Source organism: Bacillus sp. CH_70, assembly GCF_038007045.1.
In the GTDB taxonomy this organism is placed as follows: Bacteria; Bacillota; Bacilli; order Bacillales; family Bacillaceae_G; genus Bacillus_A; species Bacillus_A cereus.
In genome coordinates this window covers 648,530-706,200 of the sequence record NZ_JBBOWL010000001.1, presented here as the reverse complement: position 1 = coordinate 706,200, position 57,671 = coordinate 648,530, and the positions used below count along the sequence as shown (strand labels likewise).

Sequence of the window (57,671 nt, the reverse complement as noted above, 5' to 3'; positions counted from 1 at the left end):
TGGATTAAAAAAGATGAGGAATTTCTCCTCATCTTTTTTTATGCTGTTTTACCTTTTTCAATTGCTTGTTCGTACAGCTCTTTATGTTCTTTATAATCACTTGGTACGAAACTCTTATAGAAGAATGAGAACCAGCTGTCTCCCTTTTTATACCCTTCTTCTCGAATTTCCGCTGCTTTTTTATTCGATTTAAATCCTTCAGTAAACCATTTCTTTAACAATTCATTTCTTTCATACTTAGCAGGAACTTTTAAATCATAGTTTTCAAATGCATACTTATAGCCAGCCTTTTCTACTGCCTTTTTTGTAGACTTATAGCCTTTTTCATACGCTGTTTCATATGCCTTCACGTATACTTCTTTCTCTCTATTTCCAGGATTCTTTTCAGCTAGTTCTTTCCCTGTCTTTTCCCCTAACTCAGCTTGCTCTTTTTCAATTTTTTCTACTCTTTCTTTATTCCCTACTTTGAACCCGTCTGCAAAGTTTATCTTAAACTCTGGAGCAACTTGACTATCGTCCATCGTCTCTTGCGCTAAACCTTGTTCTTTTCCTTTTTCAAAATGCGTTTTCTTCTGCTCTTCTAAAGACCATGTGGCTGCATAAGTCGCTTTAAACGCTTGTTTATATGCATCAGATTTTCCAGCTACATGCACTTCTGCATCATTTTTTCCTGCTTTAAAATCAGTTTCTCCATTCTTTTGACCTTCAAGTTGACCTTTTTCAATATCAGCTTGGCGCTGCGCTTCCTCTTGTTTACGTGCCTCTTCAGCTTTTCTTTGTTCCTCGGCTACACGTTGTCTCTCTTCTTCAGCTTTACGCTGTGCTTCTGCATTACGTTGTTTTTCAGCCTCAGCCTCAGCGTTACGCTGTGCTTCTGCAGCACGTTGTTTTTCAGCCTCAGTATTGCGCTGTGCTTCTGCTTGTCTCTCAGCTTCTACAGCACTATTATTATTCTGGCTATGAGCTGGGCTCGTTGCACCACTACTAGAAGCTGGTTTATTGTGATAATGATATTCCCCGTACTGTAATCCCCATTTCTCACAATTTGTACGACACGTATGTCCGCCATTAGCATCTGTACGCCCTGGATGCGCATAAGCTGAAATTGGAGCTACCAATAACGCTATACTCGTTGTTAAAAGAAGTTTCTTCACCTGTTGTCTCACTCTTGTTCCTCCCAAAATATAGAATTCTAACTTTATTATACATAAATAGAAGAATACTTAAATACAAACCAAAATATTCTATTATTTCTCAACATTAGTAAAAAAGAAGGTGAACTCTTTAAAGAGTTCACCTTCTTTTTTTACTTCTTCGCCTTCGTTCCTACTAAATCACCAGCAACAACATAACGCTTAGAATTATCCTTTACAGATACACATGTAATAAGTGTTATCTCATCTTTCCCATGATCCTCTACAACTTCCCACTTATCAGGAGTTACTTCAGATACACCAGTAACCGCATACTCATATTCATTTTCATTGTCATACAAATAAATTTTATCGCCTTTTTTCAAAGAAGCTATATCACTAAATAAAACACCTTTTTTAGACATGTTATGTCCTGCTAGTGCGTAATTCCCTTTTCCCATAACTTGATTCTCTTTTACTGTCGCTGCACCTGATAATAAGTTTTTTTCAGTAGAAGCTTTCAAAACAGGCAGTTCTACTGAAACACTTGGAATCGAAATACGACCAATTACTTGTTTCTTATCTAATGATGCATTCGCTACTTCCGCCAAGTCTGGTTGATTAATTTTGGAAGCATCTACAAATTCCGTCTCATGCTTTTCATAATCCATCTTTTGAACAGCCTGCACATTTTCAGTCTGTTTCTTTTCAGCCTGATATCCATCATAAAATGGCTTTCCAATTAACACGCCACCTACAACAAATAGAAGGATTGCTACTATACTATAAATTCTTTGCTTATTCATATACAATTCCTTTCCCTTACAAAATCTTACTCTATATAAAATGATAAAATAATATCGTCATATGTACAAGTATTAGCTTAAAAAGAAACCTTCTTGCCGGTGCAAGAAGGTTTCTTTTTAAGCTAATTTATTTCTGTATAGTGATACGTGAAATACTGTCATTTGAATAAAGAAAATCGAAAATATAATATATAATGGGTATCCAGGAAGATATTCATTAATAATAGGCGAAAAAGTTAAAAATCCAACTGCACAAGGTAACACAAACCATAACGATACAAATGTTGTTCGGCAAGCTTTATCCGTAATCGCTTTTTCACGTTCATCTTCTAGTGGAAATAATAATGGATACATCCAAAAAGATAAATTCTTATATTTTTTCTTTTGAATTCTATAAAAAATTGTAACTATAATTGCTCCAATAAATAATAAAATGAATGGTACTCCATTAAACCATACTTCAAATGGGAATTTCTCGTTTTTAATTATATCTGCTAACTCTGTAATGACACTATAAAATTCAACAAATGTCCAGCATGCTAAAGCAGTATAAAGCACGTTTATGATATAAGAAAAAACAATTCTATTCATCCTCTTCCCCCTCCTTATTTAAAACAAACACATCTTCCATCTTTAACTGAAACACATCACAAATCGTAAGTGCTAATAACAACGAAGGAACGTAATCCCCTTTTTCAATTGCTGCAATTGTTTGCCTCGTTACTCCAACCTTTTCTGCTAATACGCTTTGTGTAAAGTTAAAACGAGCTCTTAATTCTTTTACTTTGTTTAAAATGGTCAAATTTACCACCTCTCACCATTATTGTATGCTATCCTTAACAAAATGTAAACTCAACTTAACATTATTCTTACAAAAAAATCCAACTTTACGTATTGTAAAGTTGGATTACGTTTTAGTTTAAAATTGTAAGCTTAACATTTTTTCTGCCCCACTTACTAGACGAAGCTTTATCTGGCATTAAAACATCAATTTTGTGACCTTTAATCGCGCCACCAGTATCTGCTGCAATTGCTTCTCCGTATCCTTCAACATATACACGAGAACCTAATGGGATAACAGATGGGTCCACCGCAATCAATTTCATTCCTGGGTTTGCAGTTAGATTATAGCCTCCCCATGCAGAATATACTTGTTGACCTGGTGCATAGCCATTTTCACCTGGATCTGCTGTATAAGCTGTTGCATGTACATAAAGTTCTTTCCCGCCAGCAGTTGGCTTAGAAGATGGTTCAGGTTTTGCAGGTTTTGCAGGTTCTACCTTCGAATTATTATTAGCAACTGGTTCAGCCGGTTTATTAGCTTTTTCTTGCTTTTGCTTTTCAGCAATTTCTGCTTGTGCTTTCGCTAAGGCTTCTTGCTCTGCTTTTGCAGCCGCTTCTGCTTTTGCACGCTCTTCTGCCGCAATTCTTGCTGCTTCTTGTTCACGAGCAATTGTTTCTTGTACTGCCTTCATATTTGATTCAATTTTAGCTTTTTCTTCCGCTGCTAAATTAAGTTGACTTGCAACCTCATTATATTTAGCTTGAACTGTTTGTAAGTTATCTTGACGTTTTTTCAAGTTATCTTGCAGTTCAGCTTGCGCTTTTGCTAATTTTTGTTTATCTACTACTAAAGATGCTTCTTTTTCGTCAATTGTTTTCTTATCTTCTTCAATTTGACGAAGATCTTGTTCTTGTAGACGTAAAATTTCTTTATCAGCTTCTAGAATAGTAGAAACTGCGTTCATACGTTGTAAGAAGTCTGCAAAGTTTTTTGACTCTACTACAACTTCTACTACTAAACTTGTATTTGAGCTGTTTTGAACAGAAACCATACGTTTTCTCATAATATCTTTACGAGCAAGGACTTTATCCTCTAAAACGACAATTTCTTCCTTTTTTTGTTCAATCTGCTTATGTGTTTCATCGATTTTACGTTGAATAGCAGCTTGATCCTCTTTATTTTTTGCAATTGTATTATTTAAATTATGTAGTTCGTTTTCGATACCTTTAATTTCTTTACTAACAGCTTGCTTCTCTTGCTCTTTCTTTTGCATTTCTGCATCGTTTTGTTGCAATTGCTGTTGCATGTTGTTAAGTTTCTCGTCGTTTGACTCTGCTTTAACAGCGACTGTACTAGAAAGACCGATAATTCCTGCTAATACTAGACAGCTGATTCGCTTAAAATAGTTCATAATCCGACTCCCTTCTTATACAGTTATACATGATTTATTTTACAGTTTGTTTACAAAACGATTAAATACAGTTTATTTTTCGTGACAAAAAAAAGAGAATTATGAATAAAATGTAATAGATTCTTAAATATTTAACAATTCCTATATTTAAAAAATACAAAAGATGCTAAAATCCAAATATAGAGAAAATATAACTTTCGAAGGCGGTTGAAATAAATACATGTTTACTCAAAAGAAATCACTCCAACATACAATTGCTCAATTAGAAGAGCGTATACAAGAATTAGAAGCAGAATTAAAACAAAAAGATATTGAAAAACAAGAGACTATTTCTACTATCCACGATCGTGTACAAAGCGTTGTCCAAGAGCATCAACTTGTAAATAACCAACACAATACACTTCAAAATTTAGTTCAACAATTAAGTTCATGTTTCGAAAATGTTTCAACACGTACGACACATTCCAATGAGTTAAATAATGAAATGTTGCAAAAGGAACAAAGCTTAATTCAGTCTATTGCAGAAATTATTGACTGCTCTAATGAAGGAAAAGAATCCGTTCACCGCTTACTTATTGTAATTAATAAATTAGGTGAACAATCCCAACGCACGTCTAATAGTATGAATCATCTAAGCGAACGCTCAAAGGAAATCGAGCAAATTGTAGAAGTCATTCAAAACATTGCAGCACAAACAAATTTACTTGCTTTAAATGCGAGTATTGAAGCCGCACGTGCTGGAGAACACGGTAAAGGATTCGCTGTCGTTGCCAATGAAGTAAGAAAACTAGCAGAAAGTACAGCAGAAAGTACAAAAAACATAGGCAACTTAACGAAAAAAATTCAAGAAGAAATTGAAAAAGCATACGATAACACAAAAGATAATTTACATTTAGTCGATGAAGGTGTAGAAATGAGCGCCGATACAAACGCTAGAATTGAAAATATTTTAGTTATGATTCAAACGTTACAAAATGGTGCTACAAATGTTATTAAGGCTATTGAAAACCAAAAATCTTGTAATGATGACATATTACGAGAATTCGCTAACACACAACAAATGTTCCAAAAATTAAATACTACTATTATGAATCATATTCATGATGCTGAAAAAGTCGATGTTCAATTGTCTAAAAGTCTTCAAGGAACAGTAAATTCTTAATTAAAAATAAAAATCCCTTATACTGCTATGAGGGATTTTTATTTTATTTCGAATATTTATTTCTTTTCAATATTCATCCATATCTTTGTTATAATGGAAAAGTTGTTTCTTTCAACTAATAAACAAGGAGGTTATTATGGAACAATTTTACTACGTTTTAAAATATTTAATTCTCGGTCTGTTCCAAGGACTAACAGAACCAATTCCGATTTCTTCAAGTGGTCATCTCGTTTTAGCACAACATTTGCTAGGACTAAAAATAGAAGGGTTTAGCTTCGAACTACTTGTTAATTCAGCTTCATTATTAGCTGTATTACTTATTTATAGAAATGATTTAATTCGTCTAACGAAGAATGGTCTCTCTTATATATTTACAAGAGCAGAAGACGCAAAATCAGATTTCTTCTTTATTATTTATCTTGTTATTGCAACCATTCCAGCAGGTGTTATTGGTGTTTTATTTAAAGATTACATCGATCAGTACTTAAAAGGTGTGAAGATGGTTGGGATTTCCCTTCTTATTACTGCTGTCGGCCTTTGGATTATTAGAAATTTACGCGGTCGTAAAAATGATGGCGACCTTTCTATGAAAGATGCAATCATCGTCGGATTAGCACAAGCTTGCGCACTGATTCCCGGAATAAGCCGATCTGGTGCCACAATCGTAGCAGCAATGTTACTTGGTATGAAGCAAGAAACAGCTCTTCGCTTTTCATTCTTACTATACATTCCTGTTAGCTTAGGTGGCTTATTGTTAAGCATTACAGACATTGCAAATGATCCAAATCTAGACACATTATTCGTGCCATATGTTGTTGCATTCATCGCAACATTTATCATGACGTATATTTCACTAAAATGGTTTATGAACATTATGGCAAAAGGAAATTTAAAATATTTCTCTTTCTATTGTATTATCGTAGGTGTACTTACTCTTATTTTCTTATAAAATGAAACTTACAAATTGAAAGCGAGTCATTCTATTACACTAGATGACTCGCTTTTTTATACCTGTATTAAGTTAAAATCTATCATTTAATTTAAATTTTCTGAATAGTATGATATCATTTAAGTTCACTATTATAGTAAATCTATCTTTCCTACTATTATCGTAAAAGAGGTGTTTATATGTTTATTGTTACTAAACTCATTCATATTAAGTACGGATATGAAAGTGAGCTTCTTTATGGGCTTAAACAATATTATCCTTCTCCCGGAACGAACGGTTGTATTAACATAGAGTTTTCACATGTTCATCGTACAAATGATAAGGCAGAATATATGATTCGTATGTTATGGAAAACACAACAAGATTACCATACATGGCTTTCTCAAAGAGAAAGAAATGTAACTTTGAAGCGCAAAATACAAAGCTATATCCTTTCTTCCAAATCAAATGCTAGCTATGTACATTAACCCTTCTCTTTTTATTCCTTACGAGGGGAAAAATGATAAAGTGGAACTTTAATCAGCTCTCATCAATCGGGCTGTTCACAAATAACGAGATAAGGCCCCTCTTACTTTTCATACTGTAAGAGGGCTTCTCTTATGCATACACTTTCTTCTCTTGACAATACAAACGAATAACATGTTTATTTTGTTGAAATACATCATGCGTCAGACGAATAATAATAAAGTTTCTTTTTGTTTGATCATCATGAACAAAAATCTGTTCTCCCTCCTGAAAACGCCATGCACTTTCAAAAGTCGTAATATGATCCCCACTTACAGAAAAAAGTTCATATCGCATCTCTTGTACCCTCTCTCAACTTATATAATCATAATATCCTCATATTAAATTTATTATAACTTAATTCCTATAAAATTAGTAATTATTTCTATTTCGAAAGATTTTAACTTTGTATTTAAATATTTTTAGCGCTATAATGATACACGAATTTTCATTGAAAGGAGTTTTACTTTGACTGCATATTTATTTCCAGTAAAAACAGCATTTATTTTATTTCCCTTTTTAGCAATGTTTCTTTTAATCCCTTTTTTAATATTTAATTATCGAAAATACGGTTATTTAAATAAATGGCGCTCATTTATTTTATACTCATTATTACTTTACTTATTAAATGCCTATTTTCTTGTTATTTTGCCGTTACCACAAACGTTTGATACTTGTAGCCTACAACCAGCTAATACACAACACATGCAACTCTCACCATTTTATTTCATACAAGAGATTAGTAGTCATACATCGGCAGTTTTAACGAAACCAGCTACTTATTTCTACTTATTAAAAGAGTCTGCGTTTTTACAAGTTGCATTTAATGTTCTATTAACTGTTCCATTCGGTATTTACTTACGTTATTATTTCCGACGTAGTTTCTTACAAACAATTTGCATTTCCTTTTTCCTTTCACTATTTTTCGAGCTAACACAAGTGACTGGATTATACGGTATATACAATTGTGCATACCGATTATTTGATATCGATGATTTGTTTTTAAATACATTAGGTGGCGTAATTGGTTTTATCATTGCACCAATATTTACGTACTTCCTTCCGAAGACAAACGAGTTAGATAGTCATATTGATTTGGAAACGAAACCAGTCGGATTCATTCGTCGCCTTATCGCGATGCAAATTGATTGGATTTTCTTATCTATCGTCGTACCTGTCGTTAAAAACAAAGGAAATTCTTTCTTCGTTTCTAATATGCAATCTTACACGAATATGTATGAACTCATTTTCATTACGTGTTCAATCCTTATGTATTTTATTCTTATTCCATACTTTACAAATGGAAAAACAATTGGGAAAGCATTGCTCCGCATTCATCTGAAAGGAAAATCAGATCGTATTACATTAAAAGAACTATTTATTCGCTACGGTATATTTTATTTTGCGTTAGGCGGAATCAATTATATTCTTTCTAGTAGCTCTATGTTAAATCATACAGAACCTTTAGTATTACTCGTTACATTGTTATTCCTATTTATCATTAACGGCCTATTCATTATTCATGTTTTACTGCATGTATTTAGCCGTGATAAACTACTATTTTATGAACATATTAGTCATACAAGAAATGCAATTACACTAAAAAAAGCTGACAAATAATTATTTGTCAGCTTTTTTATATACATAATGTGAAACTTTAATCAGTGGGGGTCTTACTGCCCGACAAATAGCGGGATAAATAACTTTTCTGCATAAGGATTAAAAAACATTCCAAGTTCATCTAGAGACTTCCTCGCCTGTAAAAACGAATGAAACTCTGGATATATATCTTGTAATTGCTCATACGATAATGTATGCATTTTCGCCCAATGCGGACGCCCTTCATACTTCAGAAAAATTTTTTCCACTTCGCCAAAGTAAGCAGCATATTTCATACCTTTATACATATGAACAGCGATATACGCTGAATCTCTTCCATAGGCTGGACTAAGCCATATATCATCACCTTTCACATAGCGGCATTCGATCGGGAAGTGCACCTTATGCTTTTTCTTTTCAATAAGATTTGAGATTTCTTCTACAACCGTCCTCATATACTTTGAAGGAATGCTATACTCCATTTCATAAAATGGTACCGTACGTGATGTAGCAAATACTTCATAGCTCGGGCCAATTATTTTTGTGTTTGGTACAGCCTTAGCTGATAATCGACTCACTCCTTTACTTATAGAAGGAAACCATTTACACCCTTTAGATAGCAAAGAGAACATCCTATTTTCAAGTAACTCCACCTTTAGTTTATGCCATTTCAAATCACTGCCTGTATGCGTTGTTTCGTTCGTAAGTTTTACTTGTACTTCATCAGAATAAGGAAAAACAAAAAATTCAAAGTGACGATGCTTCTTATACTCTTCTAGTTTATTCATTACAGTAGATAATGACTGTTTTTCACTTTCATAAACGAGTGAATACGCTGGAATAACCTTCAATTTTATCTTTACAATGATACCTAACATTCCAAGTGACAACTGAAACGCTCTCCAATATTCTACGTTCTCAGCTTCCGAACAAACTATACTCTCACCATTAGATAAAACGGCCGTAATCTCTATAACTTGTGTTGATAAACTCCCAAAGGTAATGCCCGTTCCATGAGTCCCCGTACTAATCGCTCCTGCAATAGATTGTGAATCAATATCCCCTAAATTTTCTTGCGCATAACCTTTTTCCTCAAGTAACTTCCCTAAATCATATAACTTTGTTCCTGCCCACACTTCAGCGACCATCTTCTCTTCATCAATATTCACAATGCCCTTCAATTCATCTAAAGAAACTAAAACTTCTTCGGTTTGCACAAGGGGTGTAAACGAGTGTCCTGAACCAACAACACGAATTTTCCGCCCCTTTTTTCGTGCAAGCCCCACTACTTCTACTACATCTTGTATACTTTCTGGATACATCGTATAATGCGGCGTTCCTTCTACATTCCCTGTCCAATTCCTCCACTTTTGTCCCTTTATAGAAAGCATTGGCCATCCCCCCGATATGTTGAATACTCCCCAACAATCTCTCCTTTTTTAACACGATACAAAAAAAGAAAGCGCTCACATAATTCACCAGCCTTACTATGACGAAACAAAATGGACTCTCCTATATCCACTCGTTCCTCGCCGCTATAAAAAATTGGCGTTTGTACCTCGCCAGCACCTTCTAAAGCTAATAGTTTTGCACCCTTCGGTCTCCAAACTTCAGGCTCTTTATCTTTTCCAACTGCTCCTGAAGCAATATATCCACCACCTAGGCAAGTGTAAATAAACGGGACTGGTTTACGCACAACTGGTAAAGCAAATCCGACCGCTGGATGAAATTTCACCTCTTTATAATAATCAAACAGCTTCGGAGAATAAAAAGCAGAACCTATTGTAATCTCTGAAACTGAATTATCTTTCTCAGTTGTTTTTATGCTTCCTGTTCCGCCTCCATTTACAAACCTTAGCTCAATACCAAGTTTTTGTATTGCTTTTACAATATATTCTCTTCTTTCTTTCACTTCTAGCACTGATTTCTGCTTTAAATACGAAATCACTTTACTTTTCAGCCATTGATTCGGTATATGGTCTCCCACCCCAGCAATTTGAGCTTCATAACCCATCACACCATCTAACATTAAATATGATGACCTTCTCACCTTTTCTACTACTTTCAACGCATCCTGCACATTTTTTACTGGGGATCTTTGTACACCAAAATGAAATTGAAAGAAACGACTACTCATATCAATATCCAAACAAACACGAAAACATCCTTTAGATTTCTCAGCAATTTTTTCTAAATACACAATATGCTCTTCACAATCCACCATACAAGTTATAATGAAACCTTTCTTTGTTAGCAAACTAATTTCACACAAAGCTCTTTCATCATAAGCAGGATATCCGAGCAATAAATCATTAAATCCTTGTTCTATTAAAAATAAAACCTCTCTAGGTGAAAAGCACATAATACCTTGAAATCGATCATTTGCAGCTAAAATCTTTTGCATAATCGGAACAGAACGTAACGATTTACTCGCTATACGAATCTTCTTATTTCCACTTAACTCTATAATCGATTGAATATTTCTATCTAAAGCCACTTCATCCAAAAATGCACACGGTAATGGAACTTCTTTAAAAATTCCTCGATCCACATTTTTCTCTCCTCTTTTCAATATGTCTTATACATATTGGAAAGAAAGTATGATTTTCCTGTTTGCAAATAAAAAAAGTTTCTTCTTTACGAAGAAACTTTTTGAAACTACTTCATAGAAATAGTCGCCTCTACTGGATAATGATCAGAGTAATCATTATACGTATATTTTTGGAACCACGATGTAACAGTCCATTGTGGAGATTTCGGCTGTAACACCTTATTCTCTATATACGATGGGTTCGCATGGTCTTTGCTTGCAATAATATAATCTAAATATTCGGCAGGACTATCAGGGAAATTATATTTTGCAATACTGTTTGTCGTTGCATCCCAAGTCGCTGTATGTCCAGTATAAGATGGTACAGAAGCGTTCAATGTTTTAAACATAGATGCATACTCTGAATCATTATTGTTCTCTGCATTTATCTTATTTACGTTCATATCACCACCAATTAACACATACTCATTATTTGGTATATTTTTATTTTTAATAAAATCTTGAATTTCTTTTAATTGGTTCGTACGTACAGATGCTGGTGAAGTTTTTCCGCACATACTATCTTCAGCCTGCAAATGCGTCCCAATCACGTGAACGAAACGATCATTTTTCTTAATTTTCGTGTATACAAATCCTTTATTCGATAAATTATCTGGCCCGCATCCTTTTGCAAATACATATTGAATCTTTTCAGCGATTGGCCATTTGCTCACAATCGCAACGCCACCATCTTCAGGAGTTGAAGATGAATAGTTTCCTAACGTTTTATCCCATTCGCTTCCACTACTACGACCTAATACTGCTGTTTGATTTGGATATTCTTTCTTCAAATTGCCTAATAAACGATCTGAAGCGCTATTATCAAACACTTCATTTAATATAACAACATCTTGATTCTTTATATAATCTGCCGCCCCGATTAAATCAGCACGCTCAGTTTGTCCCCAGTTCGGATATAAGTTTGTTGATAGCATATATACATTATGCGTCATCACTTTTAATGTATCATTTTGATTTGTAGATGCTTCTGCTTGAGCTGAAGTTCCGCTATATAAAGCTCCTAAACCAACCCCTAAGCTAAGTACACCTTTTAGCAATTTACCTTTCACGTTTCATACCTCCATGTATTGTATAGTAATAAAAAGGCCAAATACTCTATTCTGAGATTTGACCTTTTTCAAATACTTAACGATTTCCGTACGTATCAAACCAAAGCTGAATGTATCCAGCAGTAACACGTTGTGCATCCATTAAACGCTTACCTGTCATTGGTGTAACTTCAGCGCGCCATTTATCTGCATATTCTTGTGATACAGCTGCTCTTACGAACCAATCTTTCGTATTATCATTTACAATGCCAGCGTAATCTTGTTTCGCAACTACTGCCGCTCCATGAATCCAATCTTCTGGATTCGTACCTTTCCAGTTCCAATATCCATTTCCATCCGTTACTTTATAATTATCTTTTATCGTATCTACAAAGTTTTCATATTTAGAATGGAATCCTTGTGGATACGAAAGGTTCGTAAAGTTTGCCGCATGCATCGGTTGGTTTACATCCCCTAAATAATGAAGAGATAAGCCTAAATAGAAGAATGCTTGTTTCATATCTTTATTTTTGTAAGACTCACCAGCTAATTTAAAATATTTAGCTCCAGTTTCCTTTGCCTGCTTTGCATACGGAATATAAGTTTTCCCATTGTCAGGGTCATAGAAATGTGAAGCAAATGTGCTATTATCATAATAAGGATTTTCATAGTCAGCAGCATAAATACCGTTCTCTAACTCAGTACGCCATTCATTTAATAGTGCAACTCGATCTTGTTTTACAAGTGTTGTATTACGAGACATAATATCAATTGCACGGTTTACAATCCATAAATGAGAATTCACGCCTTCTTTATGTTTATCTTCAGCAGACCAGCGTGGAATAACTCCAAATCTCTGTCCTCCATCATTTTCATGAGCAAATGCAACACTTTGTAATGGAGCAACTAATGTAATAGCTGCCGCTAAAGCAAGTACTTTCTTTTTCATATAAAATCCTCCATTTTATAATTGAATTATTGTAAACATTTTGTTAGGATCCTATGATGTCGTCCGGTTAACCTATGACTAGAATATCCCACCTTTCACGAAATTTCTATCACTAAATTAAAATATGCAAATGTTCATATCATTATAACTTTATACACAGTGAATATAATGAATGAATACACTTTCATTTTAATAAACTATTATTAAGGCTTGTCTAAACTAATGTAAAAAAAGAGTAAAGCATACACATGCTTTACTCTTTTTTTCTATTCGATAATATACTTGGCAATTGTACATTAACTGCCAACTTATGTATAAATCCAAACACTAATCCGATCCCTATAAATATGTATAATATCGTAAATATCTTTCCGAAGTCAGTTTGGGGACTAAATTGCCCATCACCGACAGTAGTCAGCGTCACAACGCTAAAATATAAAGCATCCAGAGGACGTAACCCCTCCACTGTACTATAAAAGATTGTACCAGATATTAATGTCAAAATTGTTAATACGAATAACACTTGAAATTCTTTATCTTTCCATGCTCGCAAACAAGCTTTTAGCATCCGCTTCAATGTCAACATAAATGAAAGCATTAGACTTCCCCTTCCAAACAAAATACCTTTAGTTACAGGAAAGTCTATCACCTTTCTGTACAGAAAAAAAGTAGCCCTCTTCTATTTCTAGAAAAGGGCTACTTTTTTCGATTCTATCTTATTTAGGTGAAACAAGAATTTTCACTTGGGTTTTATCTTTTACAAGTGCTTCAAATCCTTCTTCAACAACTTGATCGACTGTAATTTTTTTCGTAATTAATTTCTCTGCTTGAATTTGACCAGAGCTAATTAATTTAATAACAGCTGGGAAGATGTGACGGTATCCTAAAATACCAATAACTTCTTTTTCTTTTAATACTAAGTTATTTGGAGTAATTGTTGCGTCTTTTTCCCATACACTAACAATTACAGTTTGTCCTTCGAAGCTTGTACTTTCAATCGCTTGGCGTAGTACAACTTCAACACCTGTTACTTCAAAGCTAACATTTACACCTAAACCATTTGTTAAGTTACGAATTTCAGCTAACACATCTTGAGTTGCTGGATTTAATACATAATCCGCACCTGCTAATTTCGCTAACTCTTGACGTTCTTTAGAAAGTTCAACTGCAATAACAGGAGTTGCTCCTGCTGCTTTAGCTGCTTGGATAACAAGAAGTCCAATTGGACCGCAACCAAATACCGCTACAGCTTCCCCTTCTTTTAATTTACTTTGACGTACTGCATGAACTGCTACTGCTGCTGGTTCTACAAGCGCACCTTGTTCATACGTCATTTCATCTGGAATGTGATGAACCATATCTTCTGGTACTACTGTATATTCAGAGAAACCGCCGCCTTCTCCGCCAAGACCGTGGAAAACAAGTTGTTCACAAACATTGTAATGTCCATGTTTACAAGCTTCACATTTACCACAAGAATAAATTGGCTCTACAACAACGCGGTCTCCCACTTTATGAGATGTAACTCCTTCACCAATCTCTATTACCTCACCACTAAACTCATGACCTAAAATAACAGGTGCTTTCACATGTGTTAATGGATGTTCTTCTGTTGGAATAAAAATAGGCCCTGCTAAATATTCATGCAAGTCTGTCCCACAAATACCACACCATTTAACTTTGATTTTCACTGTTCCTGGTTTTACTGTTGGTTCTGGTACTTCTTCTACTCGTACATCACGTTGATTATGCCAAAGTAGTGCTTTCATTTTATACATCCCTCTCTATGTATATACTTAACCTGGTGAAGTTTACAATTCTATTATAATACTTCTATCCATATATTTCAAAAAAACAATCACATTCCCACTAATTTTTTACAAATAACGTTCAATATTTTGTCACTTTGTACTTTTTTCCACATCTGTTAATTCAATTTCATTGCAGGTGAAATTAGCATTGTGCCATAATAGCATAGGAGAGGTGAATATCGCTTGAAATATTTTATTTACTTTATCGTTATCGTGGCATTTTTAGATACATTTTCACAATTACCTATTATGAGTACTTTCGCTCAAAGCCTTGGAGGAACTCCTCTTATTATCGGGCTAGTTGTCGGTATGTACTCATTCGCTAATATGATCGGTAATATTATTGCTGGAGCCGCTGTCGATAAATTTGGTGCAAAAAAAATCCTTTATATAAGCATGGGAATTACGAGTTTCATAGTCTTGTTATACACCGTTGTTCAAAGTGGTGAACAACTATTAGTTGTGCGCTTTATGCATGGATTTAGTGATGGCTTTTTAATTCCTGCTGCCTTTACATTTTTATCAAAACAAACAAATGCAAAAAGACAAGGAAAAGCAATGGCTCTATCTGGTGCTGCTGTTGGAACAGCCGCAATCGTAGGACCTGCTTTCAGCGGTATTATGAAAGCAACAGCTGGCGTAGAGTGGGTCTTCATTACTATTTCTATTTTAATGGCTCTTGGTACGATCGTATCTCTATTCTTCTTACCAAATAACGTATCAAGAAAAGATACATCAAGAACGCAAATGATGAACAAAGAAGATATGGTTGAACTTTTAAAATCAGAACCGTTATTACAAGCATATATTGGTGCTTTCACATTAATGTTTTCACAAGGGATTGTCACTTATATGTTACCAGTAAAAGTTGAGGCATTAGCGCTTAAAGCATCTACAACAGGCATGATGTTAAGTGTATTCGGTATTACTGCTATCCTCTTCTTCTTGCTTCCAACAAATCGTATTTACGATCGATTTAATCGTTCGAAACTAATGCTAATCGGAATTGCAGTTATGGCATTCGCATTATCTTTACTCGGATTATTTGCTACAAAAGGTATGCTCTTTATCGTAATGATGATTTATGGAATTGGATTCGCAATCCTCTTTCCGTCTATTAACGCTTTACTCGTTGAAAATACTACAGACGATAATCGCGGAAAGGCATTCGGATTATTTTATGCCTTCTTCTCATTAGGAGTTGTTGCTGGCTCCTTTACAGTCGGCGCAATCGGAGCATCACCTAGCATCAGCTTCATTATCGGGACAGCATTTTTATTAACATTTGCTGGGATGATTTATGTAAGAAGCAAAGTAAAAAAGACAATGATGGGATAATCCATCGTTGTCTTTTTTAAAATGCATATTGATATAATCCGTAATATAATGGAAGCGTTGGAATAATGCCAATTAATTTAAATATAAAAGGTAATGGCTCATCTCGCTCTTCATATAAACGAAAAACAAAAACTGCAGTTAAAGTCCAAATGACGCTAAACAAGAAGATACATTTCCAAACAATTGAGGTTAATATTTGTATATCAAATACAAAACCAAAGAGCCCTATCCACGTAATAATAGATACTACAAAGTCAAACTTTTGAATTGGTGTTTGAAACATACCCCTTACTAACGAAATAATAGCTAACATTGCTACAATAACTAAATATATTTTCCAAAGCATAATGATAATCTCCTATTCAATTTAACTTTTAACTTTCAGCAAACCATATTTAATAAACAATATAGCATTATATTTTTCATAGAAATAATACAATGGATAACAAAATAAAAAGAAAATAAGTACAGTTGGTACATTGTCTACAATAGAAAAATATTTTACTAGTAATTCCTTAATACTCTCTCCAATAATAATAAACAATGGAATTATACAAATCATCGCTAATATTAAACATGGCGTTACCCTTATTTCTTTCAACTTCACCTTACAATGTGGACACCTTAATGAAAAAGGATGCGGGAGATCAATAATATGCTGTACAGTAATATCCCCTTCACACTGTGGACATTCAATAACTTCTTTCATTTATCGCTTACTCCTTTCTATCTATAAAAAGAGCCCTATTGAATAGAACTCTTTTTTGCCCAATATATTACTTTTGTGTATAACCAAATAACAATGTAAATAAATTGAGCCGTAAAGGCAATAATACATCGCTTCTTTTAAAAAGAAAGTTTATAAATACCGACGATACTTCGACAATTTCCTCGGAAATATTTCCTTTCCCCACATAATTTGATACACTACACATGAATAAACACTTGTATTACATAAACTAAAATAATAACTTACTGTACAAATTAAAAAGCACACTCTTCATATGAAGAATGTGCTTTTATGTTATTAACGTTTAATCCAAACAGCGCCTGCCGATTTATCTTCTGCCTGTCCAACAACTTGGAATTTAAGTCCAAGGTTTGGAACTTTTCTTCCTGCATCTGCAATTTGCTTGTTACTATATACTTTTGAATCATCAAAAGTTGTAACACCTTGTAATCCAGAATAGTTAAACTGACCACGTGTTAATGAATTTACACTCCATGCTGGTGTTTTATCAAATGAAAATGCAGCATCTGCAATTTGCATGCCCGTATTACCGTATGCTGGTTTTCCGTTTAAATTACCAACTAGCGCTTCTGGATGAGAATCTACAACACCAAGGAATCCTTCACCTGGATGCACCCCAACCCAGTTATCTTTGAAACTATCATCTGCATACCAAACGACAAGACCTGTATTATACACTGGACCTTTTCCTGCTTTTAAACCATTATCTGATCCCGCATAGTTTCTCCACTCTAAGTAGTAATAATGAGCTTTCTTCTCTGTCCCATCAGAAACAACAAAACCATTTAAATTCATTTTAGACTGTCCTTCTGCATCATCAGAAAATACAACTTGTCCATCAACAGTTACATTTACATTGTCCATCGCAAAACCTTTATATGTTACAGCCGGATCTGTAATATAGTCTAATTGTAGTTTCACTTTTTTGCCTTTAAATTGACTTAAATCATATGATTTATCAATCCATTTCCCATCTGTTGTATCTTTATCTCCTTGGACTGCTTTTTCTCCAAGTCTATCAATTAACGTCTTCGTTCCATCTTCTGTTACTGCATGTACTTCGACGAAATCGCACTCTGCTTCTAACTCATAATTTGCTTTATAATCGAATTTTGCATTTGTTCCTTTTGTTAAATCAAAGAATGGTGTCTCTAACGTTGTATGCATATCATCGCCTCTTGTACTATAATATGCATGCTTTCCAAACTCCGGTTTAATCGTTTCAACACTTTTACCTGGTAAGTTAACACGTACAACGCCTGGACGATTTGATTTCGTAACACTTTGATCAATATAGGTAGGAACTCCCACACCACTCTTAATTTTATCGTAATCTACTTCTAATATTTTTGCCCAGTTGCCACCCATATTCTTTTGTAAGAAGTCTTTATTTTGTGGTGAAAAACTTGTCGGCTCCGTTCCTGCGATTTTTCCTGTCCAACTACCTCCACTCATTAATGACCAAGCTTCGACAGGTGAACCATTTCCAGTATATTTCGTGTCATATTCATCTGGTAATCCAAGATCATGTCCAAATTCATGCGCAAACACACCTACAGCTCCATCTTCTGGTTCAATTGTGTAATCATGTGCTGCTACTTTTCCACCAAAGTAATCTACTTTTGATTTTGTACCTTCAATCGCTACTGGATCTACTGCTAATTTTGAACGATGTGACCAGATCGCATCATCACCTAATTTACCACCACCTGCTTCTTGACCAACACCAGCATGGATTACCATTAAATGATCAATTACACCGTCAGGTTCATTTTGATTCCCATCCCCGTTTGTATCATATCTATCAAACTGATCAAACTGAGATAAATCTAGTCCTTTCTCAGCAGCTGCATGCAAAGCTTCTTTCACTAAATCACGTGCACCTTTCGGACCTTTATTATCGTGACCACTGCTACCATCAGCTCCATAATCAGATGCTTTTCCTGGAACTGTTAGCCACTCCGTTACATATCCGTCTGTCGTATAACTACCACCAGACTGCTCTTCATAGTATTGTTTAAACGTTTTTACTTTTGAACCATCAAATAATGTATAAGGCTCCTTACCGAACAACATCTTTTGATAATGTTCTCTACTAAAGTCTTTCGAATACATATAACCTGGTGTTTGATCAATATTATTATGTTTATAATCACTAAATTCAACGAGTAGCACTAATACTTTATCCGATCGAACAGATCCTTTATATGGAGCTTGCTTTGCTTTTGAAGTTGGAACTTGCCCATTTAATTGCTTTTTATTTGGTTCTGGCTTTTGCTCAAGATTAATATTTTTTTCAGTCTTTTTTACATTTTCCTTTTCTTCCATCTTTTTCTCTTTTACTTTTTTTGTGAAATCAGACGTTTCTTGTGAGTGAGCATCTGGAAGAATTTCTTTGTTCGCCTGATCTCCTTGTTTCTTTTCAATATATTGCTCGACAGCCTTTTTCGTCTCTTCTTTAGAAGATGCTGGATTAATTGTTCCTCTTTCTTTCAAAGCTTCCGCTAAACGATCTTCTTGAATTAAATTGTAATCAATTGGCGTTGTAGACACATTCTCTTTCTCTTTTGCTGGCGTTTCTGCATATGCTAACGGCGCACTCATTACAGATGTGCATCCGATAATTGCTGCAATTGCTAATGATGACAACACTTTAAATGGGGCTTTTCTTCTCATTCCATTTCTCTCCTTTTATAAAACTTAAAATTCAGATAAATCGGTGCGTTTTTGTCGAAATCTCTGTTTACTACCCTCCCTATATAAAAAGACATAATTCTATAAACATTAAACTTTCTGTTATAGAATCATGCCCTCCAGTTTTCTGGTCAGACCCTCTATCTGTTTATCCCTTGGTTCAACTACTAATCAGTGTGCTGATGAACAAAGCCCCCACTGATTAAAGTTTCACTTTATATCGAAATATGAAAAATAAAGAGTTATGTGATATATATTAAATATCTTATATAACAAATTTAAAAGACAATATGCAAAATTGCATGAAAATTCTTTTAAATAAAAAAAGAATCCTAGTCAATTAAACTAGGATTCTTGATTTTCTATTATTTCTCTTGTGTTTTTTCCCAATCAGCTAAGAATTTCTCGATTCCTTGATCTGTTAATGGGTGCTTCACTAATGAAGCAATTACGTTTGCTGGGATTGTTGCAATATGTGCACCGTTTAATGCTGCATCAGTTACGTGAACGCTGTGACGTACAGATGCTGCAATGATTTCTGTTTCGATGCCATGAATTGCAAAGATTTCTGCGATTTGACGAATTAAATCCATACCGTTATGACCGATATCATCTAAACGACCTAAGAATGGTGAAACATATGTTGCACCAGCGCGAGCTGCAAGTAATGCTTGAACTGCTGAGAATACTAATGTAACGTTTGTACGAATTCCTAAATCTGAGAATGCTTTTACTGCTTTTAAACCTTCTGTTGTCATTGGAACTTTTACAACAACGTTTGGAGCAATCTTCGCTAATTCTTTTCCTTCTTCAATCATTTTATCAGCTTCTAAGCTAATTACTTCTGCACTTACAGGTCCTTCTATAAAGCTGCAAATTTCACGAATACGCTCATGGAAATCTACGCCTTCTTTTGCTACAAGTGATGGGTTTGTCGTTACTCCAGCTACTACGCCTAATGCATTTGCCTCTTTAATTTCGTTAATGTTTGCTGTATCAATAAAGAATTTCATTTGTTATTCTTCCTTCCTAATTTTCATTTTATATTTATTTATTTTTCTTAATAAGCTCTAATTCAATCGGAATAGATTTGTCCACTTTTTTACCTTGTGTTATCTCTTTTGCTGTTTGCATCGCCTTCTCTCCGATTAATTCCGGTTTTTGAGCGACTGTTGCAGCCATACGCCCATCGTTAACCGCTTTCACAGCATCTTCTGTTGCATCAAATCCAACAACTACCACATCTGTTTTTCCAGCAGACTTCAATGCTTCAAGTGCACCTAATGCCATCTCGTCGTTATGCGCAAACACGGCTTTAATATCACCATTTGCTTGCAAAATGTTTTCCATAACAGATAATCCTTTCGCTCTATCAAAATCAGCCGCTTGTTTTGCAACTACTTTTAAAGACTTATCGGCTACGTTATGGAATCCTTTCCCACGTTCACGAGCAGCAGACGATCCAGGGATTCCTTCTAACTCAGCAACGTTTGCTCCTTCGCCGACTAATTCACGAATGTAATCACTAGCCATTTGACCACCTTCGATATTATTAGATGCAATGTGAGAAACAACCTTACCTGAATTCGCAACGCGGTCTACTGTAATAACAGGAACATTTGCTGCATTTGCCGCACTTACCGCTGAAGCAACAGCATCTGAATCGGTCGGATTAATAACAATTACATCGACACCCTTTTGAATTAAATCTTCAACATCGTTCGTTTGCTTCGCTGCATCATTTTGCGCATCAACAGCAATCAATTCGATGCCGCTATCTTTCGCTTTCTTTTCTGCACCCTTTTTCAAAGTTACAAAGAAGGGATTATTTAAAGTTGAAACAGAGAATCCAACTTTAATAGTTTTATTTCGACCTTTATCGCTAGAATCCTTTGCCCATTCTGGTGGTTCCATTGAACAACCAGCAGTAATGACCATAATACATGCAACGAGTATAAGTAACCATTTCTTCATGAACTGTCCCTCCATTACGCTTCTTTTCGGCGATCAATTAATACAGCTAGTAAGATTACAAGTCCTTTTACAACTTGTTGGAAGAAAGAAGATACACCTAATAAATTTAAACCGTTATTTAGTACACCGATAATTAGTACACCGATGAATGTACCAACAATCCATCCTCTTCCCCCAGAAAGACTTGTTCCACCTAATACAACTGCTGCAATTGCATCTAATTCGTAAGAAGTACCTGCGGTCGGCTGTGCAGAATCTAGTCGTGATGTTAAGACAATACCTGCAAGCGCTGCCAAAATTCCGGAAAGACCGTAAATCATTACTTTAATTCTCGTAACATTAATACCTGATAGTGCTGCTGCTTCTTCATTTCCACCAATTGCAAATGTACGACGGCCAAATGTCGTTTTCTTCAAAATGAAGTACAGTACTGCGAAAGCGATCATCATTGTAACAGCTGGTACCGGAATACCAAGAAAATAACCGCGGCCAAACATTTGGAACATTAAATGATCACCAAGACCAGTGATCGGACGTCCGTCCATATAAACAAGCGTCAACCCACGAAAAATAGTCATTGTTGCTAAAGTTGCAATAAATGGAGCTACTTTTCCTTTCGCAATGATGATACCGTTTACAATTCCCATTACAAGACCTGCTAATAGTCCAACTGCCATTGCAAGGAACGGATCCATGCCACTTGCCATCATTCCAGCAACAAGTGCACTTGATAATGCTAAAATAGAACCTACCGATAAGTCAATACCCCCTGTTAAAATTACAAAGGTCATTCCGAATGCAATAAGCGCATTAATCGATACTTGACGCAGTATATTAAATAAATTTGGAATTTCAATGAACGCTGGATTTAAAGCTGTAATTACGACGATAATTAATACTAAACCGATTAAAGAACCGAGTTGTTGTAATACATTCCCCTTCTTAGCCATCCTTACTCTCCCCCTGTAGCTAGTGCCATAATAGACTCTTGTGATGCCTCATCTTTCCCTAAAATGCCGCCGACTTTTCCTTCATGAATAACAAGAACTCGATCACTCATCCCTAAAACTTCCGGAAGCTCAGATGATACCATAATAACGGCATCGCCTTGCTCAGTAAGCTTATTCATAATAGAGTAAATTTCTTTTTTCGCTCCAACATCGACACCTCTTGTTGGCTCATCTAAAATGAGTAATTGCGGATGAATGCCTAGCCATTTTGCGATTACAATCTTTTGCTGATTTCCACCAGAAAGAGATTTCACTGCCTGCTCTCCGCTAGATGCTTTCACATTAAGAAGCTTCATCATATCTTCTGTAAACTGTTGTTCTAGCTCGTTGCTTAGAACACTTCCCTTTGAAAGACTTTCTAAATTCGGTAACGATAAGTTTTCTCGAATTGAAAAATCTAACACTAATCCTTCAGACTTTCTATCTTCTGTAATGAAAGCAATTCTTTGTCTAATTGCATCTATCGGACTATCAATCTTTACTTCTTGTCCATTTATAAAAATTTGTCCAGAATCTAAAGGTTCATAACCAAATATCGCTTTCATAATATCAGTGCGACCAGCCCCCATCAAACCAGCTACACCAAGGATTTCACCTTTCCTCACTTGAAACGAAACATTTTCAAATTTCCCTTTCTTCGTTCCGTTACGCATTTCAAAAATGACATCACCAATTTGACTATTTCGCTCTGGGTAACGTTCACCAATGCTGCGCCCCACCATCATACTCACTACTTCATCAAATGATGTTTCTGGAATTAATCTCTTTCCGACGTATTCTCCATCACGCAAAATCGTAATGGCATCACATATTGAGAAAATCTCTTCCATACGATGCGAAATGTACACGAATGAAACACCTTCTTTACGTAACTTATTGATTACTGTAAAGAGCGTTTCGATTTCACGATCCGTCAGTGCCGCAGTAGGTTCATCCATAATAATAACGCTCGCGTTTGTCATTAACGCTTTCGCAATTTCGATAATTTGCTGTTGTCCAACCGATAGTTCCTCTGCTAACATAGCACCTCTTACATGCAATCCTAGCTCTGCTAGTTGCTGCTGCGCAATCGCGTTCATTTGTCGAGTGCGTAAAATACCTGTTTTCCCATACATTAACTCTTTACCAAGAAACATATTTTCAGCTACTGTTAAATTCGGCAATATATTTAGTTCTTGATGTATAAATGCGATGCCGTACTCTTCAGCTTCTTTCGCATTTTTAAAGGTGCGCTCTTGCCCATCAATCGTGATTGTCCCACCATCTTTTTTGTATACACCTGTTAAAATCTTCATGAGCGTTGATTTACCCGCTCCATTTTCCCCCATCAATGCATGGACTTCTCCTGTTTCAATCATAAACTGTGCATTCTTCAAAACAGGATTGCCATTGAACGCCTTTGAAATGTTTTTCATTTCAATATGCATTCCCATCACTTCCCTTTATTAAAAAATCACGCCTGCATGTAAAATTACATTTGCATAAGGCGTAGCCTCGCCTGTACGAATAATCGCCTTCGCTTTCTTTGTATGCTCTTTAAATTGTTCATGAGATACATACTCAAATGCTGGCTCTATTAATTTTTGCTCAATCTCTTTATTTACTTCCGCATTATTTATAATGACTTCTTCTGCTAACGTCACTTTTTCGATTGCCATATCATCAGCTACAACTTGTAACACCTCTAAAAAACTCGGTTTTCCAATCTCAACAGCTAAATCAATTCGTTTTACTCCATCCGGAATCGGTAACCCGCAATCAGCAATTACAACCGTATCTGTATGCCCAAGTGAAGCAAGGACTGCCGCGATTTCACTGTTTAATACACCATGCTTTTTCATCCAACAATCACCTGCACTTCACGTACTCGATCTCTCGTTGGCATACCGCCCTGTGCTCCAAGTTTCGTTACAGAAAGACCACCGGCAATATTCGCGAAACGAATTGCTTTTTGAAGTGTCTCTCCTTCAGAAAGTGCAACTGCTAACGCACCATTAAATGTATCACCAGCTCCAGTTGTATCCACTACATCAACAGCAATGCTAGGAACATGTACAATCTCCGTGCCATTATGGAAACGAACACCGTTAGAACCTTCTGTCATCAATAATTTATTTGGATACTTCGCCAATAAATCTTCAATTGGTGATGTAAAATCATCTAATACAATGCGGCACTCATGTTCATTTGGCGTAATATAAGTTGCTTTTTCTAAAATTTCTTCTGATAAAACTTGTGCTGGCGCTGGATTCAACATAACAGGAATATTATGTTCCTCACAAATAGCCAATACATATTTTACTGTTTCAAGTGGAATTTCTAGTTGAAGAACAACCATATCCGCTTTTACAAGAAGGTCTTTGGAGCGATCTACAACTGACTTATTTACAAGAGCATTTGCCCCTTGTACGACAACAATACTGTTATCTTCTTCTGCTAAAACGATATGAGCAATTCCTGTCGTTCTATCTGTAACCGGTACCACATAATCGATAAAAATGCGTTCGTTCTCTAAATTTTTTCTAACTACTGTTCCATAATCATCATTTCCTACCGCTCCAACCATTGCTACATTTGCTCCTAACCTAGCTGCAGCAACTGCTTGGTTTGCCCCTTTCCCTCCTGGGATTGTATGAAACGCTTCACCAATTACTGTTTCTCCTGCTTTCGGCCGTTTTTTTGAAACAGCCACTAAGTCCATTGAAATGCTTCCTACTACTGCAATATTTGGCATCTGTTTCATCTCCTTACTTCGTTGTATTTCGTTCTATAATTTCAATCGGCAAACGATAGTGTTTCTCTTCTAATGTATTTCCTTCCATTTGCTCTAACAACAACTCTGTTGCAATTTTCCCCATTTCATATATCGGTTGTGCAACTGTTGTAATAGATGGATACATCATTTCTGTTAAAGAAATTCCATCAAATCCGATAATTTGTAAATCATCTGGAATGGCAATCCCCTTTTGAAGTGCAGCCTTTACAATACCAATCGCAATTAAATCATTCCCAGCAACAATACCATCAATATGCGGGTATTCTTCTAATAATTCCATCGCTACACGCTCACTATTTGCTGGCTCAAACGTACTCTCCGCAATCATATACGAAAGGTTATTTTGCGTAATAACGTCTACAAAACCTTCAAAACGTTCATTTGCAGTACTCACATCACGTGGACCGCGAATATGCGCAATATGTTTACATCCTTTATCTAGTAACAACTTTGTCGCAGCCTGACTTCCTGCATAGTTATCTGCATATACAGTAGGAATACGCTCATTAAACATACGGTCAATCGCAACAACCGGGACAGATAAATTCATGTAATTAACACTATTTTGTGGATTTGTTGCTACAATAAATCCATCTACATTATTTTGTCTAAGTACATCAATGTATTGTTTCTCTTTTTCTAAACTTTCATCAGAGTTACAAAGGACAACTGTGTAACCTTGTTTATGTGCTACATCTTCTACGGCACGTGCAACTTCTGGAAAGAACGGATTCACGATATTTGGAACAACTAAGCCAATTAAACGAGACTTTTTATTATACAGTGAACGTGCTACTGTACTAGGCTTATAATCTAACATCTCAATTGCACGCTCTACCTTTTTTAATGTATCTTCGTGAACATATCCATTTTTATTTAAAACTCTGGAAACGGTCGCAACAGATACTCCCGCTAATTTCGCAACGTCTTTAATCGTACTCATTCTCTTTTCTCCTCATTTCATGTAACCGTTTACAGAAAATAATATAACGTATTTCTAAAAATACGTCAATCATTTCTCACTAAAAAGCTTTTAAGGTTATACTCAAAAAAGCACCGCCATAAGGCGATGCTTCTTCATTACGAGTATGATACAGTTTTTTCTTTTTCTTCTACAGCAGGCTGTTCAGCATCTTTTTTACGATCTGATAGTTTAATTTTTTGTAAGAAAATCGTAAAGATGGCACCTACTACGATAAATACTAATCCTGTTAAGAATACAGTATGAAGCGAGTCTACTAAAGAGTTTTTCAAAATAGGTACAATGCTGTTAGCAAACGCTTCTGGCATTTGTTTTAATGCCTCTGGGCTAAATAGCATCGAATATAAACCTTGTGGATCTGTGTGAATCATATCTTTAAATTTCGTTACCATTTGTCCCGCTTCTTTCGGGAATGTATCTAATACAGGTACTAATTTATTTGTTAACGTTGTACCTGAAGTGTTATTCATAATTGATCCTAAAATTGTAATACCAAATGTTCCACCAATTTGACGGAAGAACTGACTTGATGACGTTACGACACCAAGGTCTTTTTTCGGGAAGCTTTCTTGTAACGCTAATGTTAATGTCGGCATTACAAGACCCATTCCTAAACCGATAACCATCATATAAGAAGTAGCTGTAAGCTTCGTTGTGTGCATATCCATCGTTGTTAATAACCAGAAACCACCGGCCATAATAAGCATACCTGCGATAATTTGTGGTTTTACACCAACTTTTAATACAAGTTGCCCACCGATAATACTCATTACAATCATTGTAATCATCATTGGAGTCATAATTGTTCCTGATTCAGCAGCACTTACTCCTACAATACCTTGCATGAAGAATGGTACGAACATAATCGCGCCGAACATTCCAATACTCATAAAGAATCCAATCGCATTCAGTATTGTAAATGTGCGATTTTTAAAGAAATGCATTGGTAAAATCGGCTCTTCAGCTTTCGTTTCAACAATAACAAAGCTAACGATACCAATTACAGCTAGTGCGAATAAACCGATAATTTGCCAAGAATCCCATGCATAATCTTTTCCGCCAAACGTTAGCGCAAGTAATAAACTTACAACACCTAGAATCATCGTAAAGATTCCAGCGATATCAATTTTAATTGGTCCTGTTTGTTTATGTGATTTTAATCCCATTGCAATAAAGATTGTTGCTAAAATACCAACCGGTAAGTTAATGTAGAATACCCATCTCCAGTTCACTGCATCTACAATCCAACCACCAACTTGTGGTCCAATTACAGAAGCAAGACCGTATAACGCACCAAAAATACCTTGCCATTTCGCACGTTCTTTTCCCGTGAACATATCTCCAATAATAATCATAGCCATTGGCATCATAATACCGCCACCAAGACCTTGAATACCACGTAAAATAATTAATTCTGTCATACCATTCGCCATACCACATAACGCCGAACCAATCATGAAAATAACTAGCCCTGTTATATATACGTTACGACGACCAAGTAAATCCGCTAATTTACCTGCAATTGGTACAACTGTCGTTGATGTTAACATATAAGCTGTCGTTAACCATGTCATTAAACTTAATCCGCCTAGGTCACCGACGATACGTGGCATTGCTGTACCAACAATTGTTCCATCTAATGCAGCAAATAGCATCGCGATTACTAAACCGATTAACAACAACTTTCTATTTTGATTTTCTTGTTGCTCCATGTAATCTCCTCAATTCCTCTTAGTTATTCTCTTTTTTCTCTTGTGTCCCGCAAATAATGGTTTCTAACTTCTCAAAGAGACGTAATAAATCTTCTCTTTCTTGCAACTCTAAATGTGAAAAGTATTTTGCAATATGCTCGTTGCGAGCTGTCATTGCCTCTTCTACTCTAGCTTTCCCCTTTTTCGTTAACTCGATGATGACAACACGACGGTCATCTTTGTCGTGATAGCGTTCTACAAGTTCTTGATCGATTAGACGATCAATCATCACTGTAATCGCGCTAGGCTTCACATACATCTTTTTTGCTAATGTTGTCGCTCTTGAAGCCCCATAATGATCTAAAATCTTTAAAATATAAAACTGCGGTGGTGTAAGTCCTGTTGCTTGCATTTGTTCTAATAACTCCGTCTGCATTTTCTTTCCAATCGAAAAGGCAAGAGCTTGAATTTTATCGATATGCGTCATATCATTTGGCATGTTATCCACCTCTTATTTAAACAATAAAATATTTAACGTATTTAAATATTAATCCTACGAACAAAATCCGTCAATACTTTTATTCATAAAAACGTTTACATTTTTGTCACAAAGTTGTATAATTTTCGACGAAGTTAATATTGACAGTCACGGAGAAACGGAGTACACGGCTATGAATCATAAAAAAGGAAACTTTTTTATATTTCATGGCCTTTTTATATTCTCTGTCTTAAAACGCTTCGAATTAATTAGGGGAGGATTTTCATTTTATGTTTTTCACACAATTATTTAAACCTGCGCCCCACGCGGAACGCTTACCAGCTGATCGCGTTGATAGCGAATACCGTAAATTACGTTTACAAGTATTCTTAGGTATCTTCATCGGTTATGCAGGTTACTACTTTGTTCGAAAAAACTTTTCACTAGCAATGCCATACTTAATCGAACAAGGCTTTAGTAAAGGGGAACTTGGGGTTATCCTTTCAGCAGTATCTATCGCTTACGGATTAAGTAAATTCTTGATGGGTATCGTATCCGATCGTTGTAATCCTCGCTACTTTTTAGCAGCTGGGCTATTTTTATCAGGTATCATTAATATTATTTTCGGCTCATTTTCTTTCATTACAACGAGCATTATACTTATGTTTGTACTTCAGTTTTTAAATGGATGGGTACAAGGTATGGGATGGCCTCCTTGTGGTCGTACGATGGTTCACTGGTTCTCTATTAGCGAACGTGGTACAAAAATGTCTATTTGGAACGTCGCTCATAATGTCGGCGGCGCGCTTATGCCTTCTCTTGTAACATTAGGCTTATACTTCTTCGCAGATGACTGGAAAAGTATTTTTTACTTCCCAGGTATTCTTTCAATTTTAGTTGGTATTTATGTATTAATTACGATGAAAGATACGCCTCAATCTTGTGGACTACCTTCTATTGAAGAGCATACTGGAGAATATCCACCAGATGAGAAAATAAAAGATCGCGAACGCGAACTTTCGGCAAAAGAAATTTTATTTAAATACGTACTAAACAATAAGTTTTTATGGTACATCGCTATTGCGAACGTTTTCGTATATTTCGTACGTTACGGCGTTGTAGACTGGGCTCCTACTTATTTAGTAGAAGAAAAAAGCTTTACTCATAGTAGCTCACGTACTGCTTACGCTCTATATGAATGGGCTGGTATTCCAGGTACACTTCTTTGCGGATGGATGAGTGATAAACTATTTAAAGGACGTCGTGCACCTGCTGGTATTTTATTTATGGTTGGTGTATTTATCGCAGTTCTTGTTTACTGGTTAAACCCTCCTGGTAATCCAATGGTTGATAGTATCGCACTTGTCGCAATTGGATTTTTAATTTACGGACCGGTTATGCTAATTGGTCTACACGCTCTAGATTTAGCACCAAAGAAAGCTGCTGGAACTGCAGCAGGCTTAACTGGATTCTTCGGTTACTTAGGCGGAGCTGCTTTCGCTAGTGCCGCTATGGGCTTTATCGTAGATGCATTCGGATGGGATGGCGGATTCATCTTATTACTTGCATCTTGCATACTTGCAATGTTCTTCCTTGCCCTTACTTTAAATACAGGGTCAACAAAACAAAAGCAAGCTTAAGTACAAATATTATACTTATCAAAAAAAGAGAGACCATTCTTTCCAGAATGCCTCTCTTTTTTCTACATATAAATCTTTTTTCTTACAAAAGATTTATTTTCCTCTCATATATATGTTAGCGCTTCCAAATTACTTCAACACCTAATACAACTGCATTCCACTTTTATATAAAAAGATTTTTGAATATTTTTTCAACTTACCCTTGTCAAACATTGTCAATTTATATTAAAATAACAACATACAAAATATTTAGTTTTTTCAGAAAAGATGGAGGGATAGCCATGAAGAATCCACTTCTTCGTATTGAAAACTTGCAAACTTCCTTTCGTATACAAGATCAGTATCATGCAGCAGTTGATGATGTATCCTTAACTGTTCATGAAAATGAAATTGTTGCTATCGTTGGTGAGTCAGGATGCGGAAAAAGTGCACTTGCCCTTTCCATTATGCGATTGCATAATGAAGCAAATACAAAATTACAAGGGCAGCTTAACTATAGAGATAAGGATCTACTAACCATGTCCGCCGCAGAGATGAATAAAGTACGCGGATCAAACATCGGTATGATTTTCCAAGAACCTCTTACAGCACTCGATCCTCTTATGACAGTTGGAAAACAAATCGAAGAAAACTTAGACTACCACACAAGCCTTTCAAAAGTTGAAAAGAAAGAACGCACCTTAGAACTACTCCATCAAGTTGGTATTCCAAAACCAGAACTTACATATAAACAATACCCACACGAATTATCTGGCGGAATGAGACAAAGAATTGTTATCGCAATTGCAATTGCTTGTAAGCCTGGACTCATCATTGCAGATGAGCCAACAACCGCTCTAGATGTAACAATTCAAGCTCAAATATTAGACTTACTAAAATCCATTCAAGAACAAACAAAAATGGGCATCATCTTAATTACACACGATTTAAGCGTCGTTGCCGAAACCGCCGATCGTATTGTCGTTATGTATGCAGGACAAGTTGTAGAAACAGGAACAGTAGAAGAGATTTTTAATAATCCTCTTCATCCATACACTCGTTCCTTATTAAACTCAATCCCGTCTGCATATGCAGAAAAAGAAAAGTTACACGTGATTCAAGGGGTTGTTCCTTCGTTGGCGAAGATGCCTCGCACGGGTTGCCGTTTCCAAGCTCGAATTCCATGGATTAGACCTGATCACCACGAGGAAAATCCAATTTTGCATGAAGTAAAGCCAGACCATTGGGTACGTTGTACTTGCTACAAGCATTTCAACTTCCAAGATAAGAAAGGAGATGACGTAACTCATGGCACTGCTTAAAGTAGACGATTTAAAAGTACATTTCCCAATTAAAGGTGGTTTCTTCGGACGTACATTAGATTTCGTGCGCGCTGTCGATGGCGTAAGTTTTGAATTACAACCGGGTGAAACATACGGAATCGTTGGTGAATCTGGTAGTGGTAAATCAACAACAGGTAAAGCAATTATGCATTTAACGAAAGCGACAAATGGTAGCATTCATTTTAACAATAAAGACTTAACAAAGTTAAGTCGCTCTGAGCTACGTGAACAACGAAAAGATATTCAAATGATTTTCCAAGATCCCTATTCATCATTAAATCCGAAAAAACGTGTTCTCGATATTATTGCTGAACCTCTTCGAAATTTTGAGAAGCTCTCACCTGATGAAGAACGTAGAACCGTTCAAGAGTATCTTAGTATAGTTGGATTAAACCCAGAATCTGTTTATAAATATCCACATGAGTTTTCTGGTGGACAAAGACAGCGAATTGGTATTGCACGGGCACTTACATTAAAACCGAAGCTTATTATCGCGGACGAACCTGTATCTGCACTTGACGTGTCGGTACAAGCTCAAGTTTTAAACTTCTTGCAAGATTTACAAGCTGAACTCGGACTAACATACTTATTTATTAGTCATGATTTAGGCGTAATTCGCCATATGTGTGACCGTATCGGTGTTATGTATCGCGGACGCATCGTTGAAGAAGCAACAAGTGCAGAAATTTATAATAATCCACAACATATTTATACGAAGCGCTTAATATCAGCTATTCCTGATATTCGTCCTGAAAACCGCGAACAACAACGTAAATTACGTCGTGAAGTAAGCGCTGAATACGAAAAATCATACGAAAACTATTTCAACGAAAATGGTCGTGCTTACGATTTAAAAACAATCTCGCCAACACACCGGGTGGCATTACCTTAAGGGAGTGATAAAACATGTGGAAGTTTATATTACGGAGATTTTTAGTGATGATCCCGCAATTATTCGTGTTAAGTATACTTGTCTTTCTACTAGCTAAAGCAATGCCAGGCGATGCCTTAACCGGCAGAGCAATGAATCCAAAAGCGGATCCAAAAGTAATTGAAGAACAACGTGAAAAGCTTGGATTAAATGACCCAGTTACAACACAATATGTTCGCTGGATTAAAAATGCAGTCCAAGGTGACTTCGGTATTTCCTATGCACACAAAATGAAAGTAACCGAGTTAATTGGAGAACGCCTTGGAAATACAGTATCTTTAGCACTTGTTATTCTTATTCTTACTTATTTAATTGCCATACCACTAGGAGTTATAAGTGGGCGGTGGAATGATACATGGGCTGATCGACTCATTACCATTTACAACTATCTAGGTTTTGCTACACCACTATTTATATTTGCACTCGTTATGCTCTTCCTATTCGGATTTAAGTTTGCAATATTCCCAACCGGCGGTAGCGTAGATCCTCAAGTTGCAACAGGAACATTTGCTTACTATTTAAGCAAATTAAATCACATGCTACTACCAGCTTTATCAGGGGCATTAATTGCAACAGTTGGTACTGTTCAATATTTACGAAGCGAAATTATTGATACGAAACATAAAGACTTTGTGCGTACAGTAAGAGCAAAAGGTGTTCCAGAATCAAAAATCTATTCTAGACATATTTTACGAAATTCATTCTTACCAATTGCAGCCTTCTTAGGCTATGAAATTACAGGATTAGTTGGCGGTGCCATCTTCTTAGAAAGTATTTTTAGCTATCCAGGAATTGGACAACTATTTATACAATCTATTTCTCAACGTGATTTTAGTGTAATAACTGCACTCGTTATGTTTACTGGATTTGCAACGTTACTTGGAACTCTCCTTTCAGATATTATTCTAAGCATCGTCGATCCACGTATTCGTATTGATTAATGGAGGTGAAGAAACATTATGTTAGCAAAACCCGAAAAACAAACTGAAGTTATTCATTACGAAAAAAGCCCTTCCGGTTTCTCTATTATGTGGCGAGAACTTCGTAAAGATAAATTAGCAATGTTTTCACTTTTTTTCCTAGCAATTTTATTACTAGCAGTCTACGCAACATCTTTTATTATGAAACAAGAAGATATTGTACGAGTTGATTTATTCGCTATTTATGCTCCTCCCTCTGCTGAACATTGGTTAGGAACAGATTACGGAGGACGCGATATTTTCGGTCAACTTATTATTGGTACACGTAACTCATTTACAATTGGATTAGCAATTACTATTCTTTCTTGTTTAATTGGTCTTTCAATTGGATTAATTGCCGGTTATTTCGGAGGAACTATTGATAATATCATTATGCGCGTTATCGACTTTGTTATGGTTTTACCATTTTTAATGCTTGTAATTGTATTTATTACACTTGTTCCTACGTTCAATATTTTCACTTTCATTTTAATTATGAGCGTGTTCTTATGGACAGGAAAAGCCAGATTAATTCGCTCAAAAGTATTAACTGAAAAAGAACTCGATTATGTCTCTGCATCTAAAACTTTAGGAACACCAAACTGGAAAATCATTCTTTTCCAAGTACTACCTAACTTAAGTTCAATTATCATTGTTAGCATTACATTAAATCTTGCTGGAAACATCGGTATTGAATCTGGTCTAACTTTCTTAGGATTTGGTCTACCAGAAAGTACACCAAGCCTTGGTACACTTGTTAGTTATGCTAGAAATCCAGATGTATTACAAGAGAAATGGTGGATTTGGTTACCCGCATCAATCATGATTTTAACATTGATGCTGTGTATAAATTTTATTGGTCAAGCGCTACGCCGTTCGGCCGACGCAAGACAAAGAAAGGGATAAGGGGTGGAAGAAATGACAAATAAGCCAAAGTTTTTCAAAGTATTAAGTACACTTGCAGTTTCAACATTACTACTTTCAGCATGTGGGGGCAGTGGTGGTAGTGAAAAAACGAGCAGCACAAAAAAAGTAGATACAAATAAATTTAGTGCATCTGTTAAAAATGATAAAAAGGAAATTAAAGATGGTTCATTAACATATGGTCTTGTTTCTAACACACCATTTGAAGGACTTTTAAATTTCGCTGTATATGAAGGAGATCCTGATAACCAAGTCATTACAATTTTCGATGAATCTTTATTATCAAATGACGAAAACTGGGAATACACAAATGATGGCGCTGCTACATATGAAATTTCTGCAGATAAAAAGACAATTACACTAAAAATCAAAGATAATGTAAAATGGCATGATGGAAACCCTGTTACTGCTGAAGATTTAGAATACTCTTATCTAGTGATTGGTAGTAAAAAATATGCCGGTTCTCGCTATGACACTCAAATGCAAATGATTGAAGGTATGGAAGATTACCACAATGGAAAAGCCGAAAAAATTTCAGGTATAAAGGTAACGGATCCAAAAACAATTTCGATTACATTTAAAGAGCCGAATCCTTCAGTGAAAACTGGGCTTTGGGCATACCCTCTTCATAAGAAATATTTAGGAGATGTACCAATCGATAAATTAGCAGAATCTGATAAAATCCGTAAAAACCCAATTGGTTTCGGACCTTTTAAAGTGAAGAAAATTACTCCAGGAGAATCTGTTGAATTTGAACGTTTTGATGATTATTATGGTGGAAAACCAAAACTGAAAAGTATGGTTTTAAAAGTTGTTAACCCTTCCGTTGTTAACGCGTCCTTAAAAAATGGTGATATTGACATTGCTGAAGTAAGTGCAGATCAGTATCCAAATGTAAGTAAATTAAAAAATGCACAATTAGTCGGTAAAACCGATTTATACTATAGTTATATCGGCTTTAAATTAGGCCATATGGATAAAGAAAAAGAAGAAGTAGTGATGGATAAGGAGAAATTTAAAGATGTTCGTGTACGTCAAGCGATGGCGTATGCTATTGATCGAAAAGAAATTGGCGAAAAATTATATCACGGCCTACGTTATCCGGCTAACTCACCAATCCCACCATCTCTACCAAAATATCATAACAATAAAATTGGTGCCTATGATAAAGATGTAGAGAAAGCTAAAAAGTTATTAGATGAAGCTGGCTATAAAGATACGAACGGGGATGGATTCCGCGAAGACCCGAATGGTAAAGAATTTAAAGCTAATTTCTTATCAATGAGTGGTAGCGATGTAAGTGAACCACTTGCAAAATTCTTTATTCAATCTTGGAAAGACATCGGTCTAAAAGTAGAGCTTCTTGATGGTCGCTTACATGAATTCAACTCATTCTACGATATGATTAAAAAAGATGATCCAAAAGTTGATCTTTTTGCGGCAGCTTGGGGAACTGCATCTGATCCAGATCCTTCTGGTATTTGGGCTAAAAATGCAGCGTTCAATTACACACGTTGGGCTACTGACAAAAACACAGAATTATTAAAACAAGGTATTTCTCCAAAAGCTGCTGATGAAAAGTACCGTAAAGATGTCTACGATAAATGGCAAAAATTAGTTCATGATGAAGTACCATTAATTCCACTTCATTATAAATTTGACCTAAAAGGTGTAAATAATCGCGTAAAAGATTACAAATATACACCAGAAGATCAATATAAGTGGGGTAAAGTTAGCGTAACGAGCGATAAAGCAGAAACAGAGAAATAATAAAATAGCTCCTGGCACTGAGATACATGCCAGGAGCTATTTTTTATTTACAATCCTTTTCTTACTATTTATAACAACCAATTCCTTCCCTACTCTAATATTAAAAGATTTGATGAAATACCTTTATTAAAACAGCTAATGTAACAGATCCAGCAAATCCCCCTAAACAAATTAAGCTTACCCCTTGACTATATGACAAATTTTGAAATGATTTCATTACTTCCATCCTCCCTATCTCCCCTTTGATACTTTTATTTTACCAATGGGAAAAATTTCATAACATCGATTTCTCTAACAACTAACTTACAAATTTGTAAGTTAACATCTTTTCAACTTATATATCTAGTATTTCCACAAATGAGAGTTATTTATACATAAAAAAGACCTCAGCTATACTAAGGTCTTTAGTTACATTTTATTTTATAATCATCACCGGACATTTTACTCGTTTTGCTATTTTATGACTTACACTACCAAGTACCATTTCTTGCAGTGTATTTAATCCTCTGCTTCCCGCTATAACAAGATCTATATCTCCTGTATTTACATATTGAACAATTGTATCTCCAGGATCACCATGTAATATCGTAATTGTATAAGATATGTTCTCTTTCTTTAATAAAACTTCAATCTCTTTTAATTTATCTTTTCGACTAGCCGATATTGTTTCTAAATCTGTTTGACCTTGTATAATATCTGATTTTGCCGTTCTATTATCTACTACGTACACAACTTCAACATTTGTTTCTTCGCTACATTTTGCAATATATGTTGCATGTTCCGCTGCTCGAAGTGCATGTTCAGAACCGTCACATGCTAATATAATTTGTTTGTACATATGCTGAATCCCCTTTTCGTTATCCTACTCGTATTATATAATAAAGCCTCCTAAAAAGGAGGCTTTTAACTAGCAATTCTTTTATTATAAGTAGCTAAATTTGCAACAAGTTTTGAGCTACGTTCATTTAATCCTGTTATACTTACTTTCACACCACTTTGCTCATACTTTATGATAACTTTATCAATTGATGCCACCGCTGAATCATCCCATACGTGCGCATGAGTAAAATTCATTTCAATTTCTTTTACATCTTCATTAAATGAAAAATTATTTATGAAATCGGCTGTGGATGCAAAGAAAAGTTGACCGTGAATTTCGTATATTTTCTTATTTTCAATATATAAATGTTTCACGTGAATCTTTGCCATATTGAATGCAAATAACACCGCACTAATTACTGTTCCGATAATTACACCTAATGCTAAGTTATGTGTAATTAGGACAATCACAACTGTTACGATCATAACAAATGCGTTTCCTTTTGGTACTTTATGAATCGTTGTTACAGAGTTCCAATCAAACGTTCCGATTGAAACCATAATCATAACCGCAACTAAAGCTGCCATCGGAATATGAACGACATAATCTCCTAAAACGAATAATAATACGATTAAAAATCCGCCCGCTACAAATGTTGATAGGCGACCTCGTCCACCTGATTTAATATTAATAACAGATTGGCCGATCATTGCACATCCTGCCATTCCTCCGAAAAATCCAGCAACGATGTTTGCGATCCCTTGTCCGCGTGCCTCTTTATGCTTATTACTTTCTGTATGCGTCATATCATCTAAAACTGAAGCTGTTAATAAAGACTCTAGTAAACCAATGATTGCAAGCATAACTGCATAAGGTAAAATAATCCCTAATGTTTCTAATGTAAATGGCACATCAGGAATACTAAAGAACGGTAATTCTTTCGGCAGGCTTCCCATATCCCCTACTGTTTTCAACTGTAATCCGCTCATAAGTGCAATGCTCGTCACAATAATAATTGAAATAAGCGTAGAAGGTACAACCGTTGTAATACGTGGAAATAAATATATAATTGCAAGTCCTAATACAACGAGTGCATACATTTGCCAAGTTGCATTTTTAAAATGCGGTAATTGCGCTGTAAAAACTAAAATTCCAAGTGAATTTAAAAAACCACTCATAACAGATTTCGGAACAAACTTCATAAATGAGCTCAGTTTGAACACGCCAAAAATAATTTGGACGATACCTGTTAATATTGTTGTAGCAAATAAATATTGCAAACCATAATCTTTAACAAGCGTTACCATTAATAATGCCATTGCACCTGTTGCAGCTGAAATCATTCCAGTCCTTCCGCCAACAAATGAAATGGTAACCGCAATACAAAAGGCTGCGTATAGTCCAACTGTCGGATCCACGCCTGCAATAACAGAGAAAGCTATCGCTTCAGGGATTAATGCTAAAGCAACGACAATTCCTGATAACACGTCCCCTCTCACATTAGAAAACCAGTCATTTTTTATCGTTTGAAACAAAATACCACTCCTCTACTCCTTTATAATTTGATTTTCTCCATAAGAAAATCTAGCCGACTGCACGAAAGCTATTATATAACGAGTAGAGGATTTTTTGCTATGTAAAAGTTTCCTAAAGAAAAAGACGCTACCTTAGTAGCGTCTTTTCTCATTTCATTAATGTCCACCGTGTCCTTGACCACTTTCCTGAACAATTTCTAACCTCTCATCTAGTATTCCTTGTGTTTCAAATGAAATATCACTCGTACTTCCTAATAAGAAACCGTGATTATATGGTCCAAGTGTTGGATCATCTTTAAACTTCGGCTGAATAGTAGCAAGGAAGTCATACACTGGTTGTGAAGCTTTCCCTTCTTCTAACAAGACAACAGGTGCGTGTTTACCCATATGTGAAAAAGGTGCCCCAGCAACTGCTAAATCTGGTGTTTTGCTTGAAACAAATGATACACCGTGACCAGGTTTTGTGAATCCCCAGCCAAATTTTGTTTTTTCATCTTTAAATTTAGCTAACGCAATCGAGTTTTCTGTAGGGGTCTCTCCACTAATACGCGTTACTTTCCCGTATTTGCTTAACTCCTTTTCTACTTCTTTTGAAACAATTTTTTCTGGCCCTAATATATATATATTTGCTTTATCTTTTCTCATTTTTAATGCCTCTATTGTGGCTTCTGGCACTTTATTCTTTTCTGTATAGAGTAGTGGTTCCGGCATATGAGAAATCCAGTTTACAGCGGGTGTTGTATATAAACGTCCTTCTTCTGCAGACGAACCGACAATAACACTATTTGGGTAGCTTCCTGTTATATCGGCATACTCCTTATCAACATCTTTCGCAAATATAGCTGGGTTCGTTTCTTTTATTTGTTTTACTTTATAACCTTTTAATTGTTCAAGCGCGCTAGTACCTACATCTCCCATCACCATAATTTGTGTTCCATCTTTCGTTCCGATTGGATTTAATCGTTTTATTTCTTTTAACGTCATTTCCGGTATCTTTTCTTTTTCTATAAATAAAATCGGTCCGTTATTCGGATGATGAATAAGGTCTGCACTCGCAATACCTAATTGCCACTCGCTTGCTGGTACTAAAATAACAGCACCCGGCTGGTTCTCTTTATGGGTTGCTGGCCATATCGTTTGCGAAGTTAACACTGCCATTTGCAGGGGATCATTTGTATTTAACCTCGTCACATTTTTTAAACTTGTCGTTAATAAATCATTCGATGCCCCTTCGTTCATTTCTTTTGGCGCGGTTACTTCCTGATTCATTTTCATTTCCTTTTGCTCTGTTTTCTTCTCTTTTGTAGATTCATGGTTTTTATGGTCTGTATTCGTTTGCCCACATGCAGCAAGACCAACTGCTGTAATTATTGTTATCCCCAAAATTCGGGTCATTTTTTTCACTATACCGCCTCCGTATTAATCATTTTTGAGCCAATATGATTACCTAAAATGTAATTTCAACTCCACAATAACAAGCAATTCTGAAGAAATTATGCAGACACATCATAATCTGCACCATTTCTTCATGATTTTGCATTACACTTTAAGTAACGATTATAAATATGGAGGGCTCTCTATGATTGATATACTGCTCGTAGACGATGAACCGAGAATGCTTGAATTATTAACGCTTTATCTTACCCCAATTGGATATAACTGCGTATGTGCGACTTCAGGAGAAGAGGCTATTTTACATATAGAAAATCGAAACTTTAAATTTGTTTTACTCGATATTATGATGCCAAAGATGGACGGATGGGAAACGTGCAAAAAAATCCGATCTTTTAGTAACATTCCTATTATTATGGTTACAGCTCGTGATCAAACAGTAGATGTCGTTCAAGGATTAAAACTTGGAGCCGATGATTATGTAACGAAACCTTTCCATGAAGAAGAACTTTTCGCAAGAATTGAAGCCGTTTTAAGACGTACAAATGAACATAAACAAATCCAATACCACGGTATTGTATGGGATGAAACCAAACACTTCGTTTCTGTCCATAATGAAGAACTCCTTCTCACACCAATTGAATTTTCTTTACTCGGATTATTTTTACGCCATGTGAACTACGTATTAAGCCGTGATCAGCTCATCGAACGAATTTGGGGGTTAAACACAAATACAGAAGATCGCACAGTCGATTCACATATTCGTAATTTACGTGATAAATTGCGAAAAGCAAATTTCCCTATTGATCACCATTTAAAAACTGTTTACGGAGTCGGATATCGATGGGTTGATACTCTAGATTAAGGAGCAAAGCAATGAAGCGAATTTCTATTCAGCTCGGATTTTATTTTTTGATTGTTACACTTTTAATCGAAAGTGTTCTATTTGTCTCGCTTTATTATAGCCTTGTCAACAATAGAGTAAATGAAGAAATGACAGCTTTATTAAAGCGCGGAAATAGTCACAGAGATGTCCTTGAAAAGTATTTTGATAAGCAAACAATCTCCCATGTTGCACTAATGGAATCCGAAGCCGAAACTACTGTTGTTATTACAAATGCAAATAAGGAGGTACTAGCTAAATCCAATGAAATAAATACTACTATAAAAAAGCATATTGAAAAGATGCAAACACGGACAGATCATGACGGAGCAATTATAGAGAATCATTGGAAAACATCTAATTATATATGTACAGTTAGCCCCATTGTAGTGGCTGGAAAAACGGAAGGCTACGTATATATGTTTCTCGGGACGGAATCAATCGAGGAAATGGTTAACGGGCTAACAAGACAATTCATTATTGCCGGAGTCATTACGTTTCTACTAACAGCCATCACCATCTTTCTATTATCACGTTTGTTAACAAAACCATTGTTACACATGAAACATGCAACTGAAAAAATGAGTAAAGGCGATTTGTCCGTTTCGTTAACAACTACTCGAAATGATGAAATTGGTGAACTAGCATCATCTATTCAAACGCTCGCAAATGATTTACATTATATGAAAACAGAGCGAAGTGAATTTCTAACAAGTGTTGCTCATGAATTACGAACACCGTTAACATACGTAAGAGGTTATGCTGACATTGCTTTAAAAGAAAGCACCCCTCCTGAGCAACGTTTGCGATATTTATCGATTATAAAAGATGAGTCTGATTACATTACAAACTTAGTTCAAGATTTATTTTCACTTGCACAAATGGAACAACATAACTTTTCTATTCAAGTAAAGGAAGTGCATTTACACACCTTCCTTACTCGCATAGCTGAAAAAGTAAACGCCATGTATAAAAAAAGATACATTAAAGTTTCTTTCTCTTGTTCTCCTACATTGCTAGTAAACTTAGATGAACAGCGATTTGAACAAGTTATAGTAAACATTTTAAATAACGCTTATAGACATTCAAAAGAACATTCTCATATAAACATTTCTATTACAGAAGAACATAAACGTATCTCCATTACAATTGAAGATGAAGGCGAAGGTATTCCTCTTGAAGACCTCCCTCACATTTTCGACCGCTTTTATCGTGTTGATAAAGCTAGATCACGAGCTACAGGTGGAACTGGTTTAGGACTATCTATCGTGAAGGAAATTGTAGAGCTACACGGCGGGAATATTACAGTAACGAGTGAAGTCAATCACGGGTCTTGCTTTATAATTTCATTACCATCTATAAAGAAACACGACTATCATCAGTAGTCGTGTTTCTTTATCCCGCATTAACGGGCAGTAAGACCCCTACATCAAAATTCAGCGGAAGCAAAGAAGTTAGGTGGGGGATCAACTGCCCGTAAAAGCCCGATTGGTTCAACTAATAATCAGTGGGAGATGAACAAAACCCCCACTGATTAAAGTTTCACTTTATCATTTTACTTTATAATATAAATTTACAAATTGCCCAAAACGTTTCGCATCCGTTAAAGTTAAATTAATTTCCGGGTTCTTGTCTTGAAATAACGGAACTCCAGAACCTAATATGTGAGGGGTAATCGTGACAACATATTCATCAATTAGATTATTCTTAAAGAATTCTCTCAGTAGACTCCCTCCACCGACCATCCATATTTTAGATCCTTCTTGTGCTTTTAACCTTTTTGTAAACTCCACTACATCTTCATTTACAAACTCTACATGTCCGTTCGTGCCTTTTTCTGAATTAGAAAACACATAACATTTTTTATCTAAATACGGGAATGTCTCTGTATGCTCTACTACATAATCGTACGTTCTCTTTCCCATTATTATTGTATCAATCGTTTCATACATTTCTGTATAACCGTTATCTCCCTCTCCTTCTGTTTCCATTAACCACTCTAAATCATCATCTTCTTTCGCAATATATCCATCCAAACTAGCTGCAATAAATAAAACTATTTCACGTGACATATCTTTTCCTCCTTGCATCTCATCTTGATAACATATGATGTAAACAATATACTAACAATAAAACATGACAATTTATGTCATGTTAAAAAGAAAAGGTGATACATTTGTCAAAAGCTAAACGCTTATTAGATATTCTTATATTTGCTTCTGCGAAAAAAACATTTACAGCTCAAGAAATAGCTGATGAATTTAACATTTCCGTTCGTACGGTTCATAGATACATTTTAGATTTAAGTGATATGGGATTACCCATTTATGCTGAACAAGGTCGTAATGGAGGATATAAAGTATTAACAACTAGGGTCATTCCACCTATCTTATTTACGGAAGAAGAAGCGGTCTCCATCTTTTTTGCCTTTCAATCTTTAAGCTACTACAGAGACTTGCCTTTTAATACAGAAATCAATTCTGTCACTCATAAACTATATAGCTCTCTACAACATGAGGCGAAAGCGAAAGTTGATAAAATACGTTCTTATATCTCCTTTTGGAATCCGAAGAGAACAATTGAGACCCCACTTTTAAACAAAGTGTTAACAGCGGCTATTGAAAATAAAAATTTACACTTTCAATACGAATCTAAATCAGGGATAAAAACAAAACATGTTCATCCGATTGGTGTATATGCTCACGACGGGTTATGGTACTTACCGTCCTATGACTTCGGTAGAAAAAAAGTATTACTGTATCGCGTCGATCGTATTCTCTCAATATTATCGATGGAAGAAAATACAGATACATTCATGAATTTAGAAGAGTGGTTTGCCTCTAACTCTAACGTAGTACACAATCCTACTCAGTTACATGTTTTACTGACAACAGAAGGCGTACGCCAATGTAAAAGCGTTCCTTATCTTGAGGAATTCGTTATAGTAAACGAGGATGGGACAGGATATATAAATTCAACAATTGATAAAGGTGAGATTAACTTTATTACTCCTTTATTTTATAGACTTGGAAAAGATGCAAAAGTTTTAGAACCGAAAGAATTGATAGATGGTTTACGTATACGTGCGAAAGAAGTTTTACATATGTATGAAGACGAAAAAAGCTGCTAAATATAAGCAGCTTTTTGTGTATTTGTTCCTATTGTTTTGACTGTTGACGAATATCAAACCACCAACGATGTTTCGCATTCATATTTTCAGTGTCGCCAGTCCCTCTGTAATTGAAAGCATCCAAAAAGATTGAATCTAGTTTATCCTCATCTACAAAATAACCTAAGTTAACTTTTACCGTTTCTCCTGGTCGGATACTGCCAATATTGTAGAAGCTTTTCCCATCTCCGTGAGGCTCTAAATAATCAACTTCTCCCGTCATAATACGCGTTGCATCCATTCCCTCTTCTTTAGCGTATTTCCATGCATTCCCTTCAAATTTAAGCTGCTTTATGGATGGATGCATATAGATTTCTTCTGTCGCCTGTTTACCAATATTTCTCACTGTTGTTGTCAAGTAGACAAATTTAACATTAACTAATTGCGAATCTACTAATGTATCAATTGAATCTTTACCATTCCCTAATTTATATACATCCCGTCTGTACGATAGCAGTTTTCCCGTCTGATCTAAAGCCTTCTTCTTGCTTAATATCCCTAGGCCAAGTTCATTAAAGTTCTCTTGTTTAAAATCTTTAATCGAATCAAAAACTTCAACTTTTTCTATCACATATTCAATTTGGCTGTTATCCATAGATATCGTTACTGGAACCTTTTTCCCTATATGAAATAGTCGTTTGCTATCTTTTTTCAAAGGAATCACTTTAGGTTTTTTAGGTTCATCTGCTTGGCTAAAATACTTTTTATCATAATTTGATATATGTGATGCCTTTTCTTTTGACGTGGGCTCAAGTGAAATATTCCCTAAGACATCTATCATTTGTTCTTCATTTATATCTGATCCAATAAAACTTTCTAACATAATCCCTTCTTTCTCAAAAAAGAGAAAGACCTTCCTATCAAACATTACATTGTTGTTTCCAGTTTCTTTATGAACAATTACTGCTTTCTTGCCACTTATCTCTTTTTCTTCGTAGCTTTTTGAATATAAAGTTTGAAAGTCCGCATTTTCCCCTACTCTCCAAAGACTAAATGAAAAGCCTCCATTTGCGTCGTTATCTTTAAATGAATATTTCATAGCAGAGTCATCAATTGCTTCCATATTTTCTGGCAATTTACCAATCTTCAACTTATACCACTTATCACTCTTTTTCGAGTCCTTGTTTGTTACTGAAACATTTACTTCGTAATTTTGTTTTTGGACAATCATATTATAGACTTTCACTGCACCAAAAACGGTTGTCGGCATACCAATCAATAAGCAGGCAGCAGCGATTAACATACGATGTCTTTTACGCTTTTTCTGTGGTTGTCCATCTTTCAGCTTCATTTCCTCCATAAACAATTTCTTTTTGCACGTATATGTATGTGAAAATTCATGTTGTTCTTCGGATTTATCAAAATCATCTAAAGCAATTTTTTCAGCAAGTTCATATATTTCTTTGGAGTTCTTTGAATTCGTCATGTTGTATACCTCCTATCATATTTTGGACTCGTTTTCGAGCGCGTTCAAACTGCTTGCGGACATTAGCCTCCGTAATCCCCATTACACTTGAAATTTCTTGATACGTTAAGTTATAGAAGACTTTGTACTTAAACACCTGTCTGTTAGATTCATTTAACTCTTTTAGCAATGTATCAATTTGAACCTCAGACATTTTACGTTTTTCCCACTCTTCAATATTTTCATCTACTGCTTCTATTGATTCTCTTTCATATTCTTCTAAAAATGTTTCATGTCGTTTATTTTTCCGGTAACTATCAATCGCCTTGTTTTTCGCGACCCTCAAAATATAGCGTTTAAGCTCTTGAGTAGCCAAGCTATGGAGCTTTTCCAAGTTCTTATAAAGAGTAATAAACGTCTCTTGAACCGCATCTTCAGCCTGTTGAATATTATTTAAAATAGAATAAGCTACATAATAAATTTTTTGTTCATACAACTCATATAGCTCTTCCATCTTTTCATAATCGTTGTTTGTAACTTTCATATAATTCCTCCTCTCACTCTATATAACGAATGAGCACTGTAACTTTGTGACACTGCAAAATCTTTTTATAGATAAAATTTAATAATAGAATAAGCAAAAGCCCAATTTCTCTATTGTAACTAAGAAATTGGGCTTTTTAATATTAGAATTTTCCTGACTGTATCTCTAAGAAAAATTCTTTTACACCTTTTCAATATGCAGTATTTGCTCTATCTCTTCTTTTAACAACGTCTTTATTTCTTCCAAATTATGATTCTTCTTTTCCTCCGGTTGCACCGTATAAAACTCAGCAAACGAACGCTCTTTATATCTTGGTACGACATGCATATGGTAATGTGTTAACTCGTTAAATACTCCACCATTTTGACAAACTGTAATTCCATCTGGTTTATATAATGCCTTAATCGCTTTTGCAATCAGCTTAGAAGCATCCATAATTGATCTTGCTACAACGTCATCTAATTCGTCTACTTCTACAACATGCTGCTTTGGCACAATTAAAGTATGTCCTGGGTAGAAAGGCGCATGATCTAAAAAGCAAGTTACATAATTATCTTCATATACTTTATATATTTTTTCCTCTTCGTTTGCTAATTTACAACCTAAACAGTCCACTACACTTTCCACTCTTTCTAAAAACATAAAAACGTGAGAATACGGCTCTCACGTTTTTATGTTTTACTTTATCAATTCAATCGTTTCCGTAACCTTTATACTATCTTTTACAGATTGAACAATCGTACAATTTTTCACTGCAAGCTGCAATGCTTTGTTCAACTGCTCTTCTGTAATGTTTTCCGCTTTAATTTTATAGTGCAAATGAACACTTTCAACTGGTTTGGATAAAGCTTCACTTCTACCAATTTCAGTTTCGATCGTAAACGTATCGTATGTAATACGTTTCTTTTCTAAAATTGTTCGAAAGACAATTGCACTACATCCTGCGATAGAAGAAACGAGTAATTGTAACGGTGAATACCCGTTTTCTTTTCCAATCGCTAATTGAGCGTACGATAAATCTGCCTTTATATCATCGTGTTTGATTGTTAGTTTCATTTGTTTTGTCCATCTCCACTTTCATCGGTTTCTGCTGTTTCTTACTCATATAATAATAATATATATAGCAGAAAATGATAAATGGAATACCGCAGTATAACGCCATTCTTTGTTCAGGAATAAACGCTAAACTAATAACAACGATGCTATTTGTAATTAAAGCTAAAATTGGAACAATCGGATATAGTGGTGTTCTATACTTTAAGTCCTCTAACTTTCCTCCGCCTTTTATATACTGACTTCTAAAGCGAAGTTGCGATAGAGCAATAATGATCCAACTTGAAACAGCCGATAAACCAGCTATCGATAATAAGTACATGTATACTGTATCTTCTGCAAGGAAACTTGTGAATAGGGATAATCCAGCTACCGCAATCGTTACGACTAGCGCTGTAATTGGAATACCACGTTTATTTACTTTCTTGAAAGAAGTTGGTGCCATTCCTTCATTTGCAAGTGACCATAATATACGTGTCGCTGCATATAATCCAGAGTTCGCTACAGATAATAACGCAGTAATAATAACGAAGTTCATAATATCAGCTGCATATGGAATACCGATTTTATCAAATACAACTACGAATGGACTTTCAATTACGCCTGCTTCCTTCCAAGAAATTAATCCTACTAAAATTGTCATTGTTAAAATGAAGAATAACATAATACGCCATACTGTATTACGGATCGCACGTGGAATTGTTTTTTCTGGATTTTCACTTTCTCCCGCTGCAATTCCGATTAACTCTGTTCCTTGGAACGAGAAGTTAACTGTAATCATTGTAAGTAATACGGCAGCTAGTCCATTTGGGAAAAGTCCACCATCGCTTACAAAGTTAGAGAAAAGAGGTGCTGCTTCTTTTCCGTCATACGATATAAATCCTAATAATGCACTACCACCAAGAACAACAAATGCAAGGATTGTAATTACTTTAATACTAGAAAACCAAAATTCTAATTCGGCATAACTTTTTGCCGAAATTGCGTTTGAAGCATATAAAATAACGCCGAATACAAGGCACCATACCCAAACATCAACATTTGGAAACCATCTTTTCATCATTAAACCGATTGACGTTAATTCTAGTCCTACTGTTACTGCCCAGCCAAGCCAGTATAACCAGCCAATCATAAAGCCCGTTCCTGGTCCAATAAACTTCGTTGCATACTTTTGGAAAGATCCCGAAACCGGCATTGCTACCGTTAACTCTCCAAGACAAAGCATTGTTAAATACATAATAAATCCGCCTACTAAATATGAAAGGATGGCTCCCCCTGGTCCAGCCTGATTAATAGTGTAACCTGAACCTAAGAAAAAACCAGTTCCGATTACACCACCTAGTGCGATCATAAATAAATGTCTACTCTTCATCGTACGATGTAATTTCTCATTCGTTGGTTGCTGCATCTAAATCCTCCCCCTACCATACCCCTATGTCTTGTTAAAATTTTCTGATAATAAAAATATACACGAAAGCGATTACATTTTCTATATAAAATTAAAACTTTTCTGATAAAATAATATAAAAAATCTAATTATTGCAAGATTTAAATTCTATTTAGAGGAAAATAAGGATAAACAAGGAAAAAACCCTTACATATATTGTAAGAGTCAACGAAGTTCTAACCTTCTCGATAAAATTGATAAACTATAATTTACGATAAAATACATACAAGCAACTACTATAAACGTCGGAATCATATAATTTACATTTTGCCCGCTAATAATTTGAGCATTATGAATAAGCTCTGGTAGTGATATAACGACTGCTAGCGCTGTATCTTTCAGCAATGAAATAAACTGACTGACAAGTGGCGGGACCATTCTTCTTAATGCTTGTGGCAAAATAATATGCCACAGCGCTTGAACATACGTTAATCCGGAAGACCTCGCTGCTTCGATTTGCCCTTTTTCGATAGATAATAGACCACTTCGAACAATTTCAGATATCATTGCAGCTTCAAATATTGTTAAAGCAACAATTGTAGCTGTTATAATTTCTAATTTCAAGCCTGCTTCTGGAAGTGCAAAATACGTGAAAAATATAATTAACAGTAGTGGTAAGTTTCGAATCACTTCAACGATAATTCCTAATATTTGTGAGACGACAGGTATTTTCGTGTAGCGCAATATTCCTATTACACTACCGATAATAAAGCTAAGTACAATTGCTACGAGCGCTACCTCTAACGTTATAAGTAATCCTTTTAATAAAAATAGAATATGATCCCCTGTAATTGCCCCCTTAAAATCCATTTACACCTCCTCCTTTGCAAAGCGTTTTTCTAAATAACGCACTAGCATACTGAGCGGAATTGTTAATATTAAATAAAACATCCCGACAAATATATAAACATCAAACGTAACAAACGTCTTCGTTGAAATTAAATCTCCTTGATACATTAAATCAGTACCAGCGATAATTCCGAGTATGGAAGAGTTTTTTACTAAATTGAGAAATTGATTTCCTAGAGGAGGAATTACGATTTTCATCGCTTGAGGTAAGACAACATAATACATCGCCTGTACATACGTTAACCCTGAAGACCTTGCTGCTTCCATCTGACCTTTCGCGACTGATAGAATACCAGCGCGAATGACTTCCGCAATAAAAGCTGCCGTATATACCGTAAGCGTAACTGTTCCTGCTACAAAACCATTTAAAGTAATTCCTATTACAGGTAAAGCGAAATAAAATATAAATGCAATTAATACGAGTGGAATATTTCTTACAAACTCTACAAAAGCTGATCCTACCCAATTTAAAATACGAATCGGTGCAATACGCATTACCGCCAAAATTACTCCTAAAATAAAGCTTCCTATTAATGCAATTACACTAGACATAACTGTATACTTAAAGCCTTCTAAATACATATCAATGTTATTCGTTAGTATAGAAAAATCAGGCACATATTCTCCCCTCTTTCTTTACAAGAAGAGGATGAGCATCCCTCATCCTCTCACTCTTATTATTTATTCCAATTAAGTGTCACTTTATTTTTCTTGTTTTTGACCAATCCATTTCTCATACAATTTATCGTATTCTCCATTCGCTTTCATATCTTTTAGCAAGCTATTAATCTCTTTCGTTAAATCATCTGCACCTTTTTGCACTGCAATTCCGTACGGTTCATCCGTGAAAATTTTCCCTACAACTTCATAATTTGAATCTTGTTTTGCCATGCCGTAAAGAATTGCATTATCTGTCGTTAAAACATCACCTTTTCCTGCTTTTAACGCCGTAAACGCCTCACTGTAATTTTCAAATTCTAATACAGTCGCTTCTGGTGACTTTTGACGAATGTTATTTGTAGATGTTGAGCCTTTTACAGCTAATACTTTCACACCTTGTTTTATATCATCAATACTCTTAATATTGCTTCCTTTTTTCACAAGTAACGATTGCCCTGCTTTAAAATATACATCTGAAAAATCAACTTCTTTTTTACGTTCTTCCGTAATTGTCATTGTTGCGATAATTGCATCAATGTCACCGTTTTTCAGTAGTGGAATACGCGTTTTAGACGTTACTTCTTTTAATTCTAGTTTCTTTTCATCTCCAAGGATTTTTTTCGCAAGCGCCTTTGCGATATCAACATCAAATCCTTCTACCTGCCCTGTTGAAGGATTTTTCAAGCCAAATAAGTTCGTATCATTCTTCACTCCAACTACTAGTTTCCCGCGCTTCTTAATTTGTTCAACAGCCCCGCCTTGCTTCGTATTCGTTTCTTTCGCCTCATCTTTTTTACTTCCGCACCCAGCAACGACAAGTACGAATAAACATGAAAATACGATTAACGTAAACAACTTTTTCATTTTAAGCATGAAATTCCTCCTCTAATGATTTAGCACCCGACTTAAAAATAAACGAGCTCTTTCTTGTTCAGGATTTGCAAAAAATTGCGCCGGTGTTGTATCTTCGATAATTTGACCATCATCCATAAATAAAATCCGATCTGCTACCTCACGTGCAAATCCCATCTCATGCGTGACGACGACCATCGTCATCCCTTCTTTAGCTAGCGTTTTCATAACATCAAGTACTTCCCCAATCATCTCCGGATCAAGAGCAGACGTAGGCTCATCGAATAGCATAATTTCCGGCTGCATCGCAAGTCCTCTAGCAATTGCTACCCTTTGCTGTTGTCCTCCGGATAGTTGATGCGGATATACATTAGCCTTCTCCGGGATTCCTACTTTCTCTAAATAAAACATTGCTGTTTTTTCTGCTTCTTCTTTGGAAACTTTATTTACTTTAATAGGTGCTAGTGTAATATTTTGAAGAACCGTTTTATGCGGGTATAAATAAAAATGCTGAAAAACCATCCCGATATTTCGGCGTAATTCATTCATATCTGTTTTTGCATTGTGTACCTCCGTATTTTGTACGATTAATTCTCCGTCGGTAATTGTCTCTAGCTGATTTATACACCGAAGCAACGTGCTTTTTCCTGATCCTGAAGGACCAACTACTACTACCACTTCGCCTTTTTTCACTTGCACATTAATATTTTTCAAAACTTGAAAGTTGCCATAATATTTATTTACGTTACGAAACTCTATCAACATACTCACCCCTTCCCCTAACAAAGCATGTACATTCTTTTTATATTCAAAAACAGTCCCAAAAATAACTTTTAGCTTCAATTTGTCCATAAAAAAAAGCAAAGAGTTTCCCCTTTGCTTCTTCATTTCTATTCTGTTAAGATACTTCTTCTTTCTTATCTTTCCCGTATTCATGCTCCCAGAAATCAGCATTTTTAATTCCTAATTCCTGCGGATCAAATACTGGATCTTTACCTTCTTTTTTCTGCTTTTCATAGTCTTTTAATGCGATCAATGCTGGTTTTTGTAGTAGTAAAATCGCGATAATGTTAACCCATGCCATAATCCCTACACCAATGTCACCTAAAGCCCATGCTGTTGCAGCTGTTTTTACACAACCATAGAATACGACTCCTAAGAATACAAATTTTAGTACGATGGACATCCAAGGACGGTCTTTATCACGATTTAAGTATGCAATATTCGTTTCTGCAATGTAGTAATACGCCATAATTGTTGTAAACGCGAAGAATAGTAAAGAGATTGCAACGAAACCATTTCCAAATCCAGGGAAAACAGATTCTACCGCTGCCTGTGTATAACCAGGACCCGGCTGTGCACCATTTAATTTATTGACGATAAAGTTTTTTCCGCTTGCATCAAATACGTTATACATGCCTGTAATAATCATCATAAATGCTGTTGCTGAACAGACGAATAATGTATCAATGTAAACGGAAAATGCTTGTACTAACCCTTGTTTAGCTGGATGTGATACTTCAGCAGCTGCCGCCGCATGGGCCCCAGTTCCTTGCCCTGCTTCATTGGAATAAATACCACGTTTTACTCCCCAAGAGATTGCTAAACCAATAATTCCACCAAAAGCTGCTTCTAATGCAAATGCACTTTTTAAAATTAACATGAAAGCATCTGGTAATTTTTCAATATTCATAGCAACAATGACGCAAGCTACTAAAATATAACCAAGCGCCATAAATGGCACTACAACTTGCGCTACGTTAACAATTCGCTTAACTCCACCAAAAATAATAAGCGCTAATGCCGCTACTAATACCGCTCCAGATACAGAAGTATTAATACCGAAAGCTGTTTCCAAACTTACAGCAATACTATTTGCCTGAACACCCGGTAACAGCATCCCCGTTGCAAGAATTGTTGCTGCAACGAATACTAATGCATACCATTTAACCCCTAACCCTTTTTCAATGTAATAAGCTGGACCACCACGGAATTGGCCTTGATGCTTCGTCTTATATATTTGTGCAAGTGTCGATTCTACATAAGCAGAACCTGCTCCTAGAAAAGCTACCACCCACATCCAAAAGACAGCTCCTGGACCACCAAATGCAACAGCCGTTGCAACACCCGCAATATTTCCTGTTCCAACGCGCCCTGATAAAGAAAGTGCTAACGCCTGGAACGAAGAAACACCAGCATCCGATTTTTCTCCTTGAAATGTAAGCTTCACCATTTCTCCTACATGCCTTACTTGTAAAAACCTCGTTCGAATGGAAAAATATAAACCTGCTCCTAAACATAAATAAACAAGTGCTGGACTCCAAACAATATTATTGATCCAACTTACGATAGCTTCCAACATTCCCCCTCCTCTTTTTATAAAGAATATTCAGAATATATATAAAATTATAAGTGTATACCGAATCTAGGACAATATTATTTTAATAAAGTAAACATATTTTTGTATAAAAAAACAAAGTATATATTTGTTTTATATACTTTGTTTTGAACTAAATGTATTATATATTCACAATTGCTTCTTTTTTGATAATTCTTCCGTATAGCTCTTCCGATAATTTCAAGAAATTATCAGGCATATCTTTCCCTTTAAACTTCTTTTGAAGCGTTCCATATAAACCTATATCACGTAAGCGTAAAAATAGTGGTAACGATTCATACCAACTATCCGCCAGCCTGTGCTCATATTCGTATCCTTTTCTTAACACTTGTAACTGTTTACGAGCGAATGTCGTCTTCTCCTCCACTGTCCACGGTGTAAAAAGGACCGAGTAATAAAGAACCATTGCCAAATCATGAATGAAGTAATTATAGGCCGCATCATCAAAATCAAAGATTGTAAGCTCTTTCCCATCATAATGGAAATTACCTGGATGAATATCGCCATGCATAAGGCCGAATGTTTCTCTTCCAATTGGAAGAGTCTTTATTTCCCCCATTAATACAGCAGCAACCTCTTTCACTTTCTCATCTTCTAATTCATTAACAATTCCACTTTCGTCTTCTTCCCACGTTTCACGGTAGTCTGTTTTAGGATAATCCATTGTAAGTCGATGCAGTTGTCCAATCGCTTTTCCCCACGCTTCAAAATAAGCATTTCCCCAATAAGGCGATTCTTCTCCTTTTACTTGCTCACCTTTTGCATATGTAAATAAGGAAGCGAAAAAGAAAGTCCCATCCTCTGCTGCGATTTCTTCTACAAGATTTTGAGACGTTGAATAAAGAGGTCCTGCTACCTTTGCCCCATTCTCCGCAACATATCGTAAAAAATCTAGTTCAGCCTCTACCTCTTGTTTAGAGCGATGAGAAGAATGTGTTAAACGTAATACGTAATCTTCATCATTATCACCCTTCGCCTTAAAAATATAATTCTCAAAATCTCCAAGTGGCTTTTCTTCCACTGTTACATGAAACAAATTCGCTGCTGTTTTTAAAATCTCTTTTGTAAAAACACGTTCTACAGCTATTTCCATATGTATCCCTCCTATATATCTTCTTAATTCGACACAAAGGTGAGAAGTACTGCTATGAATAATCTAAAAACAAAAAAGGTTGATTCACTAAATCAACCTTTACATTATTAAAAGTTTTATTTATCAATTCTTCATCAATTGATTCTCGTATATAACATTTATTTTTATTTCTCTTCACCTTTTGTCTGCATTGAATTGAAAGTCCAATTTAATTTTAATGAATCTCCTTGAAATACATTTTGCTCTGCATTATTATCTACAAATGTGAACATTACATAGAAAGTATCATCATCACCAGGAGCAAGTCCATTTCCTTCTCGGTCTACAACACCTTTTTGTACAAGATCAGGAATACTTCCATTTTGCGTAGATACCTTTAATTCAGATAATGTAGTAGACCAAATTGGAACCTCATTTTTATCCAAATTCCACAAGAAATCAACACGGATATGATCACCAAAATCAGCATTTCCATTATCTCCTTTAGCATCGATTACACTGTAATCTGTCAGGAGTTTCACATCTCCTATTGCTAAAGTTCCTTTGTTTACTAATTGAAAACCACGCTCCATTTCATCACCTGGTTTAATATTATCGACATTAATAACAACTTCAGGGTTCACACTCAAATCTAAAGTACCCGCTGCAAAAGTGTTTTGTGACACTTCCTTATCACTAAAATACGCATATGTTCCCCCGCCAATTAAAGATAAGCCAAGTGCTGCAGTTACAACACCCATACCAAGTTTTTTCTTAATACTCATTTCACAAGTCCCCCTATTTTTAAAGTTCAAACTACAAACCTTATTTCCATCCCACAAAATAATTTAAGCAACTACCTTGTCCCACAGCGAAAGTGAACCAAATTTAAACTAGTTACTTCATATATCAAAACGACTATTACTTTTAAAATAACCGGTAATGTTACCGTAAATCATTACCGGTTATTTGTTAGCCAATCTCATTTCATTTACTATTCATTGTCTGATTGCATTATTTACTCTAGAAGTTTGCCCACTTATTTTTTTGGTTCTAAGCCAATAGAGCGTAAGATTTTATCTAATGTCACTGGACCTACATTTTCTTTCGGTTTCTGATTTTCTTTAGCATCTGGACTCTTTTTCAAGAAGTTTTTCTCAATAAAACGAATATCTGTTTCATCTACAACACCATCTTGATTTATATCTCCATCTTTTACAGATACTTTTCCTTTTCCATACGATAAAGCTGCTATTCTAGCATCTTGAATGTCTACCATTTTATCTCCATTTACATCACCTGCAAGGTTATCATCCATGTCAACTCTAAAGTTTTGTCCCACTAATTCACCGTCTTGCACCTTCCCTATTTTTGTTGTTAATTTACTATTTAAATGACCTGGCATTTCTACGAAAATATCATATTCTTTATCGCTTACTGGGACACTATGAATTTCAAATTGCCCGTTATCACCAATCGTTCCTGTATATTTCTTTCCATCCTTGCCAACTGCGTACACTTTTGCTCCTAGTTTTGTATAGTCTTTCTTACCTAAATACCCCTCTTCATTCAAGAAAGCTTCCGGGCCAATATACCCTGTAATCGTTGAATGTTTCGAAACAATAGCAAAAGATTTATCTTTAAACGCAGGAATCTCAATGCCTTCTGATGCAACAGCTTTTGTATAAGAGAACTTCTCTACTCCAAATGCAGTTAAATCATTAAAGTATTCATCGTTCGTCATCTCGAATGTAACATCTAAAAATGGTGTATCTCCATCTAATCCTTTAAATTCTTTTCCTTCTAATGATGCCCCAACTTTCACCTTGTTTTCCCAAGCTCCTTCTTCACTTATCTTCGGATCTTCTAATTTAAGGTTCAGTCCATGTTGTTTTACATATTCCGTAAGTGCTGGATTTGGTTTCACATCTGTAAATTTAAAGAGCTGCTTGTAATAAGGAATTTCAAATGTACCTGACATAAGCTGTTTTACATTATTAAGATTCAAAGTTAATGTAATTTTCTCTCCTAATTTGATTTTATCTTTGTCATAACTTGGAACAGCGTATTCTGTCCCTTCCTTTACAAAGACGTAATCTTTATATCCAGTTGCCATATTCCCTGCAGTTGCAAGATCATATCCAAATAATTTTAAATTTAACGGCTCGTTTATTTCCTCTGGAAGTACTCCAAATTTAAAATCACCATTTGCTTGAATTGTATTCAGCCAACCTGATGGAAAGGCTGAGTTTTGATAATATACAATTTGGTTCGCTTTTTGATCATACTGCAAGCCTTTTGCCTTCAATGCATCTACTGTAGAATCATAAATATTACCATGCACCCATAATGCACGTTGGCCGTCTTCTTCTTTAAACATAGAATCATTGACTTCATGTATACCAGGTTGTACATCCTTAAATTTCATTTCCGGTATAACATTATCAATGATAATGCTATCGCCTTTTGTATACGATTTTCCTTCTTTATCATATCCAACGAAGTTCAATTCGTAATCTCCATCAGGCAACATAACAGGTTTATCCCCAATTGGATGAGCTGGATCTCCTGTGAATGGAAGTACATACCCTCCCATACCAGAAAACATCATATATTCAATATTCGGTGTTAGACTACTTGCATTAAGTGTACCAACGACTCCTAATGCCTTTCCTGTCTTTCGGTCCTTCACAACTGCATCAATAGTTTCAAGAGGACTATTTAGTTTAAATGTCAAAGGCGAACTTGGTCTCTCCATAAACGGATGGAATTTAGATGCATCTGTTGCCATTGCATCTCTCAGTAAATCTACAGACGCAATCCCTTTTTCTGTGAATTTAACTGCAAATGGTACTTGATATACTTCTTTTTCATTGTTTTTATTTGAAATATGAATATAGCCCTCATATCTACCAAATTCAGCGTTTTCTGGAATGATAATTTCAGGGCTAATTTCCTCTGATGTACTAGGAGCTACTTTAATAGAATCTGGTACATTTAGCTTCACACCATTCTTCGCTGCATCTTGCACACCTACACTTGTAGATGAAAACTCTACTTCTAATTTAAACTCTTTTCCATCAGTTTTACTGCTGTTCTTAATTAAGACTTTTCGACTATCTTTAATAGGCCCATTTTCAATTTGATTTTTATACCCAAACGCAATAGAACCTGTTTTTTCTTCAATTTCTACTTCTTCATCATCTACAACGTTTGATGTTTTATCGATAACCTCGATAGATGTATCTGCATGAACTGCACGATATGCATCAATTCGTCCAGAGCCCACCTCAAATACAGAACGCTCTTCTTTTAGGTCAACTGCGGTATTCATAAGTGCTTCTTTTACTTCAAATGGACTATAGTTTGGATGTTCTTGTAAAATAAGTGCCGCTACCCCTGCAGTATGAGGAGTTGCCATAGATGTACCTGACATACGTCCATACGCTACCGAATAATTTTCTCCATCTTTTGGATCATTAATATATTCAGGAACAGTTGAGAAAATAGACACACCTGGTGCTACAATATCTGGCTTAATATCATCTGTTTTAGTTGCAGGACCACGGGAGCTGAAATCAGCCAAGTGATCTCCCTCTGTTTTT

The 57,671-nt window shown here is 35.6% G+C and carries 56 protein-coding genes and 1 pseudogene (2 of these 57 running past the window's edge); 15 read left to right on the top strand and 42 right to left on the bottom strand.

The genetic code is table 11. From position 1 onward, the window contains the following. Window positions 1-8, top strand: partial view of a peptide MFS transporter gene (locus N2V79_RS03505; RefSeq protein WP_078400946.1) — the final stretch only. 1,378 nt of this gene lie to the left of the window's left edge; the window shows 8 of its 1,386 coding nt (coding positions 1,379-1,386); its start codon lies off the left edge, out of view; it ends in the stop codon at window positions 6-8. Window positions 9-38: 30 nt separating this feature from the next. Here N2V79_RS03505 and N2V79_RS03500 read toward each other — a convergent pair whose 3' ends face one another. From N2V79_RS03500 to N2V79_RS03480, 5 genes are all read right to left on the bottom strand, one after another. Then, a complete protein-coding gene (locus tag N2V79_RS03500) occupies window positions 39-1,166 on the bottom strand; it encodes a YHYH domain-containing protein (protein ID WP_340719575.1) in 1,128 nt (375 codons plus the stop codon). A 140-nt stretch (window positions 1,167-1,306) separates the two neighbouring features. Beyond that, window positions 1,307-1,939, bottom strand: coding sequence for a class A sortase (locus N2V79_RS03495; protein ID WP_001041724.1), 633 nt, complete (start codon window positions 1,937-1,939; stop codon window positions 1,307-1,309). Window positions 1,940-2,056: 117 nt separating this feature from the next. Next, window positions 2,057-2,530 carry a hypothetical protein gene (locus tag N2V79_RS03490; protein WP_001080041.1) on the bottom strand — a complete coding sequence of 158 codons (474 nt, stop codon included), beginning with the start codon at window positions 2,528-2,530 and terminating at the stop codon, window positions 2,057-2,059. Continuing rightward, complete coding sequence (locus N2V79_RS03485) at window positions 2,523-2,741, bottom strand: helix-turn-helix transcriptional regulator (RefSeq protein WP_140155641.1); 219 nt, start codon at window positions 2,739-2,741, stop codon at window positions 2,523-2,525. The genes N2V79_RS03490 and N2V79_RS03485 overlap by 8 nt, the downstream gene beginning before the upstream one ends. Window positions 2,742-2,853: 112 nt before the next feature. After that, window positions 2,854-4,134, bottom strand: a complete 1,281-nt coding sequence (locus tag N2V79_RS03480) for a 3D domain-containing protein (protein WP_340719574.1) — start codon at window positions 4,132-4,134, stop codon at window positions 2,854-2,856. 631 nt (window positions 4,135-4,765) lie between these two features. Here N2V79_RS03480 and N2V79_RS29195 point away from each other — a divergent pair. The 3 genes and pseudogenes from N2V79_RS29195 to N2V79_RS03465 all read left to right on the top strand — a co-directional run. After that, window positions 4,766-5,296 (top strand): annotated as a pseudogene (locus tag N2V79_RS29195) (methyl-accepting chemotaxis protein); the annotation flags it as partial. A gap of 136 nt (window positions 5,297-5,432) precedes the next feature. After that, complete coding sequence (locus N2V79_RS03470; protein WP_000434794.1) at window positions 5,433-6,245, top strand: undecaprenyl-diphosphate phosphatase; 813 nt, start codon at window positions 5,433-5,435, stop codon at window positions 6,243-6,245. 179 nt (window positions 6,246-6,424) lie between these two features. Beyond that, on the top strand, window positions 6,425-6,712 hold the full coding sequence (locus tag N2V79_RS03465) for an antibiotic biosynthesis monooxygenase (protein ID WP_053565233.1): 288 nt from the start codon (window positions 6,425-6,427) through the stop codon (window positions 6,710-6,712). 130 nt (window positions 6,713-6,842) lie between these two features. Here N2V79_RS03465 and N2V79_RS03460 read toward each other — a convergent pair whose 3' ends face one another. Beyond that, window positions 6,843-7,046, bottom strand: coding sequence for a hypothetical protein (locus N2V79_RS03460; RefSeq protein WP_001268332.1), 204 nt, complete (start codon window positions 7,044-7,046; stop codon window positions 6,843-6,845). A gap of 171 nt (window positions 7,047-7,217) precedes the next feature. Between N2V79_RS03460 and N2V79_RS03455 the strand changes: the two genes are divergently transcribed. Continuing rightward, window positions 7,218-8,369 (top strand): VanZ family protein, encoded by a 1,152-nt coding sequence (locus N2V79_RS03455; RefSeq protein ID WP_254489978.1) that lies wholly within the window; start codon window positions 7,218-7,220, stop codon window positions 8,367-8,369. A gap of 53 nt (window positions 8,370-8,422) precedes the next feature. Here N2V79_RS03455 and N2V79_RS03450 read toward each other — a convergent pair whose 3' ends face one another. The 6 genes from N2V79_RS03450 to bdhA all read right to left on the bottom strand — a co-directional run bounded on the left by N2V79_RS03450 (window position 8,423) and on the right by bdhA (window position 14,705). After that, window positions 8,423-9,739, bottom strand: a complete 1,317-nt coding sequence (locus N2V79_RS03450) for a D-arabinono-1,4-lactone oxidase (protein ID WP_340719573.1) — start codon at window positions 9,737-9,739, stop codon at window positions 8,423-8,425. Further along, a complete protein-coding gene (locus tag N2V79_RS03445) occupies window positions 9,727-10,899 on the bottom strand; it encodes an amino acid deaminase/aldolase (RefSeq protein WP_098126224.1) in 1,173 nt (390 codons plus the stop codon). The genes N2V79_RS03450 and N2V79_RS03445 overlap by 13 nt, the downstream gene beginning before the upstream one ends. 107 nt (window positions 10,900-11,006) lie before the next feature. Beyond that, on the bottom strand, window positions 11,007-12,008 hold the full coding sequence (gene sph, locus N2V79_RS03440) for a sphingomyelinase C (protein WP_000676799.1): 1,002 nt from the start codon (window positions 12,006-12,008) through the stop codon (window positions 11,007-11,009). Window positions 12,009-12,084: 76 nt separating this feature from the next. Further along, window positions 12,085-12,936: a phospholipase CerA gene (cerA, locus tag N2V79_RS03435; protein WP_000730997.1), complete on the bottom strand. Its 852-nt coding sequence runs from the start codon at window positions 12,934-12,936 to the stop codon at window positions 12,085-12,087. Between the two features lie 253 nt (window positions 12,937-13,189). Next, the gene (locus N2V79_RS03430; protein ID WP_000948244.1) at window positions 13,190-13,534 is read right to left on the bottom strand and encodes a potassium channel family protein; all 345 of its coding nucleotides are present in this window, start codon (window positions 13,532-13,534) and stop codon (window positions 13,190-13,192) included. Between the two features lie 118 nt (window positions 13,535-13,652). After that, window positions 13,653-14,705 (bottom strand): (R,R)-butanediol dehydrogenase, encoded by a 1,053-nt coding sequence (gene bdhA, locus N2V79_RS03425; protein WP_000645827.1) that lies wholly within the window; start codon window positions 14,703-14,705, stop codon window positions 13,653-13,655. A 225-nt stretch (window positions 14,706-14,930) separates the two neighbouring features. Here bdhA and N2V79_RS03420 point away from each other — a divergent pair, with 225 nt between their 5' ends. Then, window positions 14,931-16,085 (top strand): MFS transporter, encoded by a 1,155-nt coding sequence (locus N2V79_RS03420; RefSeq protein WP_000873271.1) that lies wholly within the window; start codon window positions 14,931-14,933, stop codon window positions 16,083-16,085. Between the two features lie 16 nt (window positions 16,086-16,101). Here N2V79_RS03420 and N2V79_RS03415 read toward each other — a convergent pair whose 3' ends face one another. The 12 genes from N2V79_RS03415 to N2V79_RS03360 form a co-directional block, all read right to left on the bottom strand. After that, the gene (locus tag N2V79_RS03415) at window positions 16,102-16,431 is read right to left on the bottom strand and encodes a hypothetical protein (RefSeq protein ID WP_000964465.1); all 330 of its coding nucleotides are present in this window, start codon (window positions 16,429-16,431) and stop codon (window positions 16,102-16,104) included. A gap of 21 nt (window positions 16,432-16,452) precedes the next feature. Then, on the bottom strand, window positions 16,453-16,794 hold the full coding sequence (locus tag N2V79_RS03410; RefSeq protein WP_000665754.1) for a hypothetical protein: 342 nt from the start codon (window positions 16,792-16,794) through the stop codon (window positions 16,453-16,455). A 318-nt stretch (window positions 16,795-17,112) separates the two neighbouring features. Beyond that, entirely contained in the window at window positions 17,113-19,512 is a 2,400-nt protein-coding gene (gene inhA2, locus N2V79_RS03405; RefSeq protein WP_075719438.1) for a M6 family metalloprotease immune inhibitor InhA2, read from the bottom strand. A 383-nt stretch (window positions 19,513-19,895) separates the two neighbouring features. Continuing rightward, window positions 19,896-20,543: a fructose-6-phosphate aldolase gene (gene fsa, locus N2V79_RS03400; RefSeq protein WP_000667666.1), complete on the bottom strand. Its 648-nt coding sequence runs from the start codon at window positions 20,541-20,543 to the stop codon at window positions 19,896-19,898. 34 nt (window positions 20,544-20,577) lie between these two features. Beyond that, window positions 20,578-21,504, bottom strand: a complete 927-nt coding sequence (rbsB, locus tag N2V79_RS03395) for a ribose ABC transporter substrate-binding protein RbsB (RefSeq protein ID WP_088022991.1) — start codon at window positions 21,502-21,504, stop codon at window positions 20,578-20,580. A gap of 14 nt (window positions 21,505-21,518) precedes the next feature. After that, entirely contained in the window at window positions 21,519-22,454 is a 936-nt protein-coding gene (locus N2V79_RS03390; protein ID WP_001074641.1) for an ABC transporter permease subunit, read from the bottom strand. A gap of 2 nt (window positions 22,455-22,456) precedes the next feature. Further along, window positions 22,457-23,941, bottom strand: a complete 1,485-nt coding sequence (rbsA, locus tag N2V79_RS03385) for a ribose ABC transporter ATP-binding protein RbsA (protein ID WP_088022994.1) — start codon at window positions 23,939-23,941, stop codon at window positions 22,457-22,459. A gap of 18 nt (window positions 23,942-23,959) precedes the next feature. Further along, entirely contained in the window at window positions 23,960-24,355 is a 396-nt protein-coding gene (rbsD, locus tag N2V79_RS03380) for a D-ribose pyranase (protein ID WP_000716151.1), read from the bottom strand. Continuing rightward, window positions 24,352-25,248: a ribokinase gene (gene rbsK, locus N2V79_RS03375; protein WP_001132865.1), complete on the bottom strand. Its 897-nt coding sequence runs from the start codon at window positions 25,246-25,248 to the stop codon at window positions 24,352-24,354. Before rbsK ends, rbsD begins: the two co-directional genes overlap by 4 nt. A gap of 13 nt (window positions 25,249-25,261) precedes the next feature. Next, window positions 25,262-26,233 carry a ribose operon transcriptional repressor RbsR gene (rbsR, locus tag N2V79_RS03370; protein WP_000104051.1) on the bottom strand — a complete coding sequence of 324 codons (972 nt, stop codon included), beginning with the start codon at window positions 26,231-26,233 and terminating at the stop codon, window positions 25,262-25,264. A gap of 137 nt (window positions 26,234-26,370) precedes the next feature. Then, window positions 26,371-27,984, bottom strand: a complete 1,614-nt coding sequence (locus N2V79_RS03365) for an MDR family MFS transporter (protein WP_340719572.1) — start codon at window positions 27,982-27,984, stop codon at window positions 26,371-26,373. Window positions 27,985-28,003: 19 nt separating this feature from the next. Continuing rightward, the gene (locus N2V79_RS03360) at window positions 28,004-28,462 is read right to left on the bottom strand and encodes a MarR family winged helix-turn-helix transcriptional regulator (protein WP_001132365.1); all 459 of its coding nucleotides are present in this window, start codon (window positions 28,460-28,462) and stop codon (window positions 28,004-28,006) included. Between the two features lie 269 nt (window positions 28,463-28,731). Between N2V79_RS03360 and glpT the strand changes: the two genes are divergently transcribed. The 6 genes from glpT to opp4A all read left to right on the top strand — a co-directional run bounded on the left by glpT (window position 28,732) and on the right by opp4A (window position 35,987). Next, window positions 28,732-30,081, top strand: a complete 1,350-nt coding sequence (glpT, locus tag N2V79_RS03355; protein WP_000466382.1) for a glycerol-3-phosphate transporter — start codon at window positions 28,732-28,734, stop codon at window positions 30,079-30,081. A 281-nt stretch (window positions 30,082-30,362) separates the two neighbouring features. After that, window positions 30,363-31,382 (top strand): ABC transporter ATP-binding protein, encoded by a 1,020-nt coding sequence (locus N2V79_RS03350; RefSeq protein ID WP_090978411.1) that lies wholly within the window; start codon window positions 30,363-30,365, stop codon window positions 31,380-31,382. After that, on the top strand, window positions 31,369-32,295 hold the full coding sequence (locus N2V79_RS03345; RefSeq protein WP_064532047.1) for an ABC transporter ATP-binding protein: 927 nt from the start codon (window positions 31,369-31,371) through the stop codon (window positions 32,293-32,295). Before N2V79_RS03350 ends, N2V79_RS03345 begins: the two co-directional genes overlap by 14 nt. A gap of 14 nt (window positions 32,296-32,309) precedes the next feature. Further along, a complete protein-coding gene (opp4B, locus tag N2V79_RS03340) occupies window positions 32,310-33,275 on the top strand; it encodes an oligopeptide ABC transporter permease (RefSeq protein ID WP_064532045.1) in 966 nt (321 codons plus the stop codon). A gap of 18 nt (window positions 33,276-33,293) precedes the next feature. Beyond that, window positions 33,294-34,199, top strand: a complete 906-nt coding sequence (locus tag N2V79_RS03335; protein WP_064532043.1) for an ABC transporter permease — start codon at window positions 33,294-33,296, stop codon at window positions 34,197-34,199. 12 nt (window positions 34,200-34,211) lie between these two features. Further along, a complete protein-coding gene (gene opp4A, locus N2V79_RS03330) occupies window positions 34,212-35,987 on the top strand; it encodes an oligopeptide ABC transporter substrate-binding protein (protein ID WP_095691411.1) in 1,776 nt (591 codons plus the stop codon). 100 nt (window positions 35,988-36,087) lie between these two features. On the opposite strand, the gene N2V79_RS03325 is transcribed toward opp4A, so the two are convergent. The 4 genes from N2V79_RS03325 to N2V79_RS03310 form a co-directional block, all read right to left on the bottom strand. Beyond that, a complete protein-coding gene (locus tag N2V79_RS03325; protein ID WP_002094283.1) occupies window positions 36,088-36,204 on the bottom strand; it encodes a DUF4027 family protein in 117 nt (38 codons plus the stop codon). A gap of 198 nt (window positions 36,205-36,402) precedes the next feature. Further along, complete coding sequence (locus N2V79_RS03320) at window positions 36,403-36,825, bottom strand: universal stress protein (RefSeq protein ID WP_000278001.1); 423 nt, start codon at window positions 36,823-36,825, stop codon at window positions 36,403-36,405. Between the two features lie 65 nt (window positions 36,826-36,890). Beyond that, window positions 36,891-38,342, bottom strand: a complete 1,452-nt coding sequence (locus tag N2V79_RS03315) for a SulP family inorganic anion transporter (RefSeq protein ID WP_340719571.1) — start codon at window positions 38,340-38,342, stop codon at window positions 36,891-36,893. A 156-nt stretch (window positions 38,343-38,498) separates the two neighbouring features. Further along, window positions 38,499-39,746 carry a cell wall-binding repeat-containing protein gene (locus N2V79_RS03310; protein WP_340719570.1) on the bottom strand — a complete coding sequence of 416 codons (1,248 nt, stop codon included), beginning with the start codon at window positions 39,744-39,746 and terminating at the stop codon, window positions 38,499-38,501. A 175-nt stretch (window positions 39,747-39,921) separates the two neighbouring features. On the opposite strand from N2V79_RS03310, the gene N2V79_RS03305 reads away from it, so the two are divergent. Both N2V79_RS03305 and N2V79_RS03300 read left to right on the top strand, forming a co-directional pair. Beyond that, the gene (locus tag N2V79_RS03305; protein ID WP_043935151.1) at window positions 39,922-40,599 is read left to right on the top strand and encodes a response regulator transcription factor; all 678 of its coding nucleotides are present in this window, start codon (window positions 39,922-39,924) and stop codon (window positions 40,597-40,599) included. Between the two features lie 11 nt (window positions 40,600-40,610). Beyond that, window positions 40,611-42,002 carry a sensor histidine kinase gene (locus N2V79_RS03300; protein ID WP_340719569.1) on the top strand — a complete coding sequence of 464 codons (1,392 nt, stop codon included), beginning with the start codon at window positions 40,611-40,613 and terminating at the stop codon, window positions 42,000-42,002. Window positions 42,003-42,167: 165 nt separating this feature from the next. Here the strand turns inward: N2V79_RS03300 and N2V79_RS03295 are convergent, their stop codons facing one another. Next, the gene (locus tag N2V79_RS03295) at window positions 42,168-42,689 is read right to left on the bottom strand and encodes a dihydrofolate reductase family protein (RefSeq protein WP_265939154.1); all 522 of its coding nucleotides are present in this window, start codon (window positions 42,687-42,689) and stop codon (window positions 42,168-42,170) included. 104 nt (window positions 42,690-42,793) lie between these two features. Here N2V79_RS03295 and N2V79_RS03290 point away from each other — a divergent pair, with 104 nt between their 5' ends. Beyond that, on the top strand, window positions 42,794-43,747 hold the full coding sequence (locus tag N2V79_RS03290; RefSeq protein WP_404977872.1) for a helix-turn-helix transcriptional regulator: 954 nt from the start codon (window positions 42,794-42,796) through the stop codon (window positions 43,745-43,747). A 28-nt stretch (window positions 43,748-43,775) separates the two neighbouring features. Here N2V79_RS03290 and N2V79_RS03285 read toward each other — a convergent pair whose 3' ends face one another. The 13 genes from N2V79_RS03285 to N2V79_RS03225 all read right to left on the bottom strand — a co-directional run. Then, on the bottom strand, window positions 43,776-45,212 hold the full coding sequence (locus N2V79_RS03285) for a DUF4367 domain-containing protein (protein WP_340719568.1): 1,437 nt from the start codon (window positions 45,210-45,212) through the stop codon (window positions 43,776-43,778). Next, window positions 45,178-45,735, bottom strand: a complete 558-nt coding sequence (locus N2V79_RS03280) for an RNA polymerase sigma factor (RefSeq protein ID WP_098678228.1) — start codon at window positions 45,733-45,735, stop codon at window positions 45,178-45,180. Before N2V79_RS03280 ends, N2V79_RS03285 begins: the two co-directional genes overlap by 35 nt. A gap of 180 nt (window positions 45,736-45,915) precedes the next feature. Beyond that, the gene (locus N2V79_RS03275) at window positions 45,916-46,350 is read right to left on the bottom strand and encodes an HIT family protein (protein ID WP_340719567.1); all 435 of its coding nucleotides are present in this window, start codon (window positions 46,348-46,350) and stop codon (window positions 45,916-45,918) included. A gap of 63 nt (window positions 46,351-46,413) precedes the next feature. Then, a complete protein-coding gene (locus N2V79_RS03270; protein WP_069354960.1) occupies window positions 46,414-46,791 on the bottom strand; it encodes an OsmC family protein in 378 nt (125 codons plus the stop codon). After that, a complete protein-coding gene (locus tag N2V79_RS03265) occupies window positions 46,766-48,196 on the bottom strand; it encodes an amino acid permease (RefSeq protein WP_001187093.1) in 1,431 nt (476 codons plus the stop codon). The genes N2V79_RS03270 and N2V79_RS03265 overlap by 26 nt, the downstream gene beginning before the upstream one ends. A 204-nt stretch (window positions 48,197-48,400) precedes the next feature. Further along, window positions 48,401-49,045, bottom strand: a complete 645-nt coding sequence (locus tag N2V79_RS03260) for an amino acid ABC transporter permease (RefSeq protein ID WP_000345978.1) — start codon at window positions 49,043-49,045, stop codon at window positions 48,401-48,403. After that, a complete protein-coding gene (locus tag N2V79_RS03255; RefSeq protein ID WP_340719566.1) occupies window positions 49,046-49,702 on the bottom strand; it encodes an amino acid ABC transporter permease in 657 nt (218 codons plus the stop codon). Window positions 49,703-49,786: 84 nt separating this feature from the next. Beyond that, a complete protein-coding gene (glnH, locus tag N2V79_RS03250) occupies window positions 49,787-50,617 on the bottom strand; it encodes a glutamine ABC transporter substrate-binding protein GlnH (protein ID WP_000916477.1) in 831 nt (276 codons plus the stop codon). 12 nt (window positions 50,618-50,629) lie between these two features. Next, window positions 50,630-51,358, bottom strand: a complete 729-nt coding sequence (locus N2V79_RS03245) for an amino acid ABC transporter ATP-binding protein (RefSeq protein WP_176549488.1) — start codon at window positions 51,356-51,358, stop codon at window positions 50,630-50,632. 136 nt (window positions 51,359-51,494) lie between these two features. Further along, window positions 51,495-52,955 (bottom strand): alanine/glycine:cation symporter family protein, encoded by a 1,461-nt coding sequence (locus tag N2V79_RS03240; protein ID WP_023521044.1) that lies wholly within the window; start codon window positions 52,953-52,955, stop codon window positions 51,495-51,497. Between the two features lie 160 nt (window positions 52,956-53,115). Next, the gene (locus N2V79_RS03235; protein ID WP_098235145.1) at window positions 53,116-54,087 is read right to left on the bottom strand and encodes a phosphotransferase enzyme family protein; all 972 of its coding nucleotides are present in this window, start codon (window positions 54,085-54,087) and stop codon (window positions 53,116-53,118) included. Window positions 54,088-54,251: 164 nt separating this feature from the next. Then, the gene (locus N2V79_RS03230; protein WP_000023366.1) at window positions 54,252-54,851 is read right to left on the bottom strand and encodes a TasA family protein; all 600 of its coding nucleotides are present in this window, start codon (window positions 54,849-54,851) and stop codon (window positions 54,252-54,254) included. Between the two features lie 254 nt (window positions 54,852-55,105). Further along, on the bottom strand, window positions 55,106-57,671 hold the 3' portion of the coding sequence (locus tag N2V79_RS03225; RefSeq protein ID WP_340719565.1) for a S8 family serine peptidase. The gene runs 1,676 nt beyond the window's last position; only the last 2,566 of its 4,242 coding nucleotides appear in the window; its start codon lies beyond the right edge, outside the window; the stop codon is at window positions 55,106-55,108.

Coding starts and splice junctions, on each gene's coding strand:
- N2V79_RS03495 (WP_001041724.1), bottom strand. CDS start 1,939: ATGAATAAGCAAAGAATTTATAGTATAGTAGCAATCCTTCTATTTGTT.
- N2V79_RS03490 (WP_001080041.1), bottom strand. CDS start 2,530: ATGAATAGAATTGTTTTTTCTTATATCATAAACGTGCTTTATACTGCT.
- N2V79_RS03480 (WP_340719574.1), bottom strand. CDS start 4,134: ATGAACTATTTTAAGCGAATCAGCTGTCTAGTATTAGCAGGAATTATC.
- N2V79_RS03470 (WP_000434794.1), top strand. CDS start 5,433: ATGGAACAATTTTACTACGTTTTAAAATATTTAATTCTCGGTCTGTTC.
- N2V79_RS03465 (WP_053565233.1), top strand. CDS start 6,425: ATGTTTATTGTTACTAAACTCATTCATATTAAGTACGGATATGAAAGT.
- N2V79_RS03460 (WP_001268332.1), bottom strand. CDS start 7,046: ATGCGATATGAACTTTTTTCTGTAAGTGGGGATCATATTACGACTTTT.
- N2V79_RS03450 (WP_340719573.1), bottom strand. CDS start 9,739: ATGCTTTCTATAAAGGGACAAAAGTGGAGGAATTGGACAGGGAATGTA.
- cerA (WP_000730997.1), bottom strand. CDS start 12,936: ATGAAAAAGAAAGTACTTGCTTTAGCGGCAGCTATTACATTAGTTGCT.
- N2V79_RS03430 (WP_000948244.1), bottom strand. CDS start 13,534: ATGCTTTCATTTATGTTGACATTGAAGCGGATGCTAAAAGCTTGTTTG.
- bdhA (WP_000645827.1), bottom strand. CDS start 14,705: ATGAAAGCACTACTTTGGCATAATCAACGTGATGTACGAGTAGAAGAA.
- N2V79_RS03415 (WP_000964465.1), bottom strand. CDS start 16,431: ATGCTTTGGAAAATATATTTAGTTATTGTAGCAATGTTAGCTATTATT.
- N2V79_RS03410 (WP_000665754.1), bottom strand. CDS start 16,794: ATGAAAGAAGTTATTGAATGTCCACAGTGTGAAGGGGATATTACTGTA.
- inhA2 (WP_075719438.1), bottom strand. CDS start 19,512: ATGAGAAGAAAAGCCCCATTTAAAGTGTTGTCATCATTAGCAATTGCA.
- fsa (WP_000667666.1), bottom strand. CDS start 20,543: ATGAAATTCTTTATTGATACAGCAAACATTAACGAAATTAAAGAGGCA.
- rbsB (WP_088022991.1), bottom strand. CDS start 21,504: ATGAAGAAATGGTTACTTATACTCGTTGCATGTATTATGGTCATTACT.
- N2V79_RS03390 (WP_001074641.1), bottom strand. CDS start 22,454: ATGGCTAAGAAGGGGAATGTATTACAACAACTCGGTTCTTTAATCGGT.
- rbsA (WP_088022994.1), bottom strand. CDS start 23,941: ATGCATATTGAAATGAAAAACATTTCAAAGGCGTTCAATGGCAATCCT.
- rbsD (WP_000716151.1), bottom strand. CDS start 24,355: ATGAAAAAGCATGGTGTATTAAACAGTGAAATCGCGGCAGTCCTTGCT.
- rbsK (WP_001132865.1), bottom strand. CDS start 25,248: ATGCCAAATATTGCAGTAGTAGGAAGCATTTCAATGGACTTAGTGGCT.
- rbsR (WP_000104051.1), bottom strand. CDS start 26,233: ATGAGTACGATTAAAGACGTTGCGAAATTAGCGGGAGTATCTGTTGCG.
- N2V79_RS03365 (WP_340719572.1), bottom strand. CDS start 27,984: ATGGAGCAACAAGAAAATCAAAATAGAAAGTTGTTGTTAATCGGTTTA.
- N2V79_RS03360 (WP_001132365.1), bottom strand. CDS start 28,462: ATGCCAAATGATATGACGCATATCGATAAAATTCAAGCTCTTGCCTTT.
- glpT (WP_000466382.1), top strand. CDS start 28,732: ATGTTTTTCACACAATTATTTAAACCTGCGCCCCACGCGGAACGCTTA.
- N2V79_RS03350 (WP_090978411.1), top strand. CDS start 30,363: ATGAAGAATCCACTTCTTCGTATTGAAAACTTGCAAACTTCCTTTCGT.
- N2V79_RS03345 (WP_064532047.1), top strand. CDS start 31,369: ATGGCACTGCTTAAAGTAGACGATTTAAAAGTACATTTCCCAATTAAA.
- opp4B (WP_064532045.1), top strand. CDS start 32,310: ATGTGGAAGTTTATATTACGGAGATTTTTAGTGATGATCCCGCAATTA.
- N2V79_RS03335 (WP_064532043.1), top strand. CDS start 33,294: ATGTTAGCAAAACCCGAAAAACAAACTGAAGTTATTCATTACGAAAAA.
- opp4A (WP_095691411.1), top strand. CDS start 34,212: ATGACAAATAAGCCAAAGTTTTTCAAAGTATTAAGTACACTTGCAGTT.
- N2V79_RS03325 (WP_002094283.1), bottom strand. CDS start 36,204: ATGAAATCATTTCAAAATTTGTCATATAGTCAAGGGGTAAGCTTAATT.
- N2V79_RS03320 (WP_000278001.1), bottom strand. CDS start 36,825: ATGTACAAACAAATTATATTAGCATGTGACGGTTCTGAACATGCACTT.
- N2V79_RS03305 (WP_043935151.1), top strand. CDS start 39,922: ATGATTGATATACTGCTCGTAGACGATGAACCGAGAATGCTTGAATTA.
- N2V79_RS03300 (WP_340719569.1), top strand. CDS start 40,611: ATGAAGCGAATTTCTATTCAGCTCGGATTTTATTTTTTGATTGTTACA.
- N2V79_RS03295 (WP_265939154.1), bottom strand. CDS start 42,689: ATGTCACGTGAAATAGTTTTATTTATTGCAGCTAGTTTGGATGGATAT.
- N2V79_RS03285 (WP_340719568.1), bottom strand. CDS start 45,212: ATGACGAATTCAAAGAACTCCAAAGAAATATATGAACTTGCTGAAAAA.
- N2V79_RS03280 (WP_098678228.1), bottom strand. CDS start 45,735: ATGAAAGTTACAAACAACGATTATGAAAAGATGGAAGAGCTATATGAG.
- N2V79_RS03270 (WP_069354960.1), bottom strand. CDS start 46,791: ATGAAACTAACAATCAAACACGATGATATAAAGGCAGATTTATCGTAC.
- N2V79_RS03265 (WP_001187093.1), bottom strand. CDS start 48,196: ATGCAGCAACCAACGAATGAGAAATTACATCGTACGATGAAGAGTAGA.
- N2V79_RS03260 (WP_000345978.1), bottom strand. CDS start 49,045: ATGGATTTTAAGGGGGCAATTACAGGGGATCATATTCTATTTTTATTA.
- glnH (WP_000916477.1), bottom strand. CDS start 50,617: ATGCTTAAAATGAAAAAGTTGTTTACGTTAATCGTATTTTCATGTTTA.
- N2V79_RS03235 (WP_098235145.1), bottom strand. CDS start 54,087: ATGGAAATAGCTGTAGAACGTGTTTTTACAAAAGAGATTTTAAAAACA.
- N2V79_RS03230 (WP_000023366.1), bottom strand. CDS start 54,851: ATGAGTATTAAGAAAAAACTTGGTATGGGTGTTGTAACTGCAGCACTT.